Source organism: Maribacter aquimaris (genome assembly GCF_014596745.1).
Lineage (GTDB): Bacteria > Bacteroidota > Bacteroidia > Flavobacteriales > Flavobacteriaceae > Maribacter_A > Maribacter_A aquimaris.
The window spans coordinates 865,071-922,741 of the sequence record NZ_JABTCF010000001.1; the positions used below are offsets into that span (position 1 = coordinate 865,071).

General features: G+C 40.8%; 47 protein-coding genes (2 of these 47 cut by a window edge). 14 read left to right on the forward strand and 33 right to left on the reverse strand.

Translation table 11 applies throughout. The features are described 5' to 3' along the window. The 3 genes in view from HPE56_RS03745 to HPE56_RS03755 are tightly spaced (at most 20 nt apart) and all read left to right on the forward strand, a layout consistent with a single transcriptional unit that may run on beyond the window. Nucleotides 1-310 carry the 3' end of an MFS transporter gene (locus tag HPE56_RS03745; RefSeq protein WP_188242405.1) on the forward strand. The gene continues 1,100 nt to the left of window position 1, outside the view, so 310 of the gene's 1,410 nt are visible here — the last part of the coding sequence; the start codon falls outside the window, past its left edge; its stop codon occupies nucleotides 308-310. Further along, nucleotides 307-1,494, forward strand: coding sequence for a glycoside hydrolase family 130 protein (locus HPE56_RS03750; protein ID WP_188242406.1), 1,188 nt, complete (start codon nucleotides 307-309; stop codon nucleotides 1,492-1,494). Before HPE56_RS03745 ends, HPE56_RS03750 begins: the two co-directional genes overlap by 4 nt. A 20-nt stretch (nucleotides 1,495-1,514) precedes the next feature. Continuing rightward, nucleotides 1,515-2,711, forward strand: coding sequence for an AGE family epimerase/isomerase (locus HPE56_RS03755; RefSeq protein ID WP_188242407.1), 1,197 nt, complete (start codon nucleotides 1,515-1,517; stop codon nucleotides 2,709-2,711). 5 nt (nucleotides 2,712-2,716) lie between these two features. On the opposite strand, the gene HPE56_RS03760 is transcribed toward HPE56_RS03755, so the two are convergent. The 14 genes from HPE56_RS03760 to HPE56_RS03825 all read right to left on the reverse strand — a co-directional run bounded on the left by HPE56_RS03760 (nucleotide 2,717) and on the right by HPE56_RS03825 (nucleotide 19,089). Further along, complete coding sequence (locus tag HPE56_RS03760; RefSeq protein ID WP_188242408.1) at nucleotides 2,717-3,595, reverse strand: helix-turn-helix domain-containing protein; 879 nt, start codon at nucleotides 3,593-3,595, stop codon at nucleotides 2,717-2,719. A gap of 504 nt (nucleotides 3,596-4,099) precedes the next feature. Then, complete coding sequence (locus HPE56_RS03765) at nucleotides 4,100-4,306, reverse strand: YgaP family membrane protein (protein ID WP_188242409.1); 207 nt, start codon at nucleotides 4,304-4,306, stop codon at nucleotides 4,100-4,102. Between the two features lie 21 nt (nucleotides 4,307-4,327). Continuing rightward, nucleotides 4,328-4,633: a hypothetical protein gene (locus HPE56_RS03770; RefSeq protein WP_188242410.1), complete on the reverse strand. Its 306-nt coding sequence runs from the start codon at nucleotides 4,631-4,633 to the stop codon at nucleotides 4,328-4,330. 151 nt (nucleotides 4,634-4,784) lie between these two features. Continuing rightward, nucleotides 4,785-7,979, reverse strand: coding sequence for an efflux RND transporter permease subunit (locus HPE56_RS03775; RefSeq protein WP_188242411.1), 3,195 nt, complete (start codon nucleotides 7,977-7,979; stop codon nucleotides 4,785-4,787). A 104-nt stretch (nucleotides 7,980-8,083) separates the two neighbouring features. Beyond that, a complete protein-coding gene (locus HPE56_RS03780; RefSeq protein ID WP_188242412.1) occupies nucleotides 8,084-9,160 on the reverse strand; it encodes an efflux RND transporter periplasmic adaptor subunit in 1,077 nt (358 codons plus the stop codon). A gap of 28 nt (nucleotides 9,161-9,188) precedes the next feature. Continuing rightward, nucleotides 9,189-10,493 carry a TolC family protein gene (locus HPE56_RS03785; protein WP_188242413.1) on the reverse strand — a complete coding sequence of 435 codons (1,305 nt, stop codon included), beginning with the start codon at nucleotides 10,491-10,493 and terminating at the stop codon, nucleotides 9,189-9,191. A 145-nt stretch (nucleotides 10,494-10,638) separates the two neighbouring features. Continuing rightward, nucleotides 10,639-11,292 carry a uracil phosphoribosyltransferase gene (upp, locus tag HPE56_RS03790; protein WP_188242414.1) on the reverse strand — a complete coding sequence of 218 codons (654 nt, stop codon included), beginning with the start codon at nucleotides 11,290-11,292 and terminating at the stop codon, nucleotides 10,639-10,641. A gap of 217 nt (nucleotides 11,293-11,509) precedes the next feature. Further along, the gene (locus HPE56_RS03795) at nucleotides 11,510-11,968 is read right to left on the reverse strand and encodes a C2 domain-containing protein (RefSeq protein WP_188242415.1); all 459 of its coding nucleotides are present in this window, start codon (nucleotides 11,966-11,968) and stop codon (nucleotides 11,510-11,512) included. A gap of 890 nt (nucleotides 11,969-12,858) precedes the next feature. Continuing rightward, entirely contained in the window at nucleotides 12,859-12,996 is a 138-nt protein-coding gene (locus tag HPE56_RS03800; protein ID WP_188242416.1) for a hypothetical protein, read from the reverse strand. 11 nt (nucleotides 12,997-13,007) lie between these two features. Then, nucleotides 13,008-14,465, reverse strand: a complete 1,458-nt coding sequence (locus HPE56_RS03805; protein ID WP_188242417.1) for an NAD(P)/FAD-dependent oxidoreductase — start codon at nucleotides 14,463-14,465, stop codon at nucleotides 13,008-13,010. A 200-nt stretch (nucleotides 14,466-14,665) separates the two neighbouring features. Further along, nucleotides 14,666-15,742 (reverse strand): cytochrome d ubiquinol oxidase subunit II, encoded by a 1,077-nt coding sequence (gene cydB, locus HPE56_RS03810; protein WP_188242418.1) that lies wholly within the window; start codon nucleotides 15,740-15,742, stop codon nucleotides 14,666-14,668. A gap of 2 nt (nucleotides 15,743-15,744) precedes the next feature. Then, entirely contained in the window at nucleotides 15,745-17,076 is a 1,332-nt protein-coding gene (locus tag HPE56_RS03815; protein ID WP_109653616.1) for a cytochrome ubiquinol oxidase subunit I, read from the reverse strand. A 328-nt stretch (nucleotides 17,077-17,404) separates the two neighbouring features. After that, nucleotides 17,405-18,379 (reverse strand): DUF438 domain-containing protein, encoded by a 975-nt coding sequence (locus HPE56_RS03820; RefSeq protein WP_188242419.1) that lies wholly within the window; start codon nucleotides 18,377-18,379, stop codon nucleotides 17,405-17,407. Then, nucleotides 18,379-19,089, reverse strand: a complete 711-nt coding sequence (locus tag HPE56_RS03825; RefSeq protein ID WP_188242420.1) for a DUF542 domain-containing protein — start codon at nucleotides 19,087-19,089, stop codon at nucleotides 18,379-18,381. Before HPE56_RS03825 ends, HPE56_RS03820 begins: the two co-directional genes overlap by 1 nt. Before the next feature lie 131 nt (nucleotides 19,090-19,220). On the opposite strand from HPE56_RS03825, the gene HPE56_RS03830 reads away from it, so the two are divergent. Continuing rightward, nucleotides 19,221-19,598 carry a hypothetical protein gene (locus HPE56_RS03830; RefSeq protein ID WP_188242421.1) on the forward strand — a complete coding sequence of 126 codons (378 nt, stop codon included), beginning with the start codon at nucleotides 19,221-19,223 and terminating at the stop codon, nucleotides 19,596-19,598. Nucleotides 19,599-19,684: 86 nt separating this feature from the next. After that, a complete protein-coding gene (locus HPE56_RS03835; RefSeq protein ID WP_188242422.1) occupies nucleotides 19,685-21,982 on the forward strand; it encodes a TonB-dependent receptor domain-containing protein in 2,298 nt (765 codons plus the stop codon). 54 nt (nucleotides 21,983-22,036) lie between these two features. On the opposite strand, the gene HPE56_RS03840 is transcribed toward HPE56_RS03835, so the two are convergent. Then, a complete protein-coding gene (locus HPE56_RS03840; RefSeq protein ID WP_188242423.1) occupies nucleotides 22,037-23,350 on the reverse strand; it encodes an OmpP1/FadL family transporter in 1,314 nt (437 codons plus the stop codon). 610 nt (nucleotides 23,351-23,960) lie between these two features. On the opposite strand from HPE56_RS03840, the gene HPE56_RS03845 reads away from it, so the two are divergent. The 3 genes from HPE56_RS03845 (at nucleotide 23,961) to HPE56_RS03855 (ending at nucleotide 26,633) form a co-directional block, all read left to right on the forward strand. Beyond that, nucleotides 23,961-25,181, forward strand: a complete 1,221-nt coding sequence (locus HPE56_RS03845; protein ID WP_188242424.1) for a sulfite oxidase — start codon at nucleotides 23,961-23,963, stop codon at nucleotides 25,179-25,181. Beyond that, nucleotides 25,182-25,661, forward strand: a complete 480-nt coding sequence (locus tag HPE56_RS03850) for a monoheme cytochrome C (RefSeq protein ID WP_188242425.1) — start codon at nucleotides 25,182-25,184, stop codon at nucleotides 25,659-25,661. Nucleotides 25,662-25,754: 93 nt separating this feature from the next. Next, nucleotides 25,755-26,633, forward strand: a complete 879-nt coding sequence (locus HPE56_RS03855; protein ID WP_188242426.1) for a sterol desaturase family protein — start codon at nucleotides 25,755-25,757, stop codon at nucleotides 26,631-26,633. Nucleotides 26,634-26,663: 30 nt separating this feature from the next. Here HPE56_RS03855 and HPE56_RS03860 read toward each other — a convergent pair whose 3' ends face one another. The 7 genes from HPE56_RS03860 to HPE56_RS03890 form a co-directional block, all read right to left on the reverse strand. Next, on the reverse strand, nucleotides 26,664-27,464 hold the full coding sequence (locus tag HPE56_RS03860) for a carbonic anhydrase (protein WP_188242427.1): 801 nt from the start codon (nucleotides 27,462-27,464) through the stop codon (nucleotides 26,664-26,666). A 121-nt stretch (nucleotides 27,465-27,585) separates the two neighbouring features. Further along, the gene (locus tag HPE56_RS03865; protein ID WP_188242428.1) at nucleotides 27,586-28,656 is read right to left on the reverse strand and encodes a c-type heme family protein; all 1,071 of its coding nucleotides are present in this window, start codon (nucleotides 28,654-28,656) and stop codon (nucleotides 27,586-27,588) included. Then, the gene (locus tag HPE56_RS03870; protein ID WP_188242429.1) at nucleotides 28,653-28,925 is read right to left on the reverse strand and encodes a heavy-metal-associated domain-containing protein; all 273 of its coding nucleotides are present in this window, start codon (nucleotides 28,923-28,925) and stop codon (nucleotides 28,653-28,655) included. The genes HPE56_RS03865 and HPE56_RS03870 overlap by 4 nt, the downstream gene beginning before the upstream one ends. A gap of 66 nt (nucleotides 28,926-28,991) precedes the next feature. Then, nucleotides 28,992-29,333, reverse strand: coding sequence for a rhodanese-like domain-containing protein (locus HPE56_RS03875; protein WP_188242430.1), 342 nt, complete (start codon nucleotides 29,331-29,333; stop codon nucleotides 28,992-28,994). A gap of 104 nt (nucleotides 29,334-29,437) precedes the next feature. Further along, the gene (locus HPE56_RS03880; protein ID WP_188242431.1) at nucleotides 29,438-30,853 is read right to left on the reverse strand and encodes an MBL fold metallo-hydrolase; all 1,416 of its coding nucleotides are present in this window, start codon (nucleotides 30,851-30,853) and stop codon (nucleotides 29,438-29,440) included. A gap of 168 nt (nucleotides 30,854-31,021) precedes the next feature. Then, nucleotides 31,022-31,654: a Crp/Fnr family transcriptional regulator gene (locus HPE56_RS03885; RefSeq protein ID WP_188242518.1), complete on the reverse strand. Its 633-nt coding sequence runs from the start codon at nucleotides 31,652-31,654 to the stop codon at nucleotides 31,022-31,024. 416 nt (nucleotides 31,655-32,070) lie between these two features. Then, nucleotides 32,071-33,573 (reverse strand): aminotransferase class V-fold PLP-dependent enzyme, encoded by a 1,503-nt coding sequence (locus HPE56_RS03890; RefSeq protein WP_188242432.1) that lies wholly within the window; start codon nucleotides 33,571-33,573, stop codon nucleotides 32,071-32,073. 261 nt (nucleotides 33,574-33,834) lie between these two features. On the opposite strand from HPE56_RS03890, the gene HPE56_RS03895 reads away from it, so the two are divergent. Next, nucleotides 33,835-34,515, forward strand: a complete 681-nt coding sequence (locus tag HPE56_RS03895) for a hypothetical protein (protein WP_188242433.1) — start codon at nucleotides 33,835-33,837, stop codon at nucleotides 34,513-34,515. 190 nt (nucleotides 34,516-34,705) lie between these two features. On the opposite strand, the gene HPE56_RS03900 is transcribed toward HPE56_RS03895, so the two are convergent. The 6 genes from HPE56_RS03900 to HPE56_RS03925 form a co-directional block, all read right to left on the reverse strand. Continuing rightward, complete coding sequence (locus HPE56_RS03900) at nucleotides 34,706-35,200, reverse strand: heme-binding domain-containing protein (RefSeq protein ID WP_188242434.1); 495 nt, start codon at nucleotides 35,198-35,200, stop codon at nucleotides 34,706-34,708. A 179-nt stretch (nucleotides 35,201-35,379) separates the two neighbouring features. Next, nucleotides 35,380-37,674: a glycoside hydrolase family 3 protein gene (locus tag HPE56_RS03905; RefSeq protein WP_188242435.1), complete on the reverse strand. Its 2,295-nt coding sequence runs from the start codon at nucleotides 37,672-37,674 to the stop codon at nucleotides 35,380-35,382. Nucleotides 37,675-37,697: 23 nt separating this feature from the next. Next, nucleotides 37,698-38,216 (reverse strand): carboxylesterase family protein, encoded by a 519-nt coding sequence (locus HPE56_RS03910; RefSeq protein ID WP_317173168.1) that lies wholly within the window; start codon nucleotides 38,214-38,216, stop codon nucleotides 37,698-37,700. Continuing rightward, complete coding sequence (locus HPE56_RS03915; RefSeq protein ID WP_188242437.1) at nucleotides 38,203-38,472, reverse strand: carboxylesterase family protein; 270 nt, start codon at nucleotides 38,470-38,472, stop codon at nucleotides 38,203-38,205. The genes HPE56_RS03910 and HPE56_RS03915 overlap by 14 nt, the downstream gene beginning before the upstream one ends. A gap of 187 nt (nucleotides 38,473-38,659) precedes the next feature. Next, the gene (locus HPE56_RS03920) at nucleotides 38,660-39,535 is read right to left on the reverse strand and encodes a sugar phosphate isomerase/epimerase family protein (RefSeq protein ID WP_188242438.1); all 876 of its coding nucleotides are present in this window, start codon (nucleotides 39,533-39,535) and stop codon (nucleotides 38,660-38,662) included. A 48-nt stretch (nucleotides 39,536-39,583) separates the two neighbouring features. Continuing rightward, nucleotides 39,584-40,309 carry an NUDIX hydrolase gene (locus HPE56_RS03925; RefSeq protein WP_188242439.1) on the reverse strand — a complete coding sequence of 242 codons (726 nt, stop codon included), beginning with the start codon at nucleotides 40,307-40,309 and terminating at the stop codon, nucleotides 39,584-39,586. A 389-nt stretch (nucleotides 40,310-40,698) separates the two neighbouring features. On the opposite strand from HPE56_RS03925, the gene HPE56_RS03930 reads away from it, so the two are divergent. Then, nucleotides 40,699-44,490, forward strand: a complete 3,792-nt coding sequence (locus HPE56_RS03930; RefSeq protein ID WP_188242440.1) for a beta-galactosidase small subunit-related protein — start codon at nucleotides 40,699-40,701, stop codon at nucleotides 44,488-44,490. Between the two features lie 41 nt (nucleotides 44,491-44,531). Here the strand turns inward: HPE56_RS03930 and HPE56_RS03935 are convergent, their stop codons facing one another. The 3 genes from HPE56_RS03935 to rfbC all read right to left on the reverse strand — a co-directional run bounded on the left by HPE56_RS03935 (nucleotide 44,532) and on the right by rfbC (nucleotide 47,185). Next, entirely contained in the window at nucleotides 44,532-45,362 is an 831-nt protein-coding gene (locus HPE56_RS03935; RefSeq protein ID WP_317173169.1) for a DMT family transporter, read from the reverse strand. 373 nt (nucleotides 45,363-45,735) lie between these two features. Further along, the gene (gene rfbD, locus HPE56_RS03940) at nucleotides 45,736-46,611 is read right to left on the reverse strand and encodes a dTDP-4-dehydrorhamnose reductase (RefSeq protein ID WP_188242441.1); all 876 of its coding nucleotides are present in this window, start codon (nucleotides 46,609-46,611) and stop codon (nucleotides 45,736-45,738) included. A 10-nt stretch (nucleotides 46,612-46,621) separates the two neighbouring features. Further along, a complete protein-coding gene (gene rfbC / locus HPE56_RS03945; protein WP_188242442.1) occupies nucleotides 46,622-47,185 on the reverse strand; it encodes a dTDP-4-dehydrorhamnose 3,5-epimerase in 564 nt (187 codons plus the stop codon). 565 nt (nucleotides 47,186-47,750) lie between these two features. Between rfbC and HPE56_RS03950 the strand changes: the two genes are divergently transcribed. From HPE56_RS03950 to HPE56_RS03965, 4 genes are all read left to right on the forward strand, one after another. Next, the gene (locus HPE56_RS03950; RefSeq protein ID WP_188242443.1) at nucleotides 47,751-48,644 is read left to right on the forward strand and encodes a helix-turn-helix domain-containing protein; all 894 of its coding nucleotides are present in this window, start codon (nucleotides 47,751-47,753) and stop codon (nucleotides 48,642-48,644) included. 172 nt (nucleotides 48,645-48,816) lie between these two features. Beyond that, nucleotides 48,817-49,833, forward strand: coding sequence for an efflux RND transporter periplasmic adaptor subunit (locus HPE56_RS03955; protein ID WP_188242444.1), 1,017 nt, complete (start codon nucleotides 48,817-48,819; stop codon nucleotides 49,831-49,833). 21 nt (nucleotides 49,834-49,854) lie between these two features. After that, the gene (locus HPE56_RS03960) at nucleotides 49,855-54,273 is read left to right on the forward strand and encodes an efflux RND transporter permease subunit (protein ID WP_188242445.1); all 4,419 of its coding nucleotides are present in this window, start codon (nucleotides 49,855-49,857) and stop codon (nucleotides 54,271-54,273) included. Nucleotides 54,274-54,276: 3 nt separating this feature from the next. Further along, a complete protein-coding gene (locus tag HPE56_RS03965) occupies nucleotides 54,277-54,888 on the forward strand; it encodes a TetR/AcrR family transcriptional regulator (protein ID WP_188242446.1) in 612 nt (203 codons plus the stop codon). A gap of 1,491 nt (nucleotides 54,889-56,379) precedes the next feature. Here HPE56_RS03965 and HPE56_RS03970 read toward each other — a convergent pair. Both HPE56_RS03970 and HPE56_RS03975 read right to left on the reverse strand, forming a co-directional pair. Continuing rightward, nucleotides 56,380-56,847 carry a PorP/SprF family type IX secretion system membrane protein gene (locus tag HPE56_RS03970; protein WP_188242447.1) on the reverse strand — a complete coding sequence of 156 codons (468 nt, stop codon included), beginning with the start codon at nucleotides 56,845-56,847 and terminating at the stop codon, nucleotides 56,380-56,382. Between the two features lie 495 nt (nucleotides 56,848-57,342). Continuing rightward, a protein-coding gene (locus HPE56_RS03975; protein ID WP_223170169.1) for an acyl-CoA dehydrogenase family protein crosses the window boundary here: on the reverse strand, nucleotides 57,343-57,671 show its final stretch. Its footprint extends 688 nt past the window's final position; the window shows 329 of its 1,017 coding nt (coding positions 689-1,017); the start codon falls outside the window, past its right edge — the gene reads right to left on this strand; it ends in the stop codon at nucleotides 57,343-57,345.

Sequence of the window (57,671 nt, forward strand, 5' to 3'; positions counted from 1 at the left end):
GGAAACTGGAAGAAGGGCAACCGGACTCATATTTTCATCATCCTCGATGTCCCAAAAAATGGGTTGGACATTGGGAGGAGCCCTTACCGGATGGATCTTGGCCTATTACGGATTTGAAGCCAATATAGACCAAACCGAAGAGGCTAAGACCGGGATTCGCTTAATGATGAGTGTTTTACCTGCCCTTGGCGCTCTTTTATCAGCCATTTTTATGATTTTCTATAGGCTTGATGACAAATACATGATAAAGATCAACAAGGAGTTGACCCTTAGAAGAAATAACGAATTAACCACAAATGACCCACTATGACCAAATACAAAAACCATTCAAATAACAACCTGATCCAAAAGTTGTTCGACGACTATAAAAAACTGATTGGCAGGAAAAACATTCCATTGCCACAACCTTCAGGTTTATTTACGAAATACAAGCATCCCATCTTAACGGCTGCCCATGCCCCGATACATTGGCAATATGACCTCAACACAGACACTAACCCACATGCCTTGGAACGAATAGGCATAAATGCCACATTCAATGCCGGGGCCATAAAATGGAACAATAAATATGTTTTGGCCGTAAGGGTTGAGGGGAAAGACAGAAAATCGTTTTTCGCATTTGCCGAGAGCGAAAATGGCATTGATAATTTTGAGTTTTGGGAAGAACCCTTACTACTCCCCAAAACAGACAATCCCGACATAAACGTTTACGATATGCGTCTCACTTTGCATGAAGACGGATATGTCTATGGCATTTTCTGCACCGAAAGAAAAGACCCCAATACACCTAAAAGTGACACATCATCAGCTATCGCCAACGCTGGTATTATCAGGTCGAAGGATTTAAAAACCTGGGAGCGCTTGCCGGATTTGCTATCCGATTCCAATCAGCAGCGGAACGTAACCCTACATCCCGAATTCGTATGCGGTAAGTATGCTCTTTACACCAGACCACAAGATGGCTTTATCGAGACGGGTGCCGGTGGAGGAATAGGATTGGGATACATTGATGACATGAAGCATCCCCAAGTAGCGAATGAGGTCATTATCAATCCAAAGGAATATCATACGGTATACGAGCTCAAGAACGGACAAGGGCCATCGCCTATAAAGACCAAGGAGGGTTGGTTACATTTGGCCCACGGGGTAAGAAATACGGCTTCCGGTCTACGATATGTACTCTATTTGTTCATGACTGCCCTTGACGATATCACCAAGGTTATTTATCAACCAGCAGGATACTTTATGGCTCCTGATGACCATGAGATCATAGGGGATGTAGGGAATGTGCTCTTTTCAAATGGATGGATACCCGATGCCAACGGTGATGTCTATATTTATTACGCATCTTCCGACACCCGTATGCACGTTGCGAAATCGACATTGGATATCTTGGTGGATTATTGTAAGAATACCCCAAAGGACAACTTATCCTCTTCAGGCTCCGTTGACAACATCAATAAATTGATCAAAAGGAACAAAGGACTTTATTAAAAAGGTAATATCACAATCATATGACATTGAATGACCCTATTGAAGTTTCGGCCCAACTGGAAATGGAACTCCTCCATATTCTTGATTTTTGGAAAAACAACACCAAGGACATGGAATTTGGTGGTTTTGTAGGTCGCATTGACCACAACAACCATATCATTAAGAAGGCTCCAAAAGGAATTATCCTGAATACCCGTATCCTTTGGACGTTCTCGAGGGCCAATAATTTTTATAAAGACAACAGATACGATGCGGAATGTGAATTGGCCTTCGATTATTTATATGACTATTTTAGGGATGCGGATTTAGGAGGCGTGTATTGGGAAGTTGATTACAAGGGTTGTGCTACGAACACAAAAAAACAAGTTTACGCCCAGGCCTTTTGTATTTATGCCTTGGCGGAATACTATAAATATTGCACCAATACCAAAGCGCTTACTTGGGCGATGGAACTATTCGATTTACTGGAAGCATATTCCTACGACCCCAATTTAAAAGGCTATATTGAAGCCTTTGATGAAAAATGGGGTTCCATTGAAGACCTTAGGCTCAGTGATAAGGAATTAAATGCACCAAAAACCACCAATACCCATTTACACATACTTGAGGCTTACACAACACTCTACGAGGTAACCAAGGACCCTAAAGTCAAAAATGCGCTCCTGGGGATTTATGACCTGTTCTTAAACCGGATTTTCAAGAAAAACAATCATCTCGATTTATTTTTCACCAACGATTGGCAATCACTTTCCTCTGAGATATCTTTCGGTCATGATATTGAAACGGCGTGGCTATTGATCCACGGGGCAAAAACCATCGGCGACCCGGAACTTCAAAAGAAAACCGAGGACCTTCTACACTCGGTTACCAATACTTTTGTAGTAGAGGCATTAGATCAGGATTATGGCGTGATCAATGCAATAGACCCCATGACCGAAAAACTGGATAACGACAAACATTGGTGGCCCCAGGCCGAAGCCATGGTAGGATTGGTGTATGCATGGAAAATCACGAATGACGATTCCTTTTTCAATATGGGTTTTAAAGTCTGGCAGTTCATCAAAAACCATATTATCGACCATAAAAATGGTGAATGGTTTTTTAGGGTGGATGTTGATGGGGCACCGTACCCTTGTGAAGACAAAGTAGGTCCTTGGAAATGCCCCTACCACAATTCCAGGGCTCTTATCGAAGTAATATCAATGATAAAGGGTTAAGGCCTTTATAATACCCTCTTAATGCCTATAAAATCATCACGATATTCAGTAGGCGTCCTTTTTTTGTTTTTCTTAAAAACCCTATTGAAATTGGCAATACTATTGAAGCCACAAATGAAAGCGATTTCAGAAATAGCCAAATCCCTTTCAATCAAGAACTTTGAGGCATATCCAATACGTACCTCGTTCAAATAATCCACAAAGGTTTTCCCTGTTCTTTTCTTAATGAACCTATTGAAGGAAACATTACTCATGTTAACAAGATCCGCCGCCTCGGTCAAGGTTATTTTACGGGCGTAATTCTGCTGTACGAACTCGTACAGTTTTTTGATTTTATTATTATGTTCAAAATGGGGTGGTTCAGGGGTCAAGGTCGATAGTAGACGCTGATTTCTCGAAATAGCCAAATCATATAGAATCGAAAACAATTCCATGAAATTATCCATACCGCCCATTTTGGATACCCTCAACAACCTATTCTTCATAGCCAAGGATATCTCTTTGGAAAAAAGAATACCATGGGAGGACCTTTGGAACATTTCCCGAATAGGCCTCATCACACTTCGGTTCATCATCGCTTCACCAAAAAGGTCACTGTGAAACTGTATGGTAACTTCCCTTACTTTCTTATTCGTGCAATTATGCTGTTCCCAAACATGGTATAAATTGGGACCTACCAAAACCAATTCTATATCATCGATTTCCTCCATACAATCCCCAATAAACCTACGCACCCCTTTTCCGTTTAAAACGAAGTTCAACTCCATCTCTGGATGATAATGCATAGGATAATCAAAAAACTCCTTGGTCCTGTCCTCTACCACAAAACTGTCCTCTGAAGAAAGTGTGACAATCTCCCTGTGAATTTTTTTTAATATATCCATTGTCCATAGGTTGTTTTTGAAGCTATACATTACCCAAATGACAAAATATTGGCAATAGAACCTAACTTATTTAGTTAGATTTGATTAGGTAATGGATATCACATATTATTAGGTCTTAGCAATTTAATAAAATATTCCTGAATATATGAATGATTTATTATTTTGAGTTATCTATTGCTAAAATATGATATGCCTTATACCTCTAACAAGCGAATATAATAGGGCCAATATGGGAATTATAGGTCATATTCCTACATAGAATAAGACAAAATTGAATTGACATAAGATTAAAATTAGTTTATTGAGTTAGTTTTTTTTATCCTGTACAGCACCTTTGCTCCCAACCGACAAAGGTGTTGTTTTTTTGTGAATCACCGATTACGACAATCCCTCCCCGATAATCAGCCATAATCATTACGGGTCAGCTATTGGACGTTGCACCCCAAGAGTTTCAACATGAAGAGCTAGGTTCGACCAACTAAACCATATGCAGTGCCCTAAAACCTAAGCCGCACTCCCGCCAGCCTCTTTCTTAATCCCTAATTTCAGCAATATCTTCTCTAACAAACACCATTTGGTAAAGGCCGATTGGAACATATTCGCCCCTATGAACATCGTAAACCATAACCAATTGATATTTACGTAAACGGCCAAAATAACACTCGCCATAATAAACACGCCTACTAAGGCCCTAAAATAGGTATTCAACATAAGATTTCTTTTTAATTGATTTTAAATACTTCTTTCTACAGGAACAACAATCGCCTTTATGGGATTATTGGTTTCCAAACTCCCATTGAACTCTTTGATCAGTTCAAAAAGTGCATCGATCTTATCCTCATTGGTAAAAGAGAAAAACAAACTGGATTCCACCCCTCCCTTAACGTTAGGGAACCAACTCGATTTCATCAATAAGGAAATAGGATTTTTATAACCATCAATATCAGAACCACTGAAATTCTCAATATCAGCCTTTTTAAAAAGGTCCATGACCTGCTTTTCATACTGCTCAACAACAGTTACCATTAATAGCTTCATACCTTTATATTTTAAATTAATTGTACTTCCTCCATCCTTCTCAAAGATGGGGTAAGAACGTATACCACAACTACGTTCCGGTATGGAGAATAGTAAAATCGCTCCTTATGGACTTCCCTTCACTATTTATCAATACCCGCTTCATCCAATATTATTTATAATTTTTACGTTCAATCATATAGTACACCAGGGGTACAACCAAAAGCGTCAACACAGTAGACACGATCGTTCCTCCCATAAGTGATATGGCCAATCCTTGAAAAATAGGGTCAAATAATATTACAAAGGCCCCGATAACCACAGTACCCGCAGTCAATAAAATGGGTACGGTACGTACGGCACCAGCCTCAATAACCGCCTGTTTGATGGGTATACCATCGGCCAATCGCAGATTTACAAAGTCGATCAACAGTACGGAATTCCTCACCATAATACCCGCAAGGGCAATCATTCCGATAAAGGAGGTAGCCGTAAAGAAAGCCCCCAACAACCAGTGTCCCAAAACAATACCTACCATAGATAACGGTATGGCAACCATCATAACCACCGGTGCCTTAAAATTCTGGAACCAACCTACGATCAGAATATAAATGATGATAATGACCCCTAGAAACGCAATCCCCAGGTCCCTAAAAACTTCCAGCGTAATTTGCCACTCACCGTCCCATTTAACGGTATAATTGTCTTCAAAATCAGGTTGTTTTATGTACAACTCATCCAGGGAATAACCTTGAGGAAGGTTTATTTGTTTCAGCTTATCGGTCATCCCTAAAATGGCATATACGGGACTTTCCAACTCCCCGGCCATATCGGCCATAACATATACCACCCTTTTTTGGTTTTTGCGATAAATGCTTTTTGCCCTTGTCTTCTGATCTATAGTGACCAAATCACCTATGGTGACCATATGACCTTGTTGTGATTTGACCTTTAATTGTGTAATATCACCAATGGTCGACTTCTCTTTCTCATCCAAGGCCAAGACCAGACCTACTTGATGGGCCGCATCCTCATCATACAAATTGGTCACGGATCTTTCGGACAACGCCATATTCATCGTATGGGCTATTTGTTGTGGTGCTACGCCGTACAACATGGCCTTCTCTTTATCGATTATTAATTCATACTCGATTTGATCGGCCTCTACCATCCAATCCACATCAACCACGTCCTGGGTCTTGTTCAAAATATTCTGGACTTGGTTGGCCACATCTATTTGTGTATCGTAATCCGGACCATAAATCTCACCCACAATGGTAGAAAGTACTGGAGGCCCTGGTGGTACCTCGACGATTTTCACATTGGCATTGAACCGCTTCCCTATGCGTTGGATCTCGGGACGCAACAAACTGGCTATTTCATGACTCTGTTCGCTTCGTTCTCCCTTGTCGATAAGGTTCACCTGAATATCGGCCATATTACTGCCACCGCGCAGGTCATAGTGTCGCACAAGCCCATTAAAGGTAATCGGGGCCGATGTACCCACATACGTCTGGTAATTCACCACTTCGCTTCGGGTAGCCAAATACTGTGCTATTTCCTTGGTCACCACTCCGGTACGTTCCAAGGTAGTGCCCTCGGGCATATCAATGACCACCTGAAACTCGTTCTTGTTATCAAAAGGCAACATTTTAACGGCAACCGATTTGGTAAAGAACAAGCCCACTGAGGCTATTAACAATATGAACGTTATTCCTAAAAACAGCCACCTTTTCTTCTTATCCTCGATCAGCGGTTTTTCAAACTTTTCATACATACGATAGATAAAAGAATCCTCCATCGCTATCTCCGCTTTCTCCTTGCTTCCCTTTTTTTCCTTTTCCCGAAGGAAGACAAACCCCAAATAAGGAGTTATCGTCAGTGCCACAAAAAGTGACAATAACATCGCTATCGAAGCACCAATGGGCATTGGACTCATATAAGGCCCCATTAAACCCGATACAAATGCCATGGGCAGTACCGATGCGATTACGGTGAATGTCGCCAAGATCGTCGGATTCCCCACCTCATTGATCGCATATAAAGCCGCCTGTTTAAACGGCAAGCGTTTCATTTTAAAGTGACGGTGCATGTTTTCCGCAATAATGATGGAATCATCGACCACAATACCGGTTACGAATACCAAAGCGAAAAGCGTAATTCGGTTCAGGGTATAATCGAGCATGTAGTAGCTCAATAAGGTAAGGGCAAAAGTGATGGGGACCGATAAAAACACGACCAAGCCACCCCGCCAGCCCATGGCCAACATTACCACAAAGGTCACAGCGACAATGGCCCCAATAAGGTGCATTAAAAGTTCGGATACCTTATGGGAGGCTGTTTCCCCATAGTTACGGGTTACCTCCACATGAACATCATCCGGAATCAGATTCTTTTTTAAATGCTCTACCTTATCCAATATGATATCGGATATCTTCATGGCATCGGCTCCCTTGCGTTTGGCAATGGAAATCGTAACTGCAGGATACTCGGATTTAAAATCAACCGCCTTTTCACTGGCTTGTCCAAAGCCTAACGCCACATAATCCTTAGGAATCTCAGGTCCGTCCTGAATGCTTGCGATCTGCTTTAAGTAAATTGGCCTATTTTGTTGAACGCCAACCACTAAGTTCTCCACATCTTCGGCCGTTTCCAGGAATTTACCGGTGGTAACCGTGAACTCCGTGTCGTTTTTATCAAAGGAACCACCACCCAATTGCTGGTTATTGGCCTTGATCATTTGGGCCACACCAAGAAAATCCAAACCACTTTCGGCCATCTTTTCCTTATCGAGTATCACCCGTAATTGCCTATTTCTGCCCCCGATTTTTTTAACCACCGACACATCGTTGATTTTCTCAATCTCATCGGTAAGCTCCTGGGAAATCAACTTAATGCGATAATCATCATACGTATCGCTCCATAAGGTAAGCCCCAACATGGGCACATCATCAATGGCACGCGTTTTTACCAAAGGGAAAGTGACACCCTGTGGCATAATGTCCATATGTTTATTGATCTCATTATAGAGCTTAACGAATGACCGCTCTATATCCTCCCCCACATAGAACTGCACAGTGACCATGCCCTGTTCTTTCATTGAGGTAGAGTACACATACTCGACTCCCTTGATGTTCGAAATCAGTTTTTCCAAGGGTTTCGTAACCCTGGATTCCACTTCTGTCGGACTCGCCCCTGGGTATCCCACAAAGATATCGGCCATGGGCACATCGATCTGGGGTTCCTCTTCCCTAGGTATTAAAAAGGAGCTGTAAACCCCAATGACCATAAACACGATCATCAGAAGTACTGTTAATTTAGATCCAATGAATAATTTGGCGATTTTGCCAGCTAATCCTTCCTTCATTCTATTGATTATTTAATTTTTGGGCGTTCGGGCGGGCTTTCACCAGTCGCTTTTTTATACTAAAAAGAGCTCCAACAATGGCTCAATCCCTAACGCAAAATTTACTATTGGATACTGATTTTGGCCCCATTATACAATTTGCCTTCCGCCGATACGATATATTGTTCATCGGATGTTAAACCGGATAGCACCTCTATCTGGTCCCCCATGGATCTACCCAATCGCAACCATCGCAACAAGGCCGTATTACTCTGGCTAACGGTATAAACCCCCGTTAGTTCCCCATTGTTGATGATCGCTTCTTTTGGGATCATAACCGTTTGGGCATTCTTTTTCTGGGCAACAGGAAAACGTACCGTGGCATACATGCCCGATAAAATCCCTGCATCGGTCTTGTCTAAAACCACCTTGACCAAATATTGTCCCCCAGTGTTCTTAGACGATGTACTAATTTCAACCACCTTCCCCTTAACCGTTTCATTCAAGGATTTTAATATCACATCCACCTCGGTATTGGCCTTGATCTCGAGTATTTCATTTTCAGGAACCATGGCCATTACTTGAAATTTTCCAGGTGACTCCACTTCCAACAAAGGCATTCCGGGATTCGCCATATCCCCTTCCTTGATAAACTTATTGGTTACGATACCACTGAAAGGCGCTCGAATATTGGCATATGAAAATTGGGCGTTTACCTCATTCTTCATCTGCTTGGCTGCTTCCAATCGGGCTTTGGCCATATTATAATTGGCTGTTATGTCATCCAATTCCTTTTGGGAGGCACTATTTTCACTGAACAATGCCATAAACCGGTTGTAATCTTTCTCCGCATTGGTATATGCTGCCGTTGCTTCGGTAATACCAGCATTCACCTGGGCCAATTTTGCTGAAAGATCGGCATTGCTGATACTGATCAACTGCTGTCCTTTTTTTACCTTATCGCCCACATTTACATATATTCTATCGACATAACCCATCATTCGGGTACTCAAATTGGCACTGTTTACGGCTTCGATCTTACCGCTCGTTGTTAAGAAAGAATCCCCACCTTCTTCGGATACCGAATTTACCGACACCTTTATTATTGGGGTATTCTCCGCCATGTTTTTCTTTTTCCCATCCCCACAACTGGCAATGAAAAGTGCAAGCGTGATCAATCCTATGAAATACGTATTCCTCATCTTGATGTTTATTTTTTTTACTGTTGAATTATTCCTTGGTTAAAAATTGTACATATGCCAGTGCATAGTTATGTTGAAAAATAGTAGCGTAATACTCCAGCCGCTTTTGGGCATATTGGGTTTCCGCCATCAATAAATCAGTGGTCTTCTCCAATCCTTGTTCAAATCTATTGGTTCGGATCCTTAACGATTCCCCTGACTGTTCCAAGGCAAGAGCCGTAAGCCCCAAGTTGTTTTTGGCATCTTGAAGCATACGTATGGCCCTATTCAGCTCTACCTGACTTTCCGCTTTATATTGATTGAGTTCCAATTTCGATTTTTCGAATTCGGCCCTACTTTTCTTTGCCTTGCCAAAACGTTTTGAGCCTTCGAAAATATCCCATTTCAATTCGGCCCCGAACAGATAGCCTTCCGCATCGGCCTGAAACACACCATCATCATGTAACTCGTACGTACCAAAAGCATTCAAACGTGGCAGGAAGCTCATTTTATCGGACCTGTACATTTGCTGATAGGCCTCAGAGGCTGAGGACATGGCAAGAATATCCTTCCTGTTTTCCGGCAAAACATCAAAATCCACATCTTGGGTAAGAACAGTCAATGAATCTGCAGGTTTCAAAATGCTATAGCTTTGATCATTCATCAAAACCGATAATTGGTTCGAGGCGTTTTTAATATTACTTAGGGCATATTGAAGCTGGTTATCGATCTCAGTAACCCGTACCTGAACGGCCAAAACATCCGATTTTTGTAAATACCCCTGTTTAAAGCTATTATCGGCCAACCTTTTATTCTCAAGGGCCGCTTCTTTCGCTTTTTCGAGCACTTCAACCGTTTTATAGGATAGTTGTAATTGCATATAGGCCTTATCGACCATCAATTGTATATAGTCCTGCTTGCGTTCTGCCTGCATTTGTGAGGCGTTCCATTTGGCTTTAGCCGCTTTTCGCTGGTAGAGTCCATCAAAATTCAACAAAGGTTGTTGTACTTCGATACGCGTAGCATAATCCTCTATTTGTTTGGGATCGTTAAGTGATAGGGGGTCAAAATCAGCTTGGGTCAATATTTCCTGGTTCAACTTTGAACCAAAGGCCATTAACGGATTTGTAGTGGCTATCCCTGTATGGGAAATACTGATATTGGGCAGCAACACAGCATTACTTTGCATATAGTCCCCCTTGGCCGCCAAAACCTCCTGTTCCGATATTTTGAGGGTATTATTCCCCTCAAGCACTTTAGTAAGCACCTCATCCTTGGTAATCAAGACTGTTTCTTGTGCCTTTATTCCCGTTAAAACAATGAAAAATGCAAGTATTAAAAGTATTCTCCTCATCACTCAATTAATTTATGGTAAAATTAGAAGGTGTTACATTACCTAACAGTAACTTATGTTACCTTGGTTTGTAACATTTGTTACCCAAAAAAGTCGTTCCGGGAAAATCAGATCATTGGCATAGGCCAAATATGCTATGGATAAGCTAAAGTTTAACCCCATAGGATAAATCGCCTGCATCCCCAAGTCCGGGAACTATGTACCCCTTCTTGGTCAGTTCATCATCAATGGCCGCGATCCATAAATGTGTGCCTTTAGGAAAGACCTTTTCTATATAGTCTACACCTTGTTTAGATCCAATTACCGAAATAATATGGATTTGTTTGGGTTGTCCATGACTTTCCAGTGCCTTCAAAACATTCTCCAAGGTTCTACCCGTAGCCAACATGGGATCGGTCAGTACCAAGGTTTTGTTATCCAGGCTGGGTGCTGCAAAATATTTTACAATGACCTCAAAATCATCCCCTCCATTGGGGTGGTGCCTATAGGCCGAAATAAAGGCATTTTCAGCACGGTCTAAATAATTCAACAACCCATAATGCAATGGGATTCCTGCCCTCAATACCGAACAGAGCACAAGATCATCCATGGGCAATGCGATATCCTTGGTCCCTAGTGGGGTCTGTACGGTCTTGTTTTCATAACCCAAGGTCTTACTCATTTCATAACACAGAATCTCTCCGATGCGTTCGATATTCCGTCGGAATCGCATGGGATCTTTCTGAATCTCGATATCACGGATTTCGGCAATAAAACGATTCAACACTGAAAATCCGGACTCAAAATCATGTAATATCATAAACCTTGTTTTTAGCTTCTAAAATACGTCATAATTGATAGTTTTTATTACCAAAAAAAGAAAAATCCATAGGATCTAATCCTATTCGATTATGTTTCCCCGATTTTCAATATTGCACAGCCCACGTAACCAAAATCCTAAAATGGATAAGCAGTGCTTTGCCCCTAACAGACCTTTTACCAATAGTTAGCCTGAATATGTTGGGACATTGAACCCATTAACTATTCCCTATTCTTCTTCCCATGCCTTTTTTTCGCCATCCACTCCAAACGGGATATCCATTATCATTCCTAAGTTTTAAGATATGATCATTCTTCTCAACTTCTTTTACTATAATGGCGGGCGCATTCTGGAAGGTTATCCTAGAACCTGTTATGCGTACTTCATCCCCTTTTTGAAATTGAATAACTTGATTGTCCAAATACCATGTTGGCCCCAAGTGAACCGATATCGTTTCCGTTTTGGTTTTTACACTCAAATATAGGCCTTGGGACATTTTATTGTTCTGCGCTATTCTCTCAACCCCAATTACCGTACCTGTAAGGGTTTCCACTGTATTCGGGTTGTACATTCTACCGTAGTCGGAATTTTGTCCCCACCCCCTACTTCCTTTTTGGGCGGTTATAAAACTGGTTCCCAGTACAGCAAATACGACCAAAAGCACTATTTTTTTCATGATATCATCTTTTAACTATATCTGGACGAAATTATTCCAGTAATCAATCAAGTACAATGATTATGATCAGGTGAAAGGTTCAAAGGGAATGGTTTGGGGTCAATCCCAAAAGTTGGGTGCGAATTAGAAAAAGAAAGTATAAACTATCCCGAAGTTCGTGTTCTGTTCTTTTTTGCATTGCCTCAAATGCATAGCATTCATGAATACCGTTAAAAAACAATAGACATGCCGATGAATAAAAAAGAAACAGGGCCGAAAAACCAAGGTATGGTATACCATGGTTTAGAGGAGCCAGCCGTAGCATGGCCACTTTATCAAGACCCACATTGACGAAAGCAAATAAAATTCGCGGCCACACCGTCCAGGCCGCTTTCACTAAAGTGAAATGCTCTATGGACGGCTTCCTCCGCCCAATGCGGAAACCACTTGATTTAAAACGAAATCGAAAATAGGCCGTTCCTTCTTTAGGATTCCGTTCAGAGCCGTTAAAAATGCAGAATATTTCCTATTAGGTTAACTCGATTATTTGCATAAATATCCAAATACCCAGAAATTGTTCTTGATCCATGGTTTGGTGTATTTCGCCCATAAGGTTATGGAATAAAAAAGCATCCGCCAATAGACGAATGCTTTTATCAACAACCAAACAAAATTGACCAATGGGCACTGATCAATTTATCGTTAAACTACAATGGATCAAGGGCCTTACTTTTCCTTGGCACCTTCCAAAATTGTATTATATCCTCGGATTTCAATAGTTCTTACTTCGGTAGCAAATTGCAATTAAAAACAAAACCCCACCGCTACTTTTGTTACACAAAAAAAGACACCCACAAAATCGATGTAAGTGCCCTTTATTCAACAACCAAACAAATCAATGAAATTAGGGGTCACTTTACCTCGCGGGTACCCCCATGGCCGCCAGCAACAACGACCAATATTTTTAAACTTAAATAAATGAACTTAAAAAACTGTATGATGGGGTTCATCATTACAAACCGTTTTCTTTTGGATATTCTTCGTGTCATTTTCTATATTTTTATTCAGGTATCAACCACCAAAAAGGTCTCATTTTAGCTTTGTACAAAAAGGCGTGGTGTAGGGCCAGTTTCAACCAATGCCCAGCCAGACCGATTTCCCCAAAGGTCTTACCCAATTTCCGACCATAGGTGTCGGGATATTTATTGAAATCGGGAACGATAGGGAAGGTGGTAATACTGATGCCACTTCCTTTTGTGATTCCATAACCGGAGGAAGCGATACATGCAGCCCCCATATTACCCATTGAACCTTTATGGTGCAACGATGGTTTTTTCTTTTTAATCGTATCTATAATATTATCCGCGACCAACTTGGCAGTAATACCGGAAGGCATACCTGTACGCGGTGGTGCCGGGGATATTGGGGTTCCGTTTTTACTGACCCTTGGTTTTGAAATCGCATGTGGAGGCGCAAAAGCGATTCCAGGTGCAAAAATATTCGCGTAAGAGGGATTTTGATAGGTTTCTGGCCAATCCTGTACAGACCATTCCTCATAAGGTCTGGGTGTATAGTCAGCATCCACGATCATAAACCCTTTAAACAGTTTTTCCGTGATATCTTGATCATTCTTATCGTATGCCTTAAAACCGTGTCCAGAAAAAGCAGGAATCAACATTGCGAAATCATAACTTTCCGTATGAAATTCGCCATCCAATGTTTCATAATGGGCTATACCGTCCTCAATTTTATTGACGCCCGCCCCAATGATCCATTTAATTCCACGGTCCTCAAAGACCATCTCGACCAATTCACTCGATTTCATGATGTTGCTACCGTAACTGAGTAACATGCCATCCATTCCAAAATCACCCAATTGGGGTTCATTGGCTATCCATGTAAGCTCTGCCATATCCCTTACCCCATGCCTATTCAATTCTTGCTCCACATTCAAAATATATTCAAAAGCGGCCCCTTGACAAGTAGATTTGGCATGACCGGTCCCAATCAGGATTTTCGCTTTTTTACCTTGTTTCATCTGCTGGATCAATTGATCCAAAGCATGCCATGCTTCAGTGGCATGGGAATAGGTACAAACGGAATAAGCTTTATTCGTAGCCGGTTTTAGGCCTTCGGTCATCTCAAAAGCCAGTTTTGGACCGGTAGCATTGATAAGATAATCGTAAGTGACTTTTTCGGTAGTGCCCTTGGCCTCCCCGGCAACATACTCGGCCTTAACAAAGGGTTTGTCTATTTCAGTGTCCCCTTCTGGATGAAAGGTAACGACTTTGGCCTGTTTAAATTCAATGCCTTTCTTTTTATATAGGGGCTCCAAAGGAAAAATAATATCCTTGGGTTCCATTCGTCCGATACCTACCCATATATTTGAAGGTACCCATTGGTAATTGCTATTGGGGGAAACTACCGTAACCGTATGTTCCTTGGATAATTTTCTGCGTAAATGGGTCGCAGCGACGTGCCCGGAGATGCCAGCTCCCAAAACAACAATTCTAGACATTTTTGATTATTTAAATTTCAATAAATTTACTTCTGACAATAGAGAGGAGCAATGATTGATATCATGTGCCTTATCCGTATTACTATTGTAAAGATTGAATTTAAATGAAACTTATACTGCTACTTATGTTACACTTACAACAATTTATGCCTTTTTAAAGTATGAAGGGAATAAATACAACAAAAAGACGCCTCAATAACTTAATGTTCCCCGTAACCCACATCATCCATTTTACCTTTAAAAACCCGGTATTGGACGACCATATAGAAAATAACCAACACCAAGGCTATAAAGAACCAATTCATACCCACAGAAAGTCCATATTCATGGGCAGCCACATTGTACAGTGTCAATGACGGGTTAACCGTATTGGTCGATGGCAGTAGTTTGGGAAATATCGAAGCCACGGTAGAGGCTAAACCTCCCAACAAAAACATGGAGGAAAACAAAAATCCCATACCATGCTTTTTAAAAGTCCTTACTTTGAACAAACCGAATAATCCAATAAAAGTTATTATCGGGAATAACCACATAAAGGGATATTGTATGAAATTCTGAAAAGGATCGGGTTCAATAATATGCCAAATCAACAAGGAAACCACAACCAAGGCGAGCAATACAAAATTCAGGATATACACCACCCGCTTTAATTTGTCATTTATACTGGAGTTTGTTTTGAAGATAATCCAATTGGCACCGTGAATCGTCAAAGCGACCACACTAACCACTCCTAAGAACAATGTAAACCAATCAATAATGCCCAAGTGTTCTGCTTGCGGACTAAAAGTGGGGTTCCACAAGGGTAAAAAGAAATAATGGGCCTCTTGGGTAGATACCCCATTTTCGACCATTCCCAAATTAACGCCCCTGACAACATTACCCAGGGCCACACCGAAGAAAAGTGCCAATAACAAACTTGCCACCCCAAAAGCCTTATCCCATATTGTTTCCCAAATCCTATTGTGTACTTGCCCCCTTAATTCCAATCCTATCGCCCTAAAAATCAGTAACCATAAAATCATGATCAAAGGCAGATAAAATCCGCTGAAAGAAGAGGCGTACAAGGTAGGAAAGGCAAAAAACAAAACCCCTCCCGAGGCAATCAGCCAGACTTCATTGGCATCCCAGAAGGGTCCTATAGCACTGGTAATGGCTTTTTTATCCTTCTCGGTTTTCGCAAAAAACAGATGAATGATTCCCGCCCCAAAATCATAACCATCCAAAACAACATAGACGGCCAACATTATCACTAAAACGATATACCAAAATAATTCCATATTCAATGTTTTAAAATGTGAGGACCCTTATTGATTATTTTACCTGCCAGCATTAGGAACAAAAGACCAAGAAGCAGGTATAGCCCGATAAACCCGAGCAATGTGAATAAAGTATTTCCTGAAGAAACGGTTGGGGATGCCCCTGCGGAGGTTCGCATTAAATTATAAACCAACCAAGGTTGCCGTCCTAATTCCGAAGTATACCAACCCGTGGTATTGGCGATGTATGGAAATGGCAGCATAAATAACAGCGACCACAATATCCATTTTGTTTTATATAATTTTTTCCGATATAATTGAATGGTGGCCAAAAGCATCAACCCTATGAAAATCGTTCCTAGTCCCACCATAATATGGTACGAATAGTAGAGTCCGGGTACGTTGGTAGGATAATCCTTGGCATCAAACTCATTCAATCCCTTAATTTCCGCATCCCAATCCTGATAGGTCAAAAAGCTAAGGATATTGGGCACCGCAATTTTGTTATCCAATTTTTTCTCGAGCATATTGGGCTGCCCGATCAACACAATCTCAGAACCTCCCTGCTCTGTCTCAAAAATTCCTTCCATGGCCGCGAAAGTCACAGGCTGGTGTTTTGCTACATTCTTGGCAACCATATCCCCTGTTGGGAATGCAACCAACACACTGGATATCAATCCAAAAACAACACCGGTTTTCACAAACAGTTGACCAAATTCACTATGCTTTTTGTTTAAAATATAAAACGCTCCTATGGAAGCTACCACGAAAGAGGAGGTAATTACGGAAGCCAGTTGGTTGTGCAGATATGAAGGCCATAACCAAGGATTGGAAAAGAGGGCCGAAAAATTATTGAGAACGAATTTCCCATTTTCCATTATTTCATAACCTACAGGGAATTGCATCCAAGAATGGGTCGCAATAATCAGGAACCCGCTCGCCCAAGACCCCAGAAAGACCAGAAAACCGGTTACAAAGTGTAATTTATGTCCCAATAGCTTTTCCCCAAAAAGAAACAGTCCCAAAAAAGAAGACTCCAAAAAGAAGGAGAACATGCCTTCCATAGCCAAGGTTTGCCCAATGATCCCTCCTGTAAGTTCGGAAAACTTTGCCCAATTGGTGCCGAATTGAAACTCCATCGGAATTCCGGTAACAACCCCCATCGCAAAGTTCAGGGCAAAAATCTTCATCCAAAATTTAGCCGCCTCGTTATATTTCTCCAATTTAGACCTTAAGAACTTCCATTTGAAATAGACGATCATCAGCGAAAGTCCCATGGTCAATTGTGGAAAAAGATAGTGAAAGGTAATCGTGAACGCAAACTGCATTCGATCATAAAAAAGCATGTCTTCCATACCGAGGATCTTTAAATGGATTAATATTACAGACTACGAAATCAAGTAGATAAGAAGCACCAAATTTCATAGATCAATAAGAGATAAACCGTAACCATTGTTACAATGGTATAAAATTAAAAAAAAAGTATCCCCAGCTTGTACTTTACAACCTTAAATTTTCAAAATAATCATTCCCCCGTATCCAAGGATCGTCCCTCCTACTTAAACCAAGATGGATCATGAAGAATATAACCACGCCCTTGATAAAAAAGAAGCCCTGTGAAACAAATTCACAGGGCCTCGAATCATCAATAAATAAATCCTATTTAAAACAAGGGATAAATAACTAATCCCAATCCAACAATCTCTTTTGTCCTTCCAACTTTTGAATCTCTGTAATATCTTGGGACATTTCAATGACCCCCTTATAGTTTTTATCCGTATCACGGATAGCAAAATATCTGATATGTATGACCCTACCCTTAAAATTGAACCAAAATTCAGCGACATCCTTAGTTCCGGCCTTAAATTCATCCACAATCCGAAGAACCATCTCAACACTCTTGGGCGGATGACAAAAACGGACTTCCCTTCCTATAATCCCCTTACTTCTGGCAAAAACCCTATCATCACCCCTATTATAAAAAATAACCTTGTCATTTTCATCTACATAAGTAATGTCCACAGGTAAAAAACGCAACAATAGATTAACCTGTTCCGGGGTCATATAACCTTCGTCATAATGAAAGGTATTCTCTAGGGAAAAGGATAGATCGCGCTTTTTAAAATCTTCACTCGGATGCACATACGTATCCTCTACCATTGGATAAGGAGCCGGTTTTTCCAACAACATCCAACCAATTTCCTCATCCCCTTGATAAAATTCCTTCCATTCATCCTCTGTCAATAATTCCAATGCCGTAGGGAATAATCGCATATCCTCAATGCTCATTAGTCGCTTTATCCCATCAATGAGGTACGGTAGGTTATCCACTATTTTTTCCGTGTTTCTTTCCGAATTGTACGTGTTGAGCAATCGCATTTGATCTCTTAGATTATCATGAAAAGACCACATGCCCTGACTTGGCCCTTTCCAACCGTGTTTTTCCAAGTACGGGAAGAGTTGATTTTCCTTACGTGCGAATCTTTTTTCAATAGTGGTGAGTTGATTGTATATATTGAAATACTTTTCAAAATCCCCTACAGGATCGCATTCTTGAAGTTCCATCAACAAATCATTGATCAAGGCCCCTTCCTCGTAATAGACACTAATAGGATGCCCTTTGGGCAATGTTTCAACAGTGGGTAAAAATGAATTCATTATGCTATGATTTTTAAAGCTTTGGGTACTAAAACATGTTTTTCGAAATGCATATATTCATGCACTTCATTATCTAATTGTTGTAAGCTATGATATAAGAACCGATACGAATTACACGCTTCTTCCGGTGCGGTATAGTTCGATGATAGATTTGCTATTTTATGGAACACCCCTTTTATAAAATTATTCTCAGCAGTAATCCTTTCCACGGCCACTTTAAGTGCTTCTACCTGTTTATAAGTGATTTCCGCACTTGGAAAGTCTAGACTTAAAATGGTATCGATTGCCGGAAAAAGATCATTTATCGTACTCTCAAAAGTCCTATCCAAATATATTCCAACGGCCTGAAGAAGTTCCTTTATATCTACAACTTCACTATGTACGGCACCATGGACATCAGCTACTTTGGAAGCCAATGGCAGTATTTCCTTAAAACCATGATCAATAGTTGGGTGATATTCGGTCTTTACCATTAGCATTAAGGAACCGAGGTCACGATCGTTTAAACTGGAAGTACCAATAATTTTGCTGTTCAAAGACTCTATTTCCTGCCTTAAGGTCTCAAAGGTTATGCCTTTTTCCTTACATGCAGCCTCCAAGGTCAATCCTCCCCCACAACAAAAATCGATGCTATATTTATTGAAAATATAGTCTGACCCAAGTTTTTTGGAAACCACTTCGGCAACCGTATTTTCTCTTTCTATTTCCATACAACTTGTAATGCTTTTTTAATTAAGGATTAAAAGATGTTTTTGTCTTTTATACAAAAATATTAGTCTCGCTAAATTGAAATTATGATAAATGTCAGTTTATGAACAAAAAGTTACATTAACTTTGTATTGTGAGAATCCATTCAAAAACCATAACGACACTATTCTTGGTTTTAACCCTCGCCAGTAGCCTAAAAGTTGCCGGAACCTTAGGCTATTATGCCTTATTCACCGATGATTTCATTGAGCGATACTGTGAAAACAAGGAGCGCCCCGAACTACACTGCGATGGTAAATGCTATCTGGCAAAAATGCTCTTACAGGAGTCCAATGATGATAATCCACCTATCAATATCGATTTTTTAAAAAATGAAACCGTTCTGTTTTTAGAAAAAAGTCCAGCTTTTGATTTTAATGTTGACCGTGATCCTGCGATGGTCAATTACCATTACACGAATAATTACGATTACAACTTTCAAAAGAAAGAAATACACCCTCCACGTTCATAGCTTCATTCCTTTATTTTCTATGTTGAACAATACGATTCCTGTATTCCATTTCAGCATTAATTACACTTTAACTAAAAGAATCAACTATGAATGCAAAACATTTAATGGTGATTGCCTGTACCTTGGTCGGCCACTGGATAAGTGCGCAAAACTACAAGGGGCAAGTCCTACACCAAACGAACAATACGCCCGTAAAGGAAGCCCATATCCTATTGAACAATAAAGCCATTGGCTATTCCAATGCCGATGGGTATTTTGAAGTAACCATTCCTGAAAAAGGGGCTACCCTAACCATTTCACATTTAGGATTTCAAAGCATTGAAAAAATCATAACACCCCGGAAAGATGTGGAATCGTTCTATCTCATTGAAGCCCCTATCAGTATTTCGGGTGTCATCGTTAGCGGCGATTCCAAAATGGACCCCGTATTTACGGTTGAGACCAATGACTATGTGAAAAAGATCGTACAGCCGCGTAACGTAGCCGATCTTTTTAACGATGTAAATGGATTCGCCCTAATAAAAAGGGGTAATTACGCCAATGACCCTAGTTTTAGGGCATCCCAATACGAACAATTAAACGTTCAGTTCGATGGGGGCACCAAAGCCATGCATGCCTGCCCTAACCGAATGGACCCCATTACAACCCATGTCATTCCAGAGGAGATTGAAAAAATAGAGATTATCAAAGGTCCCTATACCGTTCGCTATGGATCCACCTTTGGAGGAATCGTCAACTTGGTCACGCAGGTACCTGATGCCAGTGATTATGGATTGCACGGTAGTGTTCATGCAGGCTACGAGAGCAACGGGGGATCATTGGTTTCCATGGCCAGACTACAAAAGGCCACAGAAAAATATGATCTTACCGGAAATATTGGTTTTAGGGATTTCGGCAATTATGAGGATGGGGATGGCACGGAAGTCCCTTCCTCTTTCCGAAGTTTGGATTACGGATTAAAGGCCGGTTATAATTTTACACCAAACCAACGCTTACAGGCCCATTGGAGACAATCTTTCGGTAGGGATGTATTGCATGCCGGATTGCCCATGGATACGGATTTGGATGACAGTAGTATTCTTTCTTTGGATTATAAACTTACGGGACTAAACGGTACCCTCAAGACCATGGATGCTAAACTATATTATAGTTATGTAGACCATATCATGAGTAATACCAACCGGCCCAGTTTTATGATGACCGATGCCGTGTCTAAAATCAATGCGACCACGGCAGGGGGTAAAATCGAATTCAAGCTGAAACCAAGTGAGGAATTCACTTTGTTTACAGGATTGGATGCCATGTATATTGCCAGGGATGGTGAACGCACGCGTTTGGTAAAACAAAATATGATGGGGCCATTGGAAACCCCGGTGGAGTTTATCGACAAAGTGTGGCAAGATTCATATATCAATGACCTTGGAATTTTCACCGAAGGCAAATACATGCTATCTGCCAACACCATCCTTACAGCGGGGTTACGCTATGATTTGGTCACTTCGGAAATAAAAGACCCCGAAGCTGATTTCGCTGCGCTATATCCCGATTTGGATAAACGTAACGAACATAACGTGAGTGGTACGGTTTCCTTAAAATATGCCCCAAGCACACTATTCATCATGGAACTTGCCTATGGGCGGGGCGTTCGTTCGGCCAATATGATAGAGCGGGTAATCAATCATTTTAACGTTGGTCAAGATGCCTATGAATATATAGGAAATCCCAATTTGGATGCCGAGGTGAACAATCAATTCGAAATTGGATTTTCCGGCAAACTCCCCTTCTCCGAGAATTCAAACGACCGCTTTAATTACAGTAGTTCATTCTATTATTCTTATTATGAAAACTATATCGTTGCGGTAATCGATGAAACCCAGACCCGAAAGTTCATGCCTACCAATGAGCCTAAAAATCCAAAGGTTTTCAGAAACCTGGATGAGGCCTATAAAACAGGTTTTGAGATTTCCGCTGGGGTTGACTTTCTCAATGATTTCAATGTTACGACGGAGTTGGCCTATGTCTATGCCAAAAACAAGGATTTGAATGAATCATTACCCTTAGTACCCCCTTTGACCACTAGTTTTAAATTTGGGTTTGAGAAAGAACGGTTTTGGGTGAATGCCACCTATAGGATAACCTCAAAACAGGATGATATCTCTTCTTCCTTTGGTGAAACCTCAACACCCGGTTATGAGGTCTTGGATCTTCGCTTGGGGGTTGTCCCATTCAAGAACCTGACTTTGGGTGTGGCAGCATTGAATGTTTTTGACGAGACTTATCATAACCATTTGAATTTCTCATTCAACAATCAGGCTGATTTTGGCAGGACACCCATAAATGATCCCGGTAGAAACCTATCGGCTTTTGTCCAATACAAATTTTAATAAATAAAAACGGGGGCAAATGCCCCCGTTTCTTTACAAAATATTGAATATTAGTTACTTCTTGAAGGTATAGGCAATGCCCAACATTATCATATCAGTGGTCATGTCATAGGAAACCTCACTTCCTGGAATGGCCCCATATGGTGGATAAGCCTGAATGAACATAGGGTTCAATAAGGGTCCACTAGTGGCATCACCACTAGCACCGTGGTGATAGACAGCGTCCAAGGCAAGATTATCGCTTATTTCATACGAAAAACCAACCTGGAACGCATTTTTTATTACTGCCGTAGCCGGAATATTGAAAAAGGCAACCTCATCATTGATTGGATTACTACTATAGGTATACCCCAGTCGAAGAGGTAATTTTTCAATCCCCTTATATTGGATTCCCGCAGAGATGATGGATATATTCTCCCATCCAAAACCTGCGACCGATGCTGTGGGTGTCCATCCTGTTTCTGCAAAACCATCGGTATTCTCATAATCGACCAAGCGATAATCCAAAGCCAAATCAATAGTGCCCAATGAATACCCTAAACCAAGGGAGTATATCGCCGGATAATCCATATTGAAATCATTGGTTCCGGTAGAACCATCCAGATAAGTGTTATCAAATTCAAAATCACCAAAGGATTGAGTGGTCTTATACGAGGCTCCCGCCTTGAATCCCTTGCCTGAATCATAAAAAACGCCGAATTGTGCCCCAAAACCAAGAGCCGTTGCCTTGTCTGTTGAAGGATACCCTGCAGTTTGGCTTGGATTAGCCGTTGGGTTGGGCATTAACTCCAGGGTGGCATAATTGAAAGTCGGTTCAACGCCTATAGAAAACTGGTCCGAAATTTCATAAGCATAGGTAATCCCTATTTGCAATAGGATATAATCGGATTCTATAGCCCCAAAGCCACCCATGTTCTGTGGCATATTAATAGGATTGGTTGTACTCTCGGGAAAAGTAACCCCAAAACCACTGATACCAAAAGCAGAGGCCCCAAAAGTATGTTTGCTACCCTCCTTACCCCAGACCATTGCCAAGGCAGGCATAGGGGAAACACCCCTGTCATCCTTGGTAGTTCCACTGAAAAAATTACCTGTGGGTTGTCCTGCCCCATCAAATTCCGGGACTGTTGAATACAATTGGGGCGATGAGAAGAAGAGTCCCATATCAAATTTTAAGATCTTATCATCAAAGGCTGAAATAGCAGCTGGATTCCATTGTAAAGCTCCCGAGATATCCAAAGGTTGCGCAGTGGCAGCGCCACCCATAGACATGTTGACAGCACCGACCCCCTGCATAATATGGCCAGACTGGGCCAAGGCTGCAGTAGCAAAAATCATAAAGACGAAATTTAGTGTTGAATTTTTCATTTAAGTTGATTTTAGGGGCAACAACCACTGATATCGAAGCAACCCTATATCACCTCCATTCCATTACCTGTTACCGATTATATAATAGCCTTACTAAAAATAAAGAACATAACCACCTGATATTATGACAATTATCATAGACCGAAATCGGCACCCCCGAATCTTCCCGATAGCTGTATTTTATTGATAATTCTAATTTCCAAAACTAAAAATTATGCGTACATGGAGCTTCGGATTTAAAACTTTTGTAACAAATGTTACCAAAGATACTTTTTAATACATCATTATAATCGGGCATCGACCAACAGTATATTGATTTGCACCACGATAGTGGCGGGGCACAGCGTGAATTCCTCTTATTCGGAGGGGCCAAAAAAGCACAAAAGTATCGTTATCGTATACACTCCATTTTAGATTGACAAGGATTGACCCCCACGAAATATCATCCTTATGATAAACCGCTTTTTTACCCATCCCTCTATAATAAAATGATTGCTGATTGTAGCGCATAAACAACCATTTATTTATCTTTAAACCCAATGTAACTTTTGTTACAGAAGTTAGCGTCTATTAAGACTTATATTAAGAAAGAATAATTCCAATCCATTAAATGAAAAGACGAAATTTTGTAAAACGAACCGCCCTAGGCTCTTTGAGTGCATTGATCGGAGCGGATATCGTTTTTGGAAATACGATGCCGAAGGACTATCAACCACTGGCCCTACAAGACCCTGACCCTTTTAAGATGTTCAACAAAGATCGTGGTATGGAGGTTCTTAACGATAAGCCTTGGAATATTGAAGCCAAAGCCCACTTATTGGATGATAAAGTTACCCCCAACACCTCTATGTTCCTTAGAAACAATGGATTGATTCCTGAGAATATAGATGCCAGTACTTGGACATTGACCATCGATGGGGAGTCGGTAAGTAAGAGTAAGACCTATTCCTTGGCCGATTTAAAAACAAAATTTCCGCAATATACCTATCAATTAACATTGGAATGCGGTGGAAATGGCCGAAGTGAATTTGACCCACCCGCAAAAGGAAACCAATGGACAGTCGGTGCTGTCTCTTGTGCCACATGGACCGGTATACGATTACGGGACCTTCTTGAAGATGTCGGTATCAACAAGGATGCCGTTTATATCGGTTACCACGCTGCCGATGTCCATCTTAGTAGGGACCCCAAAAAAGAGCCTATCTCACGGGGTGCCCCAATGCCTAAAGTAATGCAGGATGAAACCCTGATTGCATTTAAAATGAATGGGGAAGACATTCCCTTGGCCCACGGTTATCCCTTACGATTGGTCGCTGGTGGATGGCCTGCCTCTGTTTCAGGAAAGTGGATCAACCGCATCAGTGTCCGCAATATCATACATGATGGTACCAAAATGACCGGTACGGCGTATAGGGTGCCCTGTAATCCGGTTGCACCCGGCGAAAAAGTCAAAGACGAAGATATGTGCATCATCGAGTCTATGCCCGTAAAATCGCTGATCACCTATCCTAAGACCGGTGCAACCATTAAGGATGGGAAGGTTCTGAATATTAGGGGACATGCTTGGGCTGGGGAATTGGAAATATCGAAAATGGCATACTCCATCGATTTTGGTGCCACTTGGAAAACATGCAGCCTTGAGAAACCTGCCAACCGATTGGCTTGGCAACATTTTACGGCCGAGGTTGCTTTTCCTAAAAAGGGTTATTACGAGGTGTGGGCAAAGGCCACTGATTCGATGGGAATAAGTCAACCCATGTTACTACCCGGATGGAACCCAAAAGGGTATTTGAACAATGCCTGTCATAGGATTGCAATAAAGGTTGTATAAATGGATGAACATACGAAATTCAAGCAACGGGCGAAGGCCATATACCAAATGCTATTTGGCATTTTTGGTTTATTCGCGGTAGCCGCCTTTACCATATTATTTCTTATGCTGAATCCTGATTTGTTGAAAAAATCAGCTCCCCAGGTTGAAGAAACGGAATACACCACCGTTCCTAAGGAAGATGATTTTGATAAGATAGAAAATGGGATACATGTCCGCACTGGGCTGGTCGATGCCGAAGGACTGATGACGGTTGTCAACAATTGCACCAATTGCCATTCGGCAAAATTAGTGACCCAAAACCGCATGAACGAGGAACGATGGATCACCACCATTCGTTGGATGCAAGAGACCCAAAATCTATGGGATTTAGGTCCCAATGAAAAAATTATCGTCAACTACCTAGTCTCCAATTATCCCCCAGTAAAAAAAGGGCGACGGGAAAATTTAAAGGATATAGAATGGTATGACCTTAATTAATGCAATCAAGACTGTATGAATTGACAAAGTCTAGGTATAAGGATACACAGTGCACCCAAAAACGTTAAGCATACAGTCATAAATATAAATGCTATGGAAAAATATGTAAATGCTTTTGTTAACTCCTTTATGGGGAGCATTGATTGGACTTGGAAATCCATAATCTTTGAAGTTCCCTGGTACACGAATTACTTTTGGGGGCTTACCCTTATTTCTTTGATAGTCTGGGGATTGGAAATTGCTTTCCCTTGGCGAAAGGAACAATCGATCTTTCGAAGGGATTTTTGGCTCGATGCCTTTTATATGTATTTCAATTTCTTCATATTCGCCATTGCCATCAGTGGTTTTTATAAATTTTTGGGATTGCTCTTCAATGATATCGGTATTTCATCAAAAAGTTTAACCCTACTTGATCTTTCAGCCATGCCCATGTGGAGCCAATTGCTGATTTTCTTTATCATTCTTGACTTTGTACAATGGTTTACCCATGTACTGCTTCACAAATATGCCTTCTTATGGAAATTTCATAAAGTACACCATTCGGTCAAGGAAATGGGATTTGCCGCCCATCTTCGCTATCATTGGATGGAAAATATCATTTATAAACCCTTAAAAACCCTTGGGGTAATGGTCTTGGGAGGTTTTGAGCCAGAACAGGCCTACATTGTTCATTTCGTGGCCATTACCATTGGTCATTTCAACCATGCCAATATCAAGATAACATGGGGACCCTTAAAGTATATCCTCAATAATCCGGTAATGCATTTATACCATCATGCCTATACCTTACCCCAAGGAACATACGGCATCAATTTTGGTATCAGTCTAAGCCTATGGGATTATATTTTTAAAACGAATTATGTTCCTGAAGACAGTGGTAATCTTGAATTGGGATTTCCTGGGGATGACAAATTCCCCCATGATTTCATTCATCAGAATATCTATGGCTTCGGCAAACAGAAAAAGGAATGAACGATACTGGCTACGATTCAAGATCAAGTATCAATTACCCGTTACATAAAGCTGTCGTCCGTTGTGGGGCTGCTCGTTCCTATAATTATTAATGGGCATCAATTTCTTTAGAAGGTTTACCTGCTCCAAGGATACCGTAATGGGTTCTTTTAAGATATACCAATTAACCCCTTCTGTACAGGGAGGGGTTGTTAAAGAGCCCGTGTAAAAGAAATAATCCTTATTCTTGGGCAGATTGTCGTTCATATTGAAGGGCAGATTTACTTCTTTTTTCCCACCAGTCTTAAGGGGCAAGAAACTTTCCAAGAAATCAAAAGGAATACTACTTACACCTTCTTTGGCCATAACCGCAATAACGGTATACTGTCCGGAATCATTAATATGCACCAAATGCATTTCCAAGGGATAACGTACCCCATCGATTGTATGTTCCGACGGTTCATGAAAGTGTACTTGTTTTAAATCATAACGCAAACCATTGACCATGATATTATCCCCAGATTCAAAATTATATTGAATGCTATGCCCATTGTTGGTCACGTCGTGTATTTTGGTGCTTTCGGCGTAATGAAGGGCTATAGGCTTAAGACTATTGTTCTCTTCGTATTTGACAATATTTATTGGGGATTGAAACCTACCATTGCAATCCGATTCCGCCTCAATCTCAGCCCAATGTTCCGGACCTGTCTCCCCCGCATAACTCCAATGTTTTGATGATGACCCATGTTCAGCTTCCTTAGTTTCAGCGCCACTATGGGTGTTTTTTGTCCCGTTTTCTTTACAGGCCCCTAAGACCAATAAGCCTATGAAGGCATACATTGTATATTTCATTTGACAAATAGTATTTATGAAGGTTTAAGTTATGGGGACGAAATAAAACATTTCAATCCTTTGAACGTAAAACCACGTCAAAAGTAGATGTATTATCCAATTCCCAAAAGTGATAAGGATACTATTTATCAAAAACAATACTCCAAATACCACGTACTTCATCAACATCATAGCCTAATGCCACATCGGTAGGATATAGTTTCTTTAAAGTGGTCAAGGTTTCAGGAGCGACATTTTCATTGGGTGTTCCGTGGCATTGCAGGCACATCGTATTGGTAGTTATGGGATAATAGAAATGGATTTGACCATTGACCTCTTCTGTCATCGGGCTGATGTCCATTCCACTTTTAGTCATCTGCTTAAAAACACTGATATAATCAAGTTCTTTGGCATTTGCCTGGTTATCGGGATTTCTGGGTTTGTCCGAGACCCTTTTGATTTTAGCCTTATTGACTATGGCCATACTATCGGTTAGCTTTATCGCTTTAAGGTTACAAAACCCAACGGCGCCAACAGTTCCTTTTTCTTGTATTGCGGTTATGAGGTTTTTTCCTAATTGCTGTTGGGTAGACAAGGCATATTTTAAACCCAAGGCACTAAAATCGGTATCCGTAGTGTTCTGACCCATGCCCATTCGCATCTGCCTACCATTTCCCATTCCTTGACCTCTTCCCATTCCTTGACCTTGTCCCATTCCTTGACCTTGTCCCATTCCTTGGCCTTGCCCCATTCCTTGGCCCTTACCATGGTTCATTTGATAATGTTCTTCAAACCATTCCGGCTGATCTATCTCATTATCGTATAGATAATCCGCTATTTGTTTTATTTCCTCCTCGGGGTAAGGAAGGTAAGGCATTACCCCAAAACGTTGTACGGCACCCGGCATTTTCGATTTCTCACGTGTGGGTTTCCTTGACCACTCCACAAAGTCATTGATAAATTCATTTTTGGTGATACCCCCCATTTGATACCGCATTTTAACAGCTGCCATGGGTGGGGCAAGTCGATTAGCCTCTGGAGTGGTCGCATCGTGGCAGATATAACATTTGGTCTCTACGATTTTCTTTCCCGGGTGTTCCCCATCCACTAGGTTGTTTTCCGAAAGTCCATCCCCTATGGAAGTCGTCTTTTCCTTGGTGTCTTTGCAACTTGCCAATACGATAAATACCGCAATACAGTATATAATCCTCATTCTTTGGACATTTTACCCGTTGCACAGCTCACAAACGACTTTGCTTTGGTCGCAAAGGTATTTTTACTATCGACAGAAGGATATCCCAATTCCTTAAGCTTATCCTTAACCCGAAGGGTGTCCTCTGCCGCCGCATAGGTAAATGTCACTGAAGATGATTCCGTGATGACATCAACCTCTGAAATATTCTCCATTTCGGATAATTTATTGGTAATTGTACGGGCACACCCGCCACATTTTAAATTCTGGACTATTATTGTTGCTTTCATTTTTAATACTATTTATTACTTTAAAATATGTAATCCCTTAATTCTTATTATTCCCAAAAGGCCTTTTTACCAACGCATATACCCCCCTTGAAGGTCATACACTTTCTCGAAACCCATATCCAAAACCTTACGAGCCGCCTTTCTGCTTCTACTACCTGATCTGCAGTACAAATATACCGGTTTGCCCTTATCCAACTTTTCAAAAGACGACTTAAAATCACCGCCTTGGAAAAAATCGATATTAATGGCCTTACCTATATGTCCGGTCCTATATTCCCCAGCAGTGCGCACATCCACCAATTGTACCTTTTTATTTCGAATGGCTGCCTTAAAGGCATTTTTATCCAGTACTTCAAACTTATCGGGATCAAGGGCGCCTCCGCCAAAAAGTAAACTTAAAAATGACATCTATTATATGTTTTATCTGTTCTTGTTTATACAGTTTGAAACAAGGGAAAGACCACAATCAATCTGCCCCTCCCTTGCTATCAACCAACTACTTTTATATTGTACTACAGCAGTGTGGTCGGACACACATAATCGGTTCGATCCACTGCCGTATTTGAGATTCCATCGAACCCTTCTACCACATCGGAGAAATTGTCCCACCCCCTTTGTTTTAATATAGAGGCCGCAATCATACTCCGATATCCTCCCGCACAATAAATAACGAAGGGAGTATCTTTTGGAAACTCGGCCAAATGCTCGTTGATCTCATTCAATGGGATATTTTGGGCGCCAACAACATGTTCTGAATCGTATTCACTTTTTTTACGGATATCGACAACCAATGGTTTTGTGGTAGTATACATTTCCGCAAATTCCTGTGACGATATACGATTGATCATCCCAAACTCCTTCTTGGCGATTTTCCAACTATTGAAACCTCCCTTAAGAAAACCTATCGCATGATCATAACCAACCCTTGATAATCGGGTAATGGCCTCTTTTTCCTTATCGGGATAGGTAATGAGCAAGATTTCCTGTTTAATATCAGGGACCATTTCTCCCACCCATTGGGCAAAATTACCGTCCAATCCGATATTGATGCTATTCGGAACATGCCCTTTTGCAAAATCCTCAGGCCCCCTAGTATCCAACATCAAAGCACCTGTTTCATTGGCAGCGGCCTCAAAAGCTTCTGGAGTCAAGGCCTGTGTTCCCCTTTCCATCACGGCATCAAGACTTTCATACCCCTGTATATTCATCATTACATTTTTGGGAAAGTAGGCTGGTGGCGGGGTCAGGCCCGTAAGCAGTTCCTTGATGAACTCCTCTTTGGTCATATCTGCCCGCAAGGCGTAATTGACTTCTTTTTGATGCCCTAAGGTATCGGTAGTCTCCTTACTCATCATTTTACCACAGGCAGAACCTGCACCGTGATTGGGGTATACGATAAGGTCATCGGCCAAAGGCATAATTTTATTCCGTAAGGAATCGTACAGGTATCCTGCCAGTTTTTCCTCAGTAAGCTCTGATACGACGTGTTGCGCCAAATCGGGTCTACCAACATCACCGATAAACAACGTATCGCCTGTGATTATACCGTGTTCCTTCCCTTTTTCGTCAATGAGTAAATAGGTAGTGCTCTCCATCGTATGCCCGGGAGTATGTAAAACCTTTACTTTATACTCCCCTATTTCAAAGACTTGATTATCCTCAGCGACCAAGGCATCATAGCCGGGTTTGGCCGTTGGACCGAAAACTATTTGTGCCCCCGTTTTTTTCCTTAGATCCAAATGGCCACTTACAAAATCGGCATGAAAGTGGGTCTCAAAGACATATTTAATACGGGCATTGTCCTTTTTTGCCCGGTCTATATAAGGTTGTACCTCACGAAGGGGGTCGAAGATGGCTGCCTCACCGTTACTTTCCAAATAATAAGCTGCATGGGCCAAGCAACCCGTATAAATCTGCTCTATTTTCATGATCTTAGTTTGATGTGTTGACCGTATAAAAGTATAATCGTTACCCTGGTTATAAAGTAACAAAGGTTACAAAGATCATAACAACACAATTAAGAACAACTGATATTCGTCAGCAACGAATGAATAATTATAAAGAAACCCAACGAAACGCATTGGACCCTAATCGTTTTACGCCTTCAACAACCGTATTTGATTTCTATGAAGTTCTATTTCCCCCAGGTTTTCGAGCTTTTTAAGCAATCTCGAAATAACAACCCTTGAAGTATGTAACTCATAGGCAATTTGCTGATGGGTGGTACTGATCTCATTGTCCTTGGTTACCCTCGCCTTATCCCTTAAATACTTTAGAAGACGGTCATCCATCCTCAAAAAGGCTATACTATCGATTGTCTCCAACATCTCATTGAGTCTGTTGTGGTAACTCAACAGGACAAAGTTGCGCCAGCTTGTGTATTTTGCCAACCATTCCTCCATCTTTTGGATCGGGATCATGATCAATTTGGCATTCGTTTCGGCTATAGCCCTAACTTCACTTTTCGTGTGCCCCATACAACAATTCAATGTCATGGCACAAGTATCACCATGTTCCAGAAAATACAACAACAATTCATCACCATCGCCATCTTCCCGAAGCACTTTTATTACACCGGATATCAACAAGGGCATTGATTTTACATAATCCCCGATTTCCATCAGCTTATGACCTTCATGAATTTCCCTATATGTCCCTGTCTGGTTTATTTCATTGATGAGTTCTTCTTCAAAAAGATGTCCGTAATTTGCTTGTAGTTCTTTGATCATATGGCTAATGTCGCGATTATAGATGAAATATGGGCTACACCAAAAATAACCCTCAAATTTCAAATTGAAAATGATTCTTGGGAATACTTTTGAAATTGCCTTCATTTTAGTTTAAGTTAATCTAAATGTTTGAAGGGCAAAGCTTTTCGAAGATATACATAATACCTAAAATGACCGATTATTCTGAAGTAAAATTATCCCCAAAAAGAACCGAAAACCTTAATTCCAGGGCTGGGCTATATTGATGTTAAAGGTGGAGAGGGCCTCTCCCAGACCACAATGTCTTCAAAATACCCCAAGGGCATTTACCAAATCGGAAGCCGATGGTTAATCATTGTATTCCCAAAGGATTCTTAACGGGGAACTTTATGTAAAGCCAGGACAAAACCAAATCAACCGTTAAGCTTTGGTCTCATTCAATCCTTGAACCATCCATCCACCAGATCCTGCTCATTTCTGGTACCATTAAGGTGCTCAAATTCGTTTTTGGATAAATTATGGGTATAATCCTTGCCCCATTCTTTATGGTTTTGGGCAATTTGCGAAATGGCATCACAAATAAAATCCACTTCTGCATTCGTCATAGTAGGATGTATAGACATTCGTATCCAGCCCGGTCGTTCCATTAAACAACCTTCCAAAATCATCTGTTCAATGGCCTTGGAGGTCAATTGATCTACATGCAATAAAAAATGTCCGTAAGTACCGGCACAGGAACATCCTCCCCTAGTTTGGATTCCGTATCGATCATTCAATAGCTTAACCACCAGATTATAATGCGCATCATCAATATAAAATGAAAAAACGCCCAATCTATCCTGATGTTCCTTTGCCAAAATGTGGAGATTATCAACCTTACCAAGGTTTTTAAAAATCCTTTGGTTCAATTCATGTTCACGCTTAAGAATATTCACTACCCCCATCTGCTCTTTCAACTGTATCGCCAAGGCTGTCCGTATGGCCTGTAAGAATCCAGGGGTACCCCCATCTTCCCGGGTTTCGATATCATCAATATAATCATGATCGCCCCACGGGTTGGTATAGGTGACCGTTCCCCCTCCGGGATTGTCCGGTATCAGGTTTTTATACAATTTCTTGTTGAAGATAAGAACGCCACTTGAACCTGGTCCTCCTAAAAATTTATGGGGGGAAAAAAAGATAGCGTCCAAGTATTCATTTTCATTTTCCGGATGCATGTCTATTTGAACATAAGGCGCCGAACAGGCAAAATCAACAAAACAAAGTCCATTGTTTTCATGGATCATTTTAGCAACCCTATGATAATCGGTTTGTATACCCGTAACATTGGAGCATCCTGTTATTGAAGCGATTTTCAAGGGGTGCTCCTGATATTTGTCCAATAGCTTTTCGAAACTTTCAAAACAAATCAAGCCTTGTGCGTTACAAGGAATAACCTCAACCTTGGCAATGGTTTCCAACCAAGAGGTTTGGTTGGAATGGTGTTCCATATGCGAAATAAAGACAATTGGCCTTAATTCATCGGGAATCACGGTATGTTTCCTTAGATTTTCCGATACCTTAAGCCCTAAAATCCGTTGGAATTTATTCACTGCCCCTGTCATACCCGTACCAACCGTAATCAAAACATCATCCTCATTGGCATGTACATGCTGTTTAATCTTTCTACGGGACCGATGGTAGGCCATGGTCATTACGGAACCTGTAAAGGATGTTTCCGTATGCGTATTGGCCACGAATGGACCGATTAACGTGCTTAGTTTCTCCTCTATTGGGCCATATAATCTTCCGCTAGCCGTCCAATCAGCATATAGTATTCGTTGCTTTCCATAGGGTGATTCAAAAGTTTGGCCATTACCAACGATATGTTGTCTGAATTGCTGAAAGTAGTTTTCCAATCCAGATTCCCTTACACTTGATTTTGATATGGTTTCGCCCATGGTATAAATTTATAATCCAAAGGTAAAAATAACCTTAAATTATCCATTGGGATACAAATTAAACTAACTACAAGACTTTTCCACTACGCTAAAGGGTCTAAAATTTACGATATTATTAAAATTATAGCTTAAAATATATCTAAATGCACAAATTATATTTAATATATTGACAAATTACCAATTAAACACTGTGATTTGTAACAAAAGTTACACAAAACCAAAGGTGATTCCCATAAATTGAAGAAAACAAAAGCGGAAATTATGAAAAAAGACTTTGAAACTAAGGTTATTGGCTGGGCTTTTATCGTATCGGCCGTACTGTTATGGGGAGGGTGGTTTTTTTCACCCCATCATTTGGGCGAGTATATTATCGCCTCTGATTTTGATGAGATCAACCAAAATCTATGGACATGGATTTGGCTCTATCGTGTTCATATCTTTGGATGGGTCATAATGGGGATTGCCATGTTCGCATTGACGGCAATAGCCACTAAGAAACCGTATCGGGTATTGATTTATCCGGGAGCTGGAATGATTATTGTCGGTACCTTCACTTTAGCCATTGCAGCCGCCTTTTACTATACATTCGGGGCCTGGGGTATAGGAAACACTGCAGGAAAATCACCTGAGGAAACGCAGCAGGTTATGGATGGCTTACTTTTTACCAACCACTATGTAACCTGTTTTGTACGGTTTGGCCGCGTATTTTCAGGGGTAGGCCTTATGATTCTGGGTGCTGCTTTTGTAAAATGGAACATAGTGAACAAAGGTTTGGGCTGGCTTACCATTATCATGGGGTTTGCTGCCATGGCTATTATCATGGGAATTCCCGATAACTATGAAATATATAAACCTATATTTCATGTAAAGGCCTTATGGCTTGTTTTAATGGGGGCAACCTTATTACTCAAGGGAATCAACCTACCTGAAGAAGAGGACTAGATGTTCATCATGAAATAGTTTACATGAAAAAGTCCCGATGCTGTATCGGGACTTTTTTGTTTTATCTAGCATTGGGAAATCGTTCATAGCCAATGACCTTTTTTTTGACCATCCCTATTCCTTTACCATATGGATTGGTTTGGCTTAACCGTTTATACCGGACCATGAATGGATATCCTCATTATGGAAATCAATCCCGTTTGGGGAATGCCAGACTATCCGCTGGATAGGTCTCCTTTAAATACTTCATCTGTGCCTTGGCCCAATCGATTATCATTTCACGTTGTTCATCTGTCAAATTCGCTTGGGGATGAAGGCCTAAATACGTATAGGAATCCAAAGGCATTGCCTTTTTCTCCACCATTTCAATAGTTTCCTCTAGTTTGTGGTTTTGGACATAAAGGGGTTTTTTAGTGAATTCGGAATAATTGAGATGTTTCTTGCCATCAACAACATGTTCATTCAACCACCAAGCTACGGGTTGCACATTGGCATACCAAGGATATTCCGTTTTGTTCGAATGACAATCGTTACAGGATACCTTCAACAATTCGTTTACCCCTGCAGGCACCTCGTATTTCGTTGAAATATCATACGTAAGGTCGTTGGATTCATTTCTTTCCGGGCGAAAGAATTGTATAATTACCAAAAGAACCAGCAGGACTATTAAGACTTTTCTTACCATGATCAATACTTATTTTGAAATAAAATTACATAATCTATTTTGTTCCTTGATACTTATCCCCCAATTATTAGTAGACAAAATCCAATGACTTATCAACACAGACTACCCTATGTCGCCTATTTTTCAAATCCCTGCTATTTTCATCAAAATCTGGGTTTTACAACAACCAATCTGTTCAATTATTTGTATTTAGCAATCCTTTCATCATCAATTTGTCCACTCCAGTTTAATCCAAAGGCAAAATCATAGGTATTTCCATCAGCATCGCTATAGGGTGTCATATCCCTTGGCACATCCTCAAACTGCTTTTCTACAGTTGCCATATCGGAAGGCATTTGAAATGGCAACAAAGCCGAAGGCTCGAACGCCCCTGAAACAATTTCCATAATCGCCTGATCTTGCACACCCATATGGATTAAAATGGCTGAAGCGCTATTCTCTATTTCCGAAAAAACCATGGGTTTTGAAATATGGGCAATAACAACCACAGGTTTGTCCCCCATTTTCGATTTGGTTTCATTGACCAAAGTCATATCCGTAGCGTTCCTGGTTTTAACGGTTTTACCCTTGAAGGAACGATTTTTGAAATCTTCAAACGGACTACCGCCCGCCAAACTGGTCTCACGTGCCTCTTTGGCCGTATAGGATTCATATTGCAGACTAATGGGTACATAACCGTTACCTCCATTATCCAAATCGGATTTGTCATACCCTACGCCTCCATCAGGACTTTTGATGCCCACTAAGGCAAAATCCGCCGCCTTGGGATCATCGACCACTTCAAAATATTTTGACACTACCTCCAGATTAAAGGGGGACTCGGTCCTTTCTGGCGTTACAATACCCCACCAATTTGTGCTTGGGGCAATGTAGCGTTTGGGAATATATACTTTCTTTTTATCTTTAATCGGAAGTATCCCATTGTGGTTTTTAAGCATCACCATAGACCGTAGCTGCGCATTAAAACCAGCCTTCATATATTCTGGGTTCCCAACTTTTTTCCCGGTCTCGGAAACATCCAAATAGGGGCTCTCAAACAATCCAACCCTAAATATATTCTTGAGCAAACGAACAGCGGAAGCTTCAAAACGCTGACGCATATACGCTTCCCCATGTTCAGCTACACCCATTTTATAGGCTTCAAGAATGGGTTCCTTATCATTGTTGCCCCCAAATTGGTCAACGCCGGCCTTAATAGCCTTATAATGACGTTCTGCGACTGTCTTGGTTTCAACGCCCCAACTTTTACCTTGAAATTTGTCAACGGAAGTGACATCCTTGGTTATGCTCCAATCGGTACAGACAACACCATCGTATCCATACTCACCCCGTAATACATCGGTAATCAAATATTTATTGAATCCGTTGCCTACAGCTTCCCCTTCCCCATTGGAAATGGTATAATAGGGCATAACGGCAGCGGCCATTTTAGTTGGCCCGTTCAATTTAAAAGCTCCTTGGGTAAAAGGTTGCAAGTGATCTTTTAGGTTCTTACCCGGATAAACAGCATAGGCCCCATAACCAAAATGGGCATCCCGCCCCCCTTCTTCAGGTCCGCCTCCTGGCCAATGTTTTACCATGGCATTGACACTTTCGAGGCCCCAATTCCCATCTTCGCTGGATTGGAAACCATCTACATAGGCCCTAGCCAAATCGGTGGTTAGATCTGGGTCCTCTCCCATGGTTCCGTCAAAACGGCTCCAACGGGGTTCTGTTGCCAGATCAATTTGGGGAGACAAAGCCGTAGAAATACCTAGGGCCCGGTATTCTTTAGAAGCAATTTCGCCAAATTGTTGCATTAAACTGGAATCAAAAGATGCTGCGATACCTAAAGTTCCCGGCCACATTGAAATTGCTCCCCCTGCACCGGCATTATACTCGGCATAGGAATCACTACCATGCCTAGGGTCCGAACTGGTATTGATAGGAATGCCAAAACCGATAGCTTCAACAAAAGCTTGGGCATTATTATTCCATTGGGCCGCTATTGAAGGAGTTTCAACCTTAGTGATCAAAACATGTCTCAAATGATCATCCTTAAGAAATTTCTTTTGTTCGTCTGAAAGGTCACTAGCTACCGCCCCACTTTCAGGAAAGGATTTACCGGCGTAGTTTGATGTACCAAAACCATGACTAGCCCCGGGAATGGATTGGTGTGAACTGTATAACATGAGTCCGGCAATATCTTCCAAAGAGAGTTTGGAAGCCAGATTTTTCGCCCGTTCATCATCTGACAACCGCCAATCCTCATAGCTATCCAATGTACCATTTTTGTTAAGGTCCTTAAAAGCATATTGGTCAACCTTCAACAGTTGCACACCAGATTCAGTGTGAAATGTCAAATCGCTTCCGTTCGTATTGTTGACCCTTACGTAGCCATCCTTTTCCTCTGTGGTGAATTTATCCCCACAACTCCCCAATAGCAGGGTCAAGGTCAAAGTACTTATTGAAAAATTCGTTTTATTTATGATCATATATTTTTGTTTTAGGCCTACTGTTAGTTTTGCTGAACAAGTTCAAATAATTCCTTATCCAATTGAGGTTTCACCTCACACGTAGTATCGAAATGCATGGTAGCCGTATTTTCCCTATTGTATTCTGTCCATTGGGGTAAACCTTCGTTATTGGGGTTTCCCGTCTTGACAAAATTAATCCATGCCTGACTCATTTTTCCTGCTAAAATCTGGGCATCCTTACCACCTCCTGTCATCTGGTTGGCCAAGGAAACATTATCAAAAACGAAAGGGAGATCCATACAATGTAGTGCCTTGTATTTTCCATCAAAAACAGGGGATTGCCATGTAAACAGATACATATAAACAGGAGCCCCACCTTCCAGTGCCGACTTTTCATTGGCCTGCACAACGGCACCGGGTCTGAACATGGTGTCCACATCCAATAAATCCTTGGCTTTCGTATCGTTAGGATATGCTTTCTTCACTGCCTTTGTGTATTTATCGGCCGCCTTATACGTCTCTTTTAAATAGCTTAGTATAGCTTTATCAGATGCGCCCACGAAGTGCATATTGGCAAAGGGTGGTACTTCGAACTCCTTCCCAAGCATCAATTTTTGTTATGGATTCAAAACGTTTGGCCTTTGCATAAGGAATTCCCTTATAAATAAAGACCTCTTTTTCTATATACCCCCTTACTTTACCGGATTCGGTATTCGTTACCGCTACCTTTTCCCCTGTGATTACTTCTTGTCCAAAACTATTGAAACATGTAAATAATAATCCAGTGACGCAAACCTTTAAGATTAAATCTTTCATTGTTTGCTTTTTTATGGTTTAAGTATTTTAAATATCCCAAGACAAAAGGCTACTTCAAGGCTTCCATTGGGTTGATCACCTAGGAATTTACTTCAAAAGTTATTTGCGTTCTGCAGTAAATAGCCCTGGATCGTCCCAATGGGAAAGTCCTTAAAACATAAAGTAAATAGAAGGAAAACGCTGCTATTTATTTAAAACCTATTTTCTTCAATCCCTCATGGCTAACCTTGATGGCTTCCAATGGTTCCATTTTGAACGTCTTATCCTGTTCTACCATATAGTATTTCATACCTGATAATTTCTTGTTGGCCAATATCCTTGCCAAATCAAGATGACCGGTACCTACAGGAGCAAATCTTCCTTGATCATCCATATCCTTTACATGCCACATTTTAAATCTTTTAGGATATTTCTTAAAATACGCTACTGGATCGGCACCTGCTTTGGTTACCCAAAAAAGATCCATTTGGAAGTTTACATATTTAGAATCGCAATTTTCCAGTAAATATTCAATAGGGATGATACCATCAACGTCTTTTTTATACTCAAAGTCGTGGTTATGATAGAGTAATTTAAGTCCGGCTTTCTTAGCTTTTTTACCCAATGTTGTTAGGATATTGGCTAAATTTTCCGCACCACCTTTCATTCCCATTGTTCTAGTCTCACTATCAACCTTAAAAAGACCCATAGGGGGTACAGGAACAACAAAATACTTAAAGCCTGCTGCCTTTACATCGGCCATCATGGCATCGGCATTGTCCAAAGTAACTGAACCCTGGTGGGTACTAATGGGGTTAAGCCCGAGTTCCTTGAGGTAAGCTTTGAATTCCAAAGGTGTCATATTATAAAATTTACCATCGGAATATCCAGCAGCCTCTATATTGATATATCCAGCATCAGCAACCGCCTTCAAGGTTTCCTTGGCATTGTCACCCATGGCATCACGCACGGTATACAAGGCCAATCCACCAAATTTCTCCTGTGCGTAAGAGGAGAAAACACAAACGAGCATAAAGGAAATCAGCAGCCCGTTAATTAAACTTTTCAATCTTGATCTTTTCATTTTAGTACTTGTTTTGATATTTATTAATATTCCGGTTTATTTATTATTCTATGATTTAAAACTATATAAATAGGGAGCTTTATGGGCTTTTCCCTGATATAATTTCTCTTGGCGTTCCAGGATATCCATACCTAAAATCCGGCGTTGAAAGGAAGTTCTTCTTAATTTTTTCCCTAAAATGGTCTCGTATACCATTTGCAATTGTTTCATGGTGAATTTGGAAGGTAATAGATTCATACCGATCAACTTTTTTTCAAAGTTATCGCGCAATACCTCAAGGGCTTTATTCACTATCTGGTTATGATCCATCATCAAGGGCGGTAATTCGTCTATGGGATACCAATTAATATTATCGGAAAGCTCATCCGGCTTGGGTGTCACCTCATCGTAATTGATCAACGCATAATAAGACACGGAAAGAAATCGATCTAACATCCATTGATGCGCTTGCCTATCCATTCCATTCCCTTCCAGGATACGCTCCATGGCTTGGGGATCGGAGCGGGTCAGGCTTCCAAAAGTATAAAACTGCTCCAGGTAAATTTGATCTAGGCCGGTACGTTCCCTAACCCCTCTTTCCGCTGCAGCATCCAAACTCTCATTCCGTTTTACAAATCCACCGGGTAATGCAAAAAGGCCGGTATTGTAATATTCCAAAATTAAGATCTTGAGTTGTTTTCCATTGAAACCAAAAATAACCGAATCGTATGAAACATTTGGGATAAAGCCTTTATGTTCAATGTTATCGATCTTTTTTTTTGCTCTATCAACCATGTTACTATCAAAATAAAGACAAAATGGCAAGAAAACAAAGCTTTATTGTAATAATTTGAGACAATAGTATTCAACTAGGAACAAATGACATTTATCATAGGTTATCTAATAGCTTTGGAATACTCTAAAAAATTAAATGGGACTTACCTTTAAAACATATTTGACCGCATTATTTCCATTGGAAAACCAAAATGTTCACTTTACCTTAGGTTCCCAATAAATCAGAATGAAAATATTTTCAAAAGTCATACCTTTAATACTCCCTAAAAATTTCAATATTGAACAGGGGCATGTAAGTTAGAACAATACATATTCGTTCCTAAGGGCAATGCCTTTGGAATACGATAATTAGATTTAATCAAATATCAATCCAGACCAACTTAATAGAGATGCATAAATCCATACCATTTTCAATCATTTTTTTGTTTATTATCCCGACGTTCGTAATTTCCCAAGACATCGATTTCAACCCAAATGATTGGCAAGACCCCGGTATTTTCGAAAAAGGGCAAACAGCGCCCCATGCCTTTCACATTCCCTTTGACACTGAGACCGAGGCTTTGACGAACGACCCATCCCAAAATAATAATTACCAATTACTGAACGGCCAATGGGATTTTAAATGGGTCAAAACCCCTAATGAAGTGCCCAATCGTTTTTGGGAACCCACATTCAATACCAAGGAATGGGACAAAATACAAGTACCTAGCAACTGGCAAATGGAAGGCTACGGCCATCCAAAATTCAGGAATACAAGCCTATCCTTTGAGAGTGACCCTCCCAATATCCCTTCTTATTACAATCCGGTCGGTTGTTATCGCCGCTCCATTTCCATTCCCGAATCTTGGAAAGACAAGCGTGTAAAATTACGATTTGAGGGCGTAAAATCGGCCACTTATGTTTGGTTAAACGGAAAACGGGTGGGATATAACCAAGGTGGTTTTGAACCGGCGGAATTTGACATTTCACCGTTCCTTGAAATAGGAGAAAATACGTTGGCCGTACAAGTTATTCGATTTAGTGATGGCTCTTACCTAGAAAATCAGGATATGTGGCGATTATCGGGAATCTTCAGGGATGTAAAATTATATGCACAACCCAAGACCATGATCAAGGACCATTATATTGTTACTGATTTGGATGATACCTACAAAAATGCCACCCTTAGCGTGTCGGCTGTTATCGGCAATGAAGAAAACCGGAACAGAAAGATGCTTCTCGATTTTGATGTATTCGATGACAATAACAACTCCATCCTAGGAAGAAAGGCCGAATCCGGTCTCTTGAATGTTCATTCACATTCCTCCGAAAAGGTCAATATTGCCATAAAGGTCCTTAACCCAAAAAAATGGTCGGCAGAAATGCCAAACCGCTATACGATCTTAGTTCGATTAAAAGATGAAAATGGTACCATACTAGAAGCTTTTTCACAAAAAATAGGTTTTCGTGAAGTGGAATACAACAACAAAATCCTAACGGTCAATGGGGTGCCTATCAAATTGAACGGCATCAACAGTCACATGCACCACCCTGAAAAAGGGCAGGCTGTACCCTTGGAAACCCTTAGGAAGGATCTTGAAATCATGAAACAGTTCAATATGAACTGCGTAAGAACCTGCCATTACCCCCCTACCCCGGAATATTTGGAACTTGCCGATGAATTGGGTATTTATGTGGTTGACGAGGTAGGTGACGAAGCCCACAGCAACCTTCAATTATCCGAAGATCCCAAATGGACGGAAATGTACAAGGACAGAACTAGGAAATTGGTTTACCGTGACCGTAACCACCCGTCTGTAATCATGTGGAGTGCCGGCAATGAATCCGGAAGCGGGGAAAACATAAAAGCCGTTATTGAAACCGGAAAAGAAATAGACCCAAGCAGGCCCGCTTGGATGTATGGAGGAAATACATTTTATATTCCCTTTGAGGATATTGTAGGTCCACGGTATTACATTCCCCTTGGCCTACGACATATCGTCGAAGGGGATATGTTGCCCCAAGGTGATATACGTTCCTCCTTCATGGATGAATACTTGGCCGCTACCGGAAACAGTTTGGGTGGGTTGGATGAATATTGGGATATCATACGCCGCTCTCCGCGATCTATGGGCGGTGCGATCTGGGATTTTGTGAGTCCCGGAATTAACACTCCCCGTTGGACATTACCCGATAAATCACCCAAGAAGAACGACGGACAAATTATGGGAAGACCCACTTTTGTTGAAGGAAAGCATGGTAGGGGACTTCAATTCACAGGACATGATGACTGGGTGGAGTTTTACCGTGACCCATCCCTTGATATCACAGGTAATGCCCTTTCCATAGGATTCTGGATAAAGCCATCGAAAATTCCACAACCCAATATCTTTTTGGGTAAAGGGAAGGAACAATACGGGATTCAAATGCAAGACCCAGAAACTTTGGAGTTTTATATCAATTCCAAAAGTACAGACAACTACCTGATCAACGATAGGATTTCGGCAAAAGTAAAGGTTGGACCCGATTTCTATGGGAATTGGCACCATATTGCCGGAATATATGATGGTCAAAGATTGAAATTATATGTAGATGACACGGTAGTGGCAACCACCGAATTTACTGGAAATATATCGACAACAGCCTTTCCTTTATGCTTAGGAAGGGAAGCTGAAAAACAAGACCAAGGGGAATTAAGTGGACGTATGTCAAGTATGGTCTTGGACGATGTTCGGGTTTTTGACCATGCGGTAACCCTTGCCGACCTGAAAAGCAAGGTTGACGATGCTGTTTTAGCACTCGATTTTGATACGGACAGGAAGGGTGATGACTTTTATGCCGTTGGTTTGGGTGGAAGGACCTATGGGGTCATTTGGCCAGACCGTACGATTCAACCAGAGATACATCAAATCAAAAAATCAGGGCAGCCGATTGGTTTTGAAATGGTCGATAGCAAGGAAAGCCTTGTAAAGATTACAAATTACCATCATTTTAAAAACCTCAACCAATTGAATGGGTATTGGTCGCTTCAAGAAGATGGTAGGGAAATTGAAAACGGTAGCCTCCCATTAGATTTACCGGCACAGCAATCCGTGGAAATCAATATCCCTTACCAAACAAAATCAAGCCAAGGGGAACGGATATTGACTATTGGATTCTCCTTAAAGGAAAAGGTCGATTGGGCTTCTGATAATTACGAGGTGGCCTGGGAACAATTCATCTTGGAAAAAACGAGTGCACCATTGACCGAAATACCTGTTGGGAATAACTTACAGATTGAGGAAACCGCCTCGGAGCTTACGATTTTCAACAAGGACTTCACCTACATTTACAATAAGGAAACGGGTAAATGGAAATCCATGTTATATCAAGGTACCGAATATTTAGAGGGAGGTCCAGAATTTAAGATATGGCGTGCACCACTCGCAAATGACGTTGACCCATGGGGCGCCTACAAATACAACAGTAATCAAATGACAACAGGTTATGGACGTTCTATAGACAACCAGTTACGGACTTTAGGTCTTCGGGACATGCATAATCTTGTGGATATGGTGCGTGTTTCCAAGAATGCCCATGAGGTTAAAATAAAAACCAAGGTATGGTCTAGCTCATCTTTGGATCCCCGGATAATGATGTTGGTGAGTAATGATCTGTCTGCCTTTGAACGGGATGAAACATGGACGATATATCCCGATGGGACCTTGGAATTAAACCAAGAAATAACCCCCCACGGTACCATGCCGGAAATACTTCCGAAAGAAGGGCTCCAATTTCAATTACCCAAGGAATTCAATCAAGTTTCCTGGTATGGCAGAGGACCCTTTGAAACCTATCCTGATAGAAAGACAGGCGCGAAGTTCGGAATTTACAATTCCAATGTGGATGATATGTATGAACCCTACATACTCCCCCAGGATTATGGCAATCGCACCGATGTACGATGGTTAAAAGTCAGCAATGCGCAGGGTAAGGGACTCTGGATTTCCGGTGATACAGCATTGAATTTCAGTTTGCACAAATACGACACCGATAATCTATCCCGTGCCGTTTACACCTATCAATTAAAGGAGGCCCCACATACCATTTTGAACATCGACCGCAAAGTATCGGGAGTTGGTGGTACCGCCATAAGACAGTTACAGAATTACAGGGAAAAAGCTATTAGTGGTCATTATCAACTAAGAATAAAACCATTTTAGAGGTTCTTGGCTGTAGATTTGAAGCCGTTTATTTAATTCTGCTATTTTTTGGCAACAAAGACATTGGCGACCAAGGCGCCAACGATCATAAGGATACCCAAAAAGCTCCATATGGTATAGACATCACCAAACCATAGCACCCCTACGGTTATGGTGAAGACAACTTCAATATACTTTAAAGGCGCCACTACATTGGTTTTTGCGATTTGAAATGCCTTGGTCATAAAAATCTGACCGAAAAACCCAAAAATACCTAGACCTAAAAACAACCACCAATCGTTGCCTTCAGGGACCTTCCAATTAAAAATACTCAGAATACCCCCGATTACGGTTCCAACGAACATAAAATAGTTAACGATAATTATGGGTGGGTCGCTTTTTCCAATCCTGCGGATGGCCACATATACCAATCCACTAAAAACAGAGGCCGCCAGTATCAGAACAAGTCCGGTATTATCAATGGCACTGTCAAATCCTTTAAGTATAAGCACACCTAAAAAAGCCAGAAAAAATAAGGGCCATTGCATTGGACGGAGTTTTTCTCCCAGTAACAAAACCGCAAAAATAGTCGCGAATATCGGGGATAAATATCGAAGGGAGACCGCTGTCCCAACAGGCAAATATTTCAAAGACATAAAGAAAAGGCTCATAGCCGTCAACCCTAAGAATGATCGAACCAGCATTAATGTCTTCTTATTCCCCCATATATCAATGCCCTTCCATAAGATATAGGTGGTCCCCAAGACAAACGATCCCAAAGACCTAAAGAAAACAATCTCAAAAGTTGGAAAACTAGCCAGATACTTTACCACCGAATTCATTAGTGTAAATGAAAAAGTGCTGACAATCATATAAAGGATAGCTTTTTTCACTAGTCATTTTTTAGGCTATATCAACCTAATCCATACCTTGGTATATTATTGGCTAAAATAAACTGGGTTTTAAGGAAATAAAGGTTCAAAATTACGGTTAATTCCCCACTTGATTGTACTATTTCGTTCGTTTTGGAATTATGATAAAATCCCATTACCATATCTTCTAAACTTTAAAAAAGACAGATGTTGTTTGACAAAAAGACAATCTTTGCCTAAGGGACATCCATAAAAAAGCATCCTTCTAGGGGCAAATGAAAATAAAAAACAACGAAGAATCATCTTAATGGCAATCCCAAAATCTTGATTTCATGGATCAACCAAGCTATGGCCCCAAAAAAACCATTCCGATTGGCAACCAATAATATATTTTTTATTGCTCTTGATATGGGTGCCCAAGATCATCACAGGCTCTTTTCAAACTATCCCTCCAATAGGGTATTTCAATTTGAAGCACATTTTTAATCTTGGATGTATCGAGCACGCTAAAACTCGGTCTTTTAGCCGGAAGAGGATAAGCCTCCGTTCGTATTGGCAATAGCTGGACAACAACGTCATTGATATCGAAAATGGCCTTGGCAAAGTCGTACCAACTCGCTACGCCTTCATTGCTATAGTGATATACCCCATAAGCATCAATTTTATTCAAAACAAACAACAATATCACTTCCGCAAGGTCCTTCGCATATGTCGGTGTTCCGATCTGGTCATAGACGACGGAAAGGCTTTCCCTTTCCCTACCATATTTCAGCATCGATTTCAAGAAATTGGAACCATATTCTGAATACAACCAAGAAGTACGAATAATAAAATGTTTTTGACAAAGCGATTGTACCGCTAGTTCCCCCTTCAATTTTGATTTACCATATTCCCCTAAGGGATTGGTCTTATCCTTTTCGGAATACGGCTCACTTCGGGCACCGTCAAAAACGAAATCCGTGGAAATATGGATCAAAACCATATCATTCCTATCACAGGCCTCTGCTAGGTTTTCAGGGCCAACGTGATTTACCAAATCCACTTTCATTTGATCCTTTTCCGCACCATCGACATTCGTATAGGCAGCCGTATTGATACAAAAATGATAGTTCCCATTTTCAAACTCCTTAAAAACAGCCACTTTATCGCTGATATCCAGTTCCTTGGAGGATTTATAAATACATTCCAGGGTACCTGTATGATCGGACGCTACCTCCCTGATACATTTCCCCAACTGTCCACTACCACCGGTTACCAATACTCTTAACATAGAAACCACCTCAAGATTTAATAATAAAGTCTTCCTTCAATTCCTTAAAAGTAGGCAAAACCAGGTCTTTTTCCGAAATGATAAGCTCCTTCTCTGGGAATTTCCAATCAATATTAAAAAATGGATCATTGAACAACATACCCCCTTCAGACGCTTTATTGTAATAGTTATCGCACTTATATGAGAATATCGCAGATTCACTCAGGGTGACAAAGCCATGGGCACATCCTCTGGGCATAAATACCTGGGTATTGTTTTTATCGGATAACTCCATGGTAAACACTTTCAAATACGATGGCGAATCCTTTCTTAGATCTACAGTCACATCGAGGACTTTTCCTTGGAGAACACGGACCAATTTAGCCTGGGCGTATTCACCTTTTTGGAAATGCAACCCCCTTAAAACACCTTTTGTTGAAAAGGATTGATTGTCCTGTACAAAATCAACGTTTTTTCCAATAAACGAAGTAAACTTTTCATGATTATAACTTTCAAAAAAATAACCGCGCCCGTCGTAGAAAATTTTTGGGGTAATGGTATAACAACCTTCTATATGTGTTTTTTCTATTTTCATTGGTGCTAAGTTAGGGAATCTAATAATGTCTTACTAGAACCACCTTCATCCAAAGGTATTGTACGTTTTTTATATTGTTTTTTGATATGGATCCCATCCTGTAGGCCGCTGCCTCGATAGAACCAACAATATGTCCTTGTCTTTCCTCTATGACCTGTTCAAACAGGGCTGCCTGCATTAAAGAATTGATAGGTATCCAATACCACCTATTCCAAGCCTATTCTGATTGGGTACGGATCACTGGCCCTATCTTTTCTCCAGAACTACCTCCCGAAATCAACCCTAGGGTTAAAGGTCTAAGTTACAAATTTGAAATGGTTTGGTACAGGTTCATAATCCCAATTGTATCATTCCCGTTAAGCACCACTACCGTAATCTCCTTCTATTATAAAATAATGGGAATCATGGATTTAAGCGGTAAAACTATTCAAGTCCACATATATTCCTACCCGTTAAAACCGATACATTGCGAGTGATTTTACCGATAGGCCGCAATCTTTAATTTAAAACTAAAAGAACACTGGTTTCAACCAATAGTGGATATATTTGAATAAAATATTGGCTATTGGAAGAAGAGTTGATCAAAAAATTATCGCTGGATGATTTTATTCAGATAATGGGTGAAGAACCCCAATCTGAAGGCCTTCACGTGTTTATCTCCAAAAATTTCACCCAAATCCCTGTTACCTACCCTTTTAGAAATTTGGGTAACGATATCCTATTTGTTGAAAAAGGCAACCTAAAAGTTTCTATTAATTTAATGATCCATACCCTAAAGAAGAATGAGTCTATCGCGGTTGCCCAGAAATCAGTGATTCAAATACTTGAAATCAGTGATGACCTAAGCGTGATCAATATCAATTTCTCAACAAAGTTCATAGTCGATAATTTTTTCAAAAGCAACAGTATAGATGCCTTTGGTTATTTCACCCATACTAATGCCCCCAAATTAAAGCTTGGCAAACAAGAGGGAAAGATGTTCAAAATAATGGCACGTATACTGAAGGACAATAATAAAAAAGAGCTGGCCCTATTCAAAGAGGATATCATTAGAAATACTTTCGGTGTCATCGCCTATACGTATGCCGATATCTTTAAACGGACTTATCCCGACCTCAAAGTGGAATTAACTCGACAGGAAGAATTGACCATCCGTTTCTGGAATATTCTCCAAGAAAATGTAAAAATTGAAAGGTCAGTCCAATTTTATGCGGATACCCTTAATGTTACTACAGGCCATTTATCCAAAACCCTCAAGGAAGTCAGTGGCAAAACCGCCTCGCAATTGATTGAGGCTGCCGTAATTATCGAAGCCCGTTTACTCCTGCAAGACCCAAAACTTTCCATAGCCCAGATTGCAGAAGAACTAAGCTTTCCCGATCAATCCTTTTTTGGTAAGTACTTTAAAAAACAAATAGGCCTATCCCCTTCTGCCTATAGAAAAAAAAGTAGTAAATAGACCAATTATCTGTCTAGATTCTAAATTATTCAAGCTCCAAAACGTCAAAATAATCGAATTTGACCAATTTTAGCTTTATTATAACCTATACCAACGTTTCTAAAAGTTTGAATTTTGCGCCCTGAAATAATAATAACGCAAGAAAAATCAAAACTTAAAAACGTATTTCAAAATGAAAATCCATCATTTATTTTTTATAACAGCCCTTCTTATACTTTCCAGTTGTTCCGAAAAAAAGGAAAAAGTAAAGGAATCAAAGGTCCTTAAGGTTGAGATCACCAAAATTGTTTCCAACACAGAAAATGAAACGTTAAGCTATAGTGGAACCATTGAAGCGGATAATACCGTTTCTTTAGGGTTTATGGTCGCCGGAAGGGTAGCCGAAATCTATGCCCAAGAGGGTCAAAAAGTAAAAAAGGGACAACTACTGGCCTCCATCGAAGCAACATCCTATAAAAATGCATACGATATCGCCGATGCGGGACTCGAATTGGCCAATGACAATTACAAACGGTTAGACGAACTGTATACCAAAGGAAGTTTGCCTGAACGCGATTTTATCGCGGTTAAAGTCGGCCTGGCACAAGCCAATGCCAACAAGAATATGGCAGCCAAGAATTTGTCCGACACAAAGTTATATGCTCCCTTCGCAGGAATGATCACGGCTAAACTAACCGAAATGGGTGCTACTGTAGCTCCCGGAGTACCGGCCTTTACCGTTATGAAAACCGATAAGGTGTATGCCAAAGCCTCTATCAGTGAATCGGAAATCTCAAAACTCAAAGTAGGATCCGAAGCCCAGATAGAAATTCCATCGATGCACAAGACCTTTACTGGAAAGGTTGCTATCGTTAACCTAAGTGCAGACGCAGTTACCAGAACCTTTAACGTTAAGGTTCGTCTGGACAATAGTGAAAACCAACTGCTTCCCGGAATGATCTCAAACATAAAGATCCATACCGATAACAACCAAGAAGTAATCAGCATACCGGCACAGGCCGTCGTTCGCGATATCAACGATATCACTTATGCCTTTATCGTTGAAAACAATAAAGCGATTAAGAAGCGTGTGGATATCGGTGACTTTAAGGGGAACCAGGTGGTTATTACCAAAGGCATATCCGCCGGGGACTTATTGATTTCAAAAGGATACACGAATGTTAAAGATGGTCAGGAAGTAACCTTTTAATTCAAGCAAAGTCAACAAACGATGAAAAAAGTAAAGATAAATTTTATAGAGGCAGCAATGAAATACCGCGAGGTAACCATTGTTTTCACCATACTTTTAATGGCTTTTGGACTGTATGCCGTATTTACCATGCCCCGAAGCGAAGATCCCGAGATTACCGTTAGAAAAGGGCTTGTCATTGCAGCGTATCCAGGCGCCGATGAGCTTCAGGTAGAACAACAGCTCACCGAAAAAATAGAACAATACCTATTCAGTTTTGAGGAAGTTAAAAAAGATGAGACCATTTCAGATACCAAAGCCGGACAAGTGGTCATTACCGTTGAACTGAACGAAAACGTAAAGGACACCGATAGGTTTTGGTCAACCCTGCAAAATGGGCTGAACACTACTTTTAGAATGAACTATACCTTGCCCAATGGCATCGTAGGCCCTATTGTAAACAGTAATTTTGGCGATGTTGTAGCCCAAATGATAACCGTTTCCGCCCCCGGTAGAAGCTATGCCGAAATCGAAACTTATTTGGATAAACTCGAAGACGGACTCAAAACCATTGATGAGACTTCCAAAATAAATAGGTATGGGGAACAGAAAGAACAAATCTATGTTACCCTGAACAATGAGAAGTTAAAACAATACGGGGTTGGTATTTCCAGTATTGCACAGACCATACAGACCCAGAATGCCACAGGTTATTCCGGTGAAATACAGTTACAAAGTGCTACTGCCAATGTATTCACCAAAAACCAATACAAGAGCACGGCAGATTTGGGAAATCAGATCATTTATAGTGAACCCAATGGAAAGACCCTCCGCTTAAAAGACTTTGCGACCATTGAGCGTAGGTATGAGGAAGAAGAAAGCTACATCCAAGTAGACAAACAACGTGTTACCATGTTGTCCATTGCAATGCAGCCCGGTAACAATATCGTAAAGTTCGGTGAAAAAGTAGACGGTAAAATAGAAGAAGTAAAGCAATTTTTGCCCCAAGATGTTCAAATCAAGACCATTGTAAACCAACCTGAAGTGGTAAAAGAAAGTATAAACCACTTTATGCTCGAATTCATTATAGCAATATCCGCAGTTATCATAGTGGTGATTCTACTATTGCCTTTTAGGGTTGCGGTTGTTTCGGCGCTAGCCTGCCCTATCGCCATAATCATCACTTTTGGTATATTGAACATGATCGGCATCGAAATCCACCAAGTATCCCTTGCCGCATTGATTATTGTTCTCGGTATGGTAGTGGACAATGCCATTGTTGTGGTAGATAATTATATTGAAAAGTTAGATGAAGGTATTGACCGATGGACGGCTGCATGGCAGGCCGCAACCCAATTGATGGTCCCCATCTTTACAGCTACCTTGGCCATTATCTTTGCTTTTTTACCTTTGGCCCTTTTCCTAAATGGATTGGCTAAGGAGTTTATACAATCCTTACCAATTGCCGTGGCCATCGCCTTGTTCACCTCATTTTTGGTGGCCATCTTACTTACCCCATATATGTGTTATGTTTCCATTAAAAAAGGACTGAAGCATAAGGTCAGTGAACGTCCTCCGAAATTATCGCTGCTCGATCGCTTACAAATGAAATTCAACAATTGGTTGGACTATAGTTTTCGCCACCCCAAGATAACCTTGGCCATAGGTACTGCTTCCATCATCCTGGCTTTTATCATCGCAGGAAATACGGAACAGGAATTGTTTCCGACAGCAGAAAGAAACCAATTCAACCTTGAAGTTTGGTTGCCCAATGGCTATCCATTGGAAGAAACGGAAAAAGTGGTCAACCGTATTGAGGATGAAATAAGAAACGACGATCGTATTGTAACCATAGCCAGTTTCGTAGGTACCAGTTCCCCACGTTTTCACAGTACCTATGCCCCCGAAGTACCCCGTGAGAATTTCGCCCAGATATTCATTACGACCACAGGGAATGAGGAGACCGATGAACTGGCCACGGAATACCTGAAAAAATTCGATGGTTTTATTCCTGACGGTTATATTCGGGTACGTCAATTGGCCCTTAAGGAATCCCCAGCACCTATAGAGGTCCGTATTGTAGGTGAAGATATGAACGCTCAAAAAAAGGTGGCAGAGAAAGTAGAGGGCATTCTTGAAAATGCAGAAGGTACCAACTGGGTCAGGACCACCTATCAAGACGATTATTTTGGGATCAAAGTCAATTTGGACGACAATAAAGCCAACCGGGTCGGGGTTACCAACGCTATGGTTTCACAAACGTTGGGGGCCGGATTAAGTGGTTATCCTGTTTCCACGCTTTATGAAGGCGATAAACCTGTGGATATCGTATTGCGTTTGGATGCCGAAAACAGGAACGACATCGATGATCTTGGGGAGGTGGGTATCCCTACCATGTATGGCACCAAGATACCATTAAAAGAAATCGCATCAATTTCCCCTGAATGGCATACTGGGGTTATTTCCCGCAGAAATGGTTTAAGAACCCTGACCGTTAGGTCAGAGGCCCAAATGGGGATAAAGGCAGCCACAATACTTGACAAAATAAAACCTACCATAGACCAAATGGAACTACCAGAGGGTATAACCATTAATTATGGGGGTGAATATGAGAGTTCTGCAGAAACAATGCCCCCAATGGCCACCTCTTTGGCCGTTAGTTTGGTACTTATATTTTTGGTGTTGATGTTCCAATTTAAAAACTTCACTAGGGTGCTTATCGTATTGGCAACATTCCCCTTGAGTTTATTAGGCGCGTTCCTAGGATTAAAACTGACTGGAAATCCATTTGGCTTTACCGCATTTATGGGTGTAGTCAGCCTTATAGGAATCGTAGTACGGAACGGAATTATCCTGGTCGATTATGCCGACGAATTGGCCATTGACCATAACTACTCTATAAAAGGAGCTGCCAAAGCCGCTGGAAAAAGGAGAATGCGCCCCATATTCCTGACCTCAGCTGCAGCTGCCGTAGGTGTGGTGCCGATGATCGTGGGCAAATCACCTTTATGGGCGCCATTAGGCAGTGTATTGGCCGTAGGACTAATTGTATCCATGGTACTGACCTTGTTTATTATCCCTATTCTATATTACAAATTCGCTAAAAAGGAGTATCCAAGAGATCACGCCAGACCTATGGATAATAAAATTCAATACAAACCCAATCATTTTAGTAAAATCAAAATGAAACTGGCCAAGATCATGCCTTTTTTCATGTTCCTTCTGGTTTTTCAGACCGGTTTGGGACAAGAAAAACCTTTGAGCTTAGAAAATGTAAAAGCACTTGCCCTTAAAAACAACAAGGAGATAGTCAAGGAGCAATACAATCTTGATGCCGCCAATGCTGCCCAAAAAGCGACAAAAACGGCCGATAAACCCTCTTTGGACGCCAGTGCCATGGGTATCTATCTCGATAATCCACCCTTAGGGTTATTACCCGATTACACCGTGTACTCAACTTTAGGGGTTTCCCAGGTACTTTACGCAGGGGGCAAGGTAAGTACCGCTAAAAAGATGGCAAAAACCGGGGTTGACCTCCAAACCTCCCAAAAGGATTTGACCCAAAGCAATGTGTTGTTACAGGTGGAAAACACGTATTGGCAACTCGTAAATGTTAAGGGGAAAGTTGCTTTGGCCGAGAAATACCAAAAATTATTGAAAGGGCTTTTGACCGATTTAACCAATCTGTACGATGCGGGTCTTACCTATAAAAATGATCTCTTGAAAGTACAGGTAGAATCGAACCAAGCGGAGCTTGACCTCATGACGGCCAATGACAACCTACACATGCTCAAGCTTCAATTAGCCCAATTGGCGGGATTGCCCAACACCAATTTCGAGGTTGATGGTTCCATAAACGAAGAAGACCTTTTGGTAGAAGAAGTTTTGATTGATATCGCAGTTGAAAACCGACCAGAAATCGCAATGCTCCAAAATGCGGTTAAACTGGGTGACCTGCAAACCGATTTATTAAAGGCTGAAAGAAAACCTACTTTGGGAATCAGTTTTTCAGAATCCTATTTATATGGAGACAATATAAATGCTGCTGAAGCGGAAGACCATATGACCAACTTTGCCGGCTTGGCAAGCCTTAATATCCCCATTTTTGATTGGGGGGGGCGAAAACATAAGGTGAAAGAACAGCGTTTTAAGGTAGAAGCCCAAAAAGCGGAATTGGAAAGAACCAAAGAATTGGTGGCCATTGAAATCCAAAACGCCTATTTAGAGATAAACCAATCCATAAAAAGAGTGGATATCGCCAAGAAATCAATGCTCCAGGCCGATGAGAACCTGAAGCTTCACCAAGATAGATTCGATGCTGGAACTATTAGCGGTAGCGATGTCCTGGAAGCCCAGGTATTATGGCAAAAAGCCTATTCGGATTTAATTGACGCCAAAGCCAATTACAATATCCGCAAAGCAGCATATTTCAAAAGTATTGGCGAATTGAATATTCAATAACGTATGGAAACGGCATCTTACAGCAAAAAAGACCTCATCTTGGAAAAGGCCACCACCATGTTCACCGAATATGGTATTCACAGCCTATCAATGGATGATGTTGCCAATGCATGTGGCGTTTCCAAAAGAACAATATATAAATACTATCAAAACAAAGCGGACCTTATAGATCAAATAATCACCAAAAAAATAGAAACTTTTAAAAATAGCATTGAGGATATTACAATGAATTCTGAAAATGCCGTTGTAGAGTTGCATCGTTTTTTCAAACTCTACAAAGTAGTAATATCCTCTTATACCCCCACATTGATTAGGGATATTAAACGTTATAACCTTCAAATTTCATTAAAGTTTTCAAGAATCAACAATGATATAATTTTACCTTTTGTATACAATAATATTGAAAAAGGGCAAGTAGAAGGCCTTTATAAGGAACAATTAAATCAAGAAGACCTTAGTGAATCCATTCTGAACATGCTAAACTATATTTTTACCGATGATTCGGTCACCGATATTGAAAACGTTCACAAAACCTTGGATTTTTTTGGAAAACTATTGATGCATCGTTTGGTTACGCTTAAAGGATTGGAATCGCTAAATGCCCTGAATTTGTAACTCAATTTCAAGGATATAAATAAACCCCTGTGGATTCTAAATCCATAGTTTTAAATAAAAGAATAAAATACGTTTTAAAGTCAGTTTGTCATCCCGAATTAGGTTCTAAGAGGAATCCCATGAGTATACGATTCCCCCTCATTCATTCTTTAGTTCCCCCAATAAAAGACCCCTTGTATGCAATAGATATAAGGGGTTTTGTTTTGGTATATGACCTTTTGAGGTCTCGACTGCGCTCGACCTGACAAACCTCGATTGTGCTATTGGATTAGCAGTATTGCAAAAACATATTGTTTTGTGACCCTGTCCGGTCAGTAGAAATGAAAATCATTCCGATAATAGGACTGATGAGGTCTCGACTGCGCTCGACCTGACATACCTCGACTGGGCAACTTGATTAGCAGTATTGCAAAAACATATTGTTTTGTGACCCTGTCCGGTCAGTAGAAATGAATATCATTCCGATAATAGGACTGATGAGGTCTCGACTGCGCTATTTGATCAACATGATTCTATAACTATGTCCAGTCAGTGGAAATGACGATCATTTTGATTATATATCTCAAAAAAATAAGGTCTCGACTGCGCTCGACCTGACATACCTCGACTGCGCTAGACCTGACAAACATAAACTTCTTTAGGATTACATCGCCATATGGTAGTTTGCAATTAAAGTCGAAAAGTCTTCCTATTCGGCGAAATCATTAACTTAATAACCCGTCCGGTCGAGCGCAGTCGAGACCTTTTAAAGGGTCAGCATTAATCCAAAAACATGTTCTAGGTTTCGTTGACAACCCATGATGTCATATGATTACACAAAAAATATTAATTTGTACCAATGTCCGGTCGAGCGCAGTCGAGACCTCCTTTTGATTACCTAAAGCCAGAAACCTGAACTGCATTCATAGTCCTAAAAGCCCCATTTTTATACCCCTGTCCGGTCGAGCGCAGTCGAGACCTTTTAACGGGTCAGACTTGATCTGAAATCACGGACCAGGTATCGTTCACAACCATAATGCCTTATGATTCCTCAAAAATATTATTAATTAGTACCAATGTCCGGTCGAGTGCAGTCGAGACCTTTTAACGGGTCAGCCTTGACCCAAAAACATGTATTAGGTTTCATTGATAGCCCTTGATGCGATATGATTCCTCAAAAAAATCATAACGTATACCCCTGTCCGGTCGAGCGCAGTCGAGACCTCCTTTTGATTACCTAAAGCCAGAAACCTGAACTGCATTCATAGTCCTAAAAGCCCCATTTTTATACCCCTGTCCGGTCGAGCGCAGTCGAGACCTTTTAACGGGTCAGACTTGATCTGAAATCACGGACCAGGTATCGTTCACAACCATAATGCCTTATGATTCCTCAAAAAAATCATAACGTATACTCCTGTCCGGTCGAGCGCAGTCGAGACCTTTTAACGGGTCAGCCATAACATAGAATCCTGGACTACGCCCATAGCCCAGGAAACCTTGCCTTATTTTTGATCACATCCTCAATTTAATGAACACCTCGTGTGTACCGTTGGATTGTGATGCTATCGCGTTATCGAAAGGGGCCTCATAGGCATATCCCATATTGATCCAATTCGCGGCATTGAAGATGAAAAGCCCCCCCAAACCTTCCCGAATCCTGTACGAGGGACCTATCTCCACTCTATCATTAAAACAGAATGCCGCCGTAATATCGATTGAAAGCGGGGTAGCCTCTACATACCTGAACATCGTGGAAGGCCGGAATAGAATACCCTTGGAAAGCTGAAAATCATACCCCCCGGCCAAATACACATGTGCCTTACCTGCAGCAAACGTTGCGAGGCCGTCTTCTTCCTCTAACCTATCATTGCTCAATAGTGCCGGTACCGAAAGGGAGGCAAAAAAACGTTCCCCTTTAAGTAATGCCCCAACACCTACGTTCGGTTTAAAACTACCGTCGATATCGTTTAAAATACCCACAAAAAGAAAGTAGAATTTCCATTAACGGACTTTCTGGCAAAAAATGAAATTGCCAATACCATCCCGAAAACACCAAGAACTAAGAAAATATTTTGCAAATTGTAGGTTATTACATATTTGTGGTGATAATCGTAAAATTAATTTTTTTTCAATACAAACAAATGACCAGTAGAACTTTCTTGCTTTTTTATATAATATTACCAGATTTGGATTAACGTATTGCCAATCTAATAAAATACATACCTCTTAAATACGAGAGATAGAAACCATATCTTATATTTCTTTTCCATTGAACCTAAAAAAAGCCTAAAATTGATTCCAAGGTCTAACCGTAATGAAACAATCTTCTGTTCGGTAGATATTCAAAACAAACATAAAATAATCAGTTTTCTTCGAATTACCCATTGATGTGAACAACCGCAACTGGAGAAAGGTACCTTTATGGTCTATATTGATATTAGGGTCCAAAAAACATCCCTTTTCCCATACAATAACCTACCTAGAAAAAATATGATGCTGTGTTGCCGTAAAATAGTCCCGGAATATTTGGTTCAAGGCATGGTTTTCCCTACTAGCCTTAACGCCCAATCCTGGAAATACCCCAATAATATTCTTGGAAATCATTTGTACCGATACCGAAGCTTCTTTATGTATTTCGTGAATGAATCGGTCCTCCAAAACCTTATTAGCCATAATCCTGTTTTCCACCTCTTTGGCATACCTGAACATTTTCCGGTTGGAATCTGTGATAATATGCTCCAAATCGCACAAAGTTTCCTTGGGCATAATAGAAATAGCCTCTTCCAATAAGTGTTCGGCCATGC

Coding starts and splice junctions, on each gene's coding strand:
- HPE56_RS03750 (WP_188242406.1), top strand. CDS start 307: ATGACCAAATACAAAAACCATTCAAATAACAACCTGATCCAAAAGTTG.
- HPE56_RS03755 (WP_188242407.1), top strand. CDS start 1,515: ATGACATTGAATGACCCTATTGAAGTTTCGGCCCAACTGGAAATGGAA.
- HPE56_RS03760 (WP_188242408.1), bottom strand. CDS start 3,595: ATGGATATATTAAAAAAAATTCACAGGGAGATTGTCACACTTTCTTCA.
- HPE56_RS03765 (WP_188242409.1), bottom strand. CDS start 4,306: ATGTTGAATACCTATTTTAGGGCCTTAGTAGGCGTGTTTATTATGGCG.
- HPE56_RS03770 (WP_188242410.1), bottom strand. CDS start 4,633: ATGAAGCTATTAATGGTAACTGTTGTTGAGCAGTATGAAAAGCAGGTC.
- HPE56_RS03775 (WP_188242411.1), bottom strand. CDS start 7,979: ATGAAGGAAGGATTAGCTGGCAAAATCGCCAAATTATTCATTGGATCT.
- HPE56_RS03780 (WP_188242412.1), bottom strand. CDS start 9,160: ATGAGGAATACGTATTTCATAGGATTGATCACGCTTGCACTTTTCATT.
- HPE56_RS03785 (WP_188242413.1), bottom strand. CDS start 10,493: ATGAGGAGAATACTTTTAATACTTGCATTTTTCATTGTTTTAACGGGA.
- upp (WP_188242414.1), bottom strand. CDS start 11,292: ATGATATTACATGATTTTGAGTCCGGATTTTCAGTGTTGAATCGTTTT.
- HPE56_RS03795 (WP_188242415.1), bottom strand. CDS start 11,968: ATGAAAAAAATAGTGCTTTTGGTCGTATTTGCTGTACTGGGAACCAGT.
- HPE56_RS03800 (WP_188242416.1), bottom strand. CDS start 12,996: ATGACACGAAGAATATCCAAAAGAAAACGGTTTGTAATGATGAACCCC.
- HPE56_RS03805 (WP_188242417.1), bottom strand. CDS start 14,465: ATGTCTAGAATTGTTGTTTTGGGAGCTGGCATCTCCGGGCACGTCGCT.
- cydB (WP_188242418.1), bottom strand. CDS start 15,742: ATGGAATTATTTTGGTATATCGTTTTAGTGATAATGTTGGCCGTCTAT.
- HPE56_RS03815 (WP_109653616.1), bottom strand. CDS start 17,076: ATGGAAGACATGCTTTTTTATGATCGAATGCAGTTTGCGTTCACGATT.
- HPE56_RS03820 (WP_188242419.1), bottom strand. CDS start 18,379: ATGAATTCATTTTTACCCACTGTTGAAACATTGCCCAAAGGGCATCCT.
- HPE56_RS03825 (WP_188242420.1), bottom strand. CDS start 19,089: ATGGAAATAGAAAGAGAAAATACGGTTGCCGAAGTGGTTTCCAAAAAA.
- HPE56_RS03835 (WP_188242422.1), top strand. CDS start 19,685: ATGAATGCAAAACATTTAATGGTGATTGCCTGTACCTTGGTCGGCCAC.
- HPE56_RS03840 (WP_188242423.1), bottom strand. CDS start 23,350: ATGAAAAATTCAACACTAAATTTCGTCTTTATGATTTTTGCTACTGCA.
- HPE56_RS03845 (WP_188242424.1), top strand. CDS start 23,961: ATGAAAAGACGAAATTTTGTAAAACGAACCGCCCTAGGCTCTTTGAGT.
- HPE56_RS03850 (WP_188242425.1), top strand. CDS start 25,182: ATGGATGAACATACGAAATTCAAGCAACGGGCGAAGGCCATATACCAA.
- HPE56_RS03855 (WP_188242426.1), top strand. CDS start 25,755: ATGGAAAAATATGTAAATGCTTTTGTTAACTCCTTTATGGGGAGCATT.
- HPE56_RS03860 (WP_188242427.1), bottom strand. CDS start 27,464: ATGAAATATACAATGTATGCCTTCATAGGCTTATTGGTCTTAGGGGCC.
- HPE56_RS03865 (WP_188242428.1), bottom strand. CDS start 28,656: ATGAGGATTATATACTGTATTGCGGTATTTATCGTATTGGCAAGTTGC.
- HPE56_RS03870 (WP_188242429.1), bottom strand. CDS start 28,925: ATGAAAGCAACAATAATAGTCCAGAATTTAAAATGTGGCGGGTGTGCC.
- HPE56_RS03875 (WP_188242430.1), bottom strand. CDS start 29,333: ATGTCATTTTTAAGTTTACTTTTTGGCGGAGGCGCCCTTGATCCCGAT.
- HPE56_RS03880 (WP_188242431.1), bottom strand. CDS start 30,853: ATGAAAATAGAGCAGATTTATACGGGTTGCTTGGCCCATGCAGCTTAT.
- HPE56_RS03885 (WP_188242518.1), bottom strand. CDS start 31,654: ATGATCAAAGAACTACAAGCAAATTACGGACATCTTTTTGAAGAAGAA.
- HPE56_RS03890 (WP_188242432.1), bottom strand. CDS start 33,573: ATGGGCGAAACCATATCAAAATCAAGTGTAAGGGAATCTGGATTGGAA.
- HPE56_RS03895 (WP_188242433.1), top strand. CDS start 33,835: ATGAAAAAAGACTTTGAAACTAAGGTTATTGGCTGGGCTTTTATCGTA.
- HPE56_RS03900 (WP_188242434.1), bottom strand. CDS start 35,200: ATGGTAAGAAAAGTCTTAATAGTCCTGCTGGTTCTTTTGGTAATTATA.
- HPE56_RS03905 (WP_188242435.1), bottom strand. CDS start 37,674: ATGATCATAAATAAAACGAATTTTTCAATAAGTACTTTGACCTTGACC.
- HPE56_RS03915 (WP_188242437.1), bottom strand. CDS start 38,472: ATGAAAGATTTAATCTTAAAGGTTTGCGTCACTGGATTATTATTTACA.
- HPE56_RS03920 (WP_188242438.1), bottom strand. CDS start 39,535: ATGAAAAGATCAAGATTGAAAAGTTTAATTAACGGGCTGCTGATTTCC.
- HPE56_RS03925 (WP_188242439.1), bottom strand. CDS start 40,309: ATGGTTGATAGAGCAAAAAAAAAGATCGATAACATTGAACATAAAGGC.
- HPE56_RS03930 (WP_188242440.1), top strand. CDS start 40,699: ATGCATAAATCCATACCATTTTCAATCATTTTTTTGTTTATTATCCCG.
- rfbD (WP_188242441.1), bottom strand. CDS start 46,611: ATGTTAAGAGTATTGGTAACCGGTGGTAGTGGACAGTTGGGGAAATGT.
- rfbC (WP_188242442.1), bottom strand. CDS start 47,185: ATGAAAATAGAAAAAACACATATAGAAGGTTGTTATACCATTACCCCA.
- HPE56_RS03955 (WP_188242444.1), top strand. CDS start 48,817: ATGAAAATCCATCATTTATTTTTTATAACAGCCCTTCTTATACTTTCC.
- HPE56_RS03960 (WP_188242445.1), top strand. CDS start 49,855: ATGAAAAAAGTAAAGATAAATTTTATAGAGGCAGCAATGAAATACCGC.
- HPE56_RS03965 (WP_188242446.1), top strand. CDS start 54,277: ATGGAAACGGCATCTTACAGCAAAAAAGACCTCATCTTGGAAAAGGCC.